The following is a 57671-nucleotide window of genomic DNA, read 5'->3' as shown; positions in this document are numbered from 1 at the left end:
ACTATAGAATTAATGGATTCTGCTTGCCCTGCTAATTCTTGAATATGTTGATATGCTTGCCCCATTACTTCGGTAAGCTGTCCCATGGCTTCGGAGCTTGAGCTCATATGTTCAATACTTTGTTGCGTATCACTTACTGCACGCTCACTGGTATTCGCAGTATCAAGTGCTAAATGCGATACCTCTGAAACTGTGGTACCCATTTCTGTAATGGCAGAAGCAACTTGCTCACTTAATGCATCTTGATTTGCTGACAGATTGGTTACTTGGTCAAACGAATCAACCAAAGATTGAATATCTTGCCCCATTTGCAGTTCGATGGCTTTTAGTTTGATCACCATTGATTGGTTATTCGCAATAACAGCATTAAAGCCTCGGGCGAGTTCACCTAGTTCATCCTGGCGCGAATCATCTAATCGCAAAGTTAAATCACCGCCTTGATTGCCCATATCAAGTAGTTTTTGACTGATACTGGCAATACTCTGCGCAATACGGTTTGCTATCCACACCATTATCACAATAAACAAAGTGGCAATAATGCAATTAACAGCAATGGTTTTGTACATAGCAGAAGATATTTTATTACTCATTTCACTCATTGGCATTACTGCTACTAATTGCCAGCCAATATCCTCTAAAGCTAAACTTGCTACGAAAGAGTCAGCACCATTAAGTGCTAATTGGGTTAATTGTGGCTCTTTGCTATCTTGAGTCTTACTCAAAAAGTTTGAAAGTGGTTGATATTTATCAATCGACTGATAACTTTTGCCTACAAGCGCCTGATTAGGGTGAGCTGCGATATTACCATCTGATTTTAAGAGAAAAACATACCCTGTTTTACCAATTTGATTCTGGCTCACAATCTCAATTATTTTACTAATATCATATCCAAGACCAGTTAAACCTAGCTCTTGCCCGTTATGATTTACTTTGACATTGATAAAAGCGGTTAAACGTTTGGACTGTTGATCAACATCAACTGCAATTTGCTGGCGAATAGGCGAAGACATAAAATTAAAAAACCACTGATCGCGTTCACTTGAAGCAGACATTGTTTTTAATATGCCATCGTTTTGATAGTACTTGAGGCTTTGATTTGATACCCAAAAAACAACCGCCGCATCGTTTTTATCTTTAATATTAGAAAAATAACGCTGTATTGTTGGCCACTCACTTTCATTCTCACCATTTATTGCCCACTGGCGAATAAAATCGTTTTGTTCTAAAGCGCGTGACAGTGCAATGGGGACATTTAATTCTGCTCGAATACTCGCTTCAACCTTACCAAGTAAAGCTGGGAAATATTCGTTTTCGTTAAATTCATCAAACACTGAATTAAATTGTGCACTGCTAAAAAGTGTTGTGAATAACGTTGTAAGAACAAGCGCAAGGGTTATTGTTGCGATAAGTGCGTTGCGAATGCTGATATCTGAAAGCTTCATAAAACATCATTTTGATAACCGATATAAAAAGAATAGACCAAAATGACATTTATAAAATCGATATTGTATTTATTCGAATAAAAACAATATCAAGAGAGAAAGTCACTGCGTTTTAAAACACAGTGACTATTAAAGTGATTAATCTGAATTAGTCTCGACTTGATCTGACATTTCGATTTGAAAAATTGAGAGTTACCCGTTTTGATAAAGGTGTCGAATCTTAAATCAAAACAACCGAAAAGGTGGTAACTCTCATGTTGCATACTAACAATCCAATCATAAAACACAAAACTGGTTTGCTTAATCTTGCTGAAGAATTAGGTAACGTTTCTAAAGCCTGTAAGGTGTTGGGTGTTTCAAGAGACACATTTTATCGATACCAAGAGTTAGTCGAAGATGGTGGCTTGGATGCGTTAATTGATAAAAGTCGTAGAGCGCCAAACATCAAAAACAGGGTAGATGAAGTAACGGAGCAAGCTGTGGTTAAGTACGCTATTGACTACCCAGCTCACGGCCAGCATAGAACAAGCAACGAACTTAGGAAACAAGGTGTATTTGTATCAGGTAGCGGTGTTCGGTCAATATGGTTACGTCACGATTTAGAGAACTTTAAGAAGCGCCTGAAAGCCTTAGAAGACAAAGTAGCTAACGAAGGCATTATCTTAACTGACAGCCAAATCGCAGCGCTTGAGAAAAAGAAAAACGATGACGAAGCTTGTGGAGAAATTGAAACAGCTCATCCTGGTTACCTTGGCTCACAAGATACATTTTACGTGGGTAATCTCAAGGGGGTTGGACGTATCTACCAGCAAACGTTCGTTGATACGTACAGCAAAGTAGCATTCGCTAAGCTCTACACCACCAAAACGTCTATTACAGCTGCGGACATACTGAACGACAGAGTTCTACCTTACTTCGAGCAGCATGAGCTGCCAATGCTGCGTATACTCACGGACAGAGGTACAGAGTATTGCGGTAAAGTTGAGCATCATGATTACCAGTTATATCTGGCGATTAACGATATCGATCACACAAAAACAAAAGCCATGTCACCCCAGACAAACGGCATCTGTGAGCGATTCCATAAGACGATACTAAACGAATTTTATCAGGTAACGTTCCGTAAAAAGCTGTATAGCTCGCTAGAAGAATTGAAAATGGATCTGGACGAATGGATGGTTTATTACAATAATGACCGAACTAATCAAGGAAAAATGTGCTGTGGCAGAACGCCATTGGCAACATTAGAAGATGGAAAACTCATTTGGGCAGAAAAGAATTTAGCTCAAATCTAAACTGACAGTCACCGATTGAAAAACGGGTAACTGTCAGATCAAGTCTGAGCTAGTACAATTAATCGTTAGCTAATAATGTTTTATTAAGCCATTCTTCTTGTTCCCAAAGCACATGTAAAATACTTTCACGCGCCCGATACCCATGCCCTTCGTATGGCAACATCACCAACCTAGCTTCTTTCCCAAGACCCTTTAACGCGTTATACATACGCTCAGATTGCATTGGATAGGTACCTGAGTTTGGATCTTCTTTACCGTGGATCATCAGCATAGGTTCATTGATTTTTTCAGCATGGAAAAACGGTGACATCGACGCATATACACTTTGACCTTGCCAAAAATCACGCTCTTCACCCTGAAAACCAAACGGCGTTAGTGTTCGGTTATAAGCTCCGCTTCTTGCAATGCCAGTTTTGAATAAGTCACTATGTGCCAATAAATTCGCAACCATAAATGCGCCATACGAGTGGCCAGCAATGGCAATACGAGTCTTATCAGCAATGCCTTTATCTACTAGCACATTTACAGCGGCTTCTGCACTACTTACTAATTGCTTTATGAAAGTATCATTTGGCTCCTTGCCATCAACACCAACTATCGGCATTTTAGGGTCATCAAATACGGCAATGCCATTAGCAAGATAAGGCATTGGTCCCCAATAACCGATATACGTAAACTCATAAGGTGAATCACGAACTTGTGATGCAACGTCTTTGTCTTTGTATTCCAATGGGTAAGCCCACATTAACACCGGTATTTTGCCACCTTCATAGTTAGCTGGTAAGTATAAGGTACCGCTTAAAGACACCCCGTCATCACGGGTGTAATTTATTTGTTCTTTTTTAATGTTTTTAAATTGTGGGTATGGATGCGCAAAGTCAGTAAATTTTTCCAGCGAGTTTTGCTTTAAATCACGCAGATAAAAATTAGGCTGCTCCGTTTTTGATTCACGTAACGTCACAAGTTTTTCGGCGTTATCATCAAGTACCGCTCTCACACGTTCATAATACGGCGATTCACTTTGCCAAATGCGCGTTGATGAGCCCGTTTTGATATCAAATCTGTCTAAAAACGGAATATTTCCTTTATTTGAAGCACCAATACCAGTGAGATGCATATAGCGGTAACCGACGACTTTTACAATTCGTGTACCATATTCAGATAAACCATAAACAAAATCGCCAGGATCTTTATAAGCATCATTATATGAACGTTCATTAAATAACACACGCGGGCCGTCTGGATCATTTGGATTTATGATCTGCATGCGAACTTGTCTATCGCTAAAACGCCAATCACTTAAAATGGCTACGTTATCATTTGCCCATTCGATTCCAGAAAAACGTCGTTCAACTTTGGCGAATAACTTAGCTTCACTCTTAAATGGTGCTTTCCAGGTGTACACATAATCGTGATATGGCACCTCTTCTTTCATCGAGCCACCATCTTGTGCCTCTGCCCAAACTAGCGTAGCTGGCTTATCTGAACGCCATGAAAAACTGCGTTTATCTGTGCGAACACTATCAAATCCTTGTGGAATATCTTCAGCTAATTTTTGCTTTGCTATATTTGCGATCACTTTGCCATCCATTGTTATCACTTGCCAATCTTTAGCAAATCGCGAATAAGGCACTAAATAAGAAAATGGCGCTTCTATTTGCCCTAGCAAAATATATTCACTGTTTGGTGAAGGTCTAAACGAGCTTATAATTCCAGGGCCTGTTAAATATGTAACCTTGCCGTTTAGCGACACTTTTGCCAATTTACTTAAGCCATAAAATTCAAACAACGATTTATCAAGCGGTGTTTGTAATAAGTTTTGGTAAGTACGTACAGGCGCTTTTTCACCACTTGTTTGTGAAATAACAGGCACAACCGGCGCAGATTCAGCTGTTGGTGCATCTTTATTTATGTTTGATACAACATTTACCAACACACCTGTGCTATTTGGTAACCAGCGATAAGGCATTGAAGTAATCACTGAATTAAGCGCTACGCTCTTAACCTGAGTTAGTTTTTGCGTTGCAATATTAAAGAGGTATAAATTTGCTTGCTCGGCTTGCTCTATAAAAAACGCCAAATATTCACTATTTGGTGACCAAGACGGATATAAAATTCGCCCTTCCGGCAAACCCGTTATATTAACTTTCTTACCCGTTTCTAAATGTTTAAAAGAAATAGATAAATACTTGGAGTAAGGCCTAGAACGCGAAAAATTTTTAGGATTAAGTTGAATACCTGCTAATTTTAATTCAGGTTTACTCAGCTCTTTTAACGTTGCAATACGTTGGCGTTCAAAAAATGCCATCCATTTGTTATTAGGAGATAGTCGTGTTGACGGTGCAAGCTTAGCATCAACTACATCAGCAATTGCTTTACTGGGTAATTTATAGCCTTCTTGTTGCTCGGCTTTGGCGTGAGTTAGAGTAATCAAACACCCTACAACAATCCAATTAAAGAGTTTCATTTTATTTCCTTATTATTTTTAACCATTTAAAAGCATGAATAGTTACTCTGTTTTTTAGTTTTAATCCAAAACCTTCAATGACTTACTGATAAATCATTTTCACAATATTGAAATAACCATTTCATCTCAAGCAATTGCGATAAGAATGCGATAAAATTTGCAAAGTTATTTCTCCTTTTGGAAGTTATGTGAAAGTCCTTGTGATTGGCTATGTTTGGCCTGAACCTAAATCATCTGCTGCTGGCAGTCATATTCTATCAATTATGCACACTTTTTTGAGTAAGGGATGGCAAGTTGAATTTGCATCAGCAGCACAAAAAACACAGCATATGTTTGATTTGGAAAACGCAGGCTTTACGACATCTGAAATTACATTAAATTGCGATAGTTTTAATGATTACATCTTAGGTTTAAACCCTGACATTGTAATGTTTGATCGCTTTATGATTGAAGAGCAATTTGGCTGGCGAGTTGATACTTATTGCCCTAATGCATTAAAAATTCTTGATACGGAAGATTTACAAAGTGTTAGAAATGCGCGCCACGCAGCACATAAAGCTAATCGTGAATTACAAAGTGAAGATTGGGCAAGTGATCTAGCTAAACGGGAAATAGCAGCAATACTGCGTTGTGATTTATCTCTGATTATTTCAGATTTTGAATTGGGTTTGTTAATCGAGCACTACAAGTTAGATAGCAATTTACTCCATCATTTACCCTTTATGCTGGACACACGTAAGTTGCAACAAAGCCCAAATTACAATGAACGACAGCATTTTGTCACAATCGGTAATTTCAGACATGCGCCTAACTGGGATAGCGTACTTTATTTACAACGTTTATGGCCGTCAATCCGTAAGCAATTACCTAAAGTAGAACTACATATTTACGGCTCTTACCCGCCACCAAAAGCCACAGCACTTACAAACACAAAGCAAGGTTTTATTGTTAAAGGTTGGTGTGATGACGCATATGATGTGATTAAAAATGCCAAAGTATTATTAAGCCCATTACGTTTTGGCGCAGGTATTAAAGGTAAGTTTTTAGATGCTATGGCATGTGAAACGCCCTCAATAACCACGCATATTGGTATTGAAGGTATGTTTGATGAGAATAATTGGCCAGGATTAGTTGCTAATACCGATGAATTGCTGATTGAAAATGCAGTTTCGCTTTACCAAGACCAAGCACTCTGGCAGGAAAAATCAGATTTATGTCATTTAGCGATTAAAGCAAAATTTGCAATGCCATCACTTGCAAGTGCCTTAATTGAGCGTGTAAACGCCATTAAAGACAATCTTGCAGAGCACAGATTAAATAATTTTGTTGGCGCCATGTTAAAACACCATAGTCATGCAAGTACAAAATACATGTCACAGTGGATCACTGAAAAAAATAAAAAGCGCTAAAAGGGCCCTATTCCACAAATTTAAAAAGAGAAGCACACTGTGATTGTGCCTCTCGTTTACAAAGTATAACAATTCTCATTACATTACAGTTTTATTACAATGTAACATATTCTACTTTGCCTACGCCTTCAACTTGGACAGTAAACTGCATGAATTTAAAACAAAAACTATTGCTTTCTTTTATTACTCTCGCATTGTTGCCTATTGTTATTATCACAATAATCTCAATTTCTATTTCAAATAGCGCACTTGAAAAACAGGCCTTTAATCAACTTACGTCAATTAAAAATATCAAAGCAACTGAAATTCAAAATTACTTTGAGCAAAGTAAAGCTGATTTATCATTGATAGCATCTTCATGGACAAACTTTGGAGATGTGACTAATCAGCAACTAGCTGAAAAAAAACATGATTACTTCACTCGCTTTATTACCACAAATCAGTATTACGATTTGTTTTTAATAAATTCAGACGGCGATATTTTTTATTCGGTTGCAAAAGAAGCCGATTACAACACTAATTTATTACATGGCCCCTATAAAAATTCAGGCCTTGGTAAGTTATTTACTCAAACATTGGAAAAGTCCAACTTTAATATCATCGATTTTACACCTTACGCGCCAAGTAATAACGATCCTGCTGCATTTATTGCACAACCTCTAATTCAAAACGGTCAAATTAAAGGCGTAATTGCGCTTCAGCTTTCAATAACAAAAATCAACAAGCTAATGCAACAACGTGATGGTATGGGTGAAACAGGTGAGTCTTATATTGTTGGTGCGGATAAACGTCTGCGTTCAGATTCATATTTAGATCCTGTAGGTCGCTCAGTTAAAGCAAGTTTTGCAGGTAATATCGCTGACAATGGTGTTGATACCGTAGCCGTAAAACAAGGTTTAAATGGTTTAAGTAGCACTCAAATAATCAAAGACTACAATGACAACGCTGTCCTATCTGCGTTTATGCCCATTAGTTTTGAAAATCTAAATTGGGTTCTCATAACAGAGATTGATGTTGCTGAAGCGTTTGCAGCAACACGTAAAATGAAAACATCCATTTTATTTATTGCCTTTATAAGTCTACTGATTGTTTGCATTTCAGCATTACTGATCACGCGTTCCATCTTATTGCCTATTGGCGGCGAACCTAAAGCAATGCACAAACTTGCAATGCAAATTGCTGATGGCGATTTAACGTATGATTTTAGTCAAAATGAAAATGCACATGGTTTATTTAAATCAATGAAGCAAATGAATCAAAATTTATTCCGCGTTATCTCAAGTATATTAACTTCAAGTGCGCAACTATCGAATACTGTTGAGCAAACAAGTGCAACAAGTATGCAAGCAAAAGCAAGCCTAAAAGAACAGCATATAAATATCGAAACAGTGTCATCAGCAATGCATGAAATGACCATGACAATTGAAGAAGTGGCGAACAATGCAAAAGATTCTTCAGAGCAAACCCAATTAGCGGCATTAAAAAGTACCGAAGCAAATAAAGATATAAACCAAGCTTTAATTGCCACAGAAGAACTTAAAGCATCTCTGACTGAGGCAAATGAAATAATAAAACAAGTTGAGAAAAAAAGTTTAGGAATTAATTCAGTACTTGAAGTGATCCAAGGCATCACTGAACAAACAAATTTACTTGCTCTTAATGCGGCAATAGAAGCAGCACGTGCGGGAGAGCAAGGTCGTGGCTTTGCTGTTGTCGCTGATGAAGTACGACAACTGGCATTTAAAACACAACAATCTACTGCCAATATCGAAAAAATGATTCAAGAACTGCAATCAGATACACAATCTGCAGTCTTAACCATTGAACAAAGTACAACGCTTGCAAATACAACACTAACTAAAGCACAAAGTAGCAAAAATACGATGATGAATGTGTTAAATGATATGGAAGTGATTACATTAAATTCTGAAACCATTGCAACTGCTGCATCTCAGCAAAGTATTGCAGCTGAAGAAATTAATCAAAGTATTATCGCTATTAATAATGCGGCTATTGAAAATGCATCCGGTGCAGAACAAATTGCAGCGGCGAGTGTAGAGTTAAAAGCCCTTACTCACAGCTTAAATAAATTAAGCGAACAATTTAAACTAGATTAGTTTTTAAAATTTCATAAAGCGGCGAAAGTCGCTTTTTTGCTTAGTGTAAACAGCGTTTTGCTAAAGCCAACTCTTCTTCAGAAATATCAGTTACTGCAATGGGTAAGTAATTTCTTTTTATAGAATCAATTTCACCGTTTTGTTTCATACTGTCAATCGCTTGTTGTAACTTAACAACCATCACGTTTGGTAAAGCATTATTTAGTGCTAAAAAGTTTCCCAATAACTTATCATCGTTAATATGGTAAGCAGGTTTTACCTCATCTGCCTGTAAGCGTTTATTATCAATATGAAATTGTAATGTATTTGCTGATGCAATAAACAAATCTAACTTGCCCAGTTTAAATGCTGTGATTTCAGCAAATTTTTCAGAATAGTTAATATAGTGCTTATGCTCCTCCAATCCCCAATTTTGAAGAATTTGTTCATAAACATCCCCTTTGTGTAATCCCACAGTAAACTTTTTAAGTTGTTGATGATTGTAAATATGAATATCACTTCGTTTTGCCAATTTATAAAAACATGCGGGGCTTGAAACCAAAGGTCCGACCCATTGAAAATGTACCTCACGCTCAGGCAAGCGAGATGTAGAAATTAAACCAGCAAATCGTTTTGATTGGGCTAAAGCCATCGCCCTTTGCCATGGAAATAATTTAAACTCGCAGCGTAAATCTGCAATTTCACATGCTCGTTTTACAATATCGTGGTTTATACCCACAATATTATCTTCTTCAAGAAAGTTGTAAGGCGGAAATTGCTCAGTAAAAATAGTAATTACTGGTAATTCGTTGGCTTTAATTAAAAATGGTGTATACAACACAACCAAAAATAACCAAATCCCGTATCTGAAATTCAAATTAAGTCCCGATAAATAGTGCGCTCATTTTTAAGTATAATTAATTTATTATATTTATTGATATTAAACATAAACAAAACTAGACAAAACGTAAATAAAACTTAAAATTTGCGTGTCACCACATTTAATAGATTTAGACATTGAACACTGCTAGTTTCACGCAAAAACGCCGCTTTATTGTAAAGCTAGGAAAGATGCTACATAAATTCGGCACTCCCGCGTATCGTTTAGAAGCTCACTTGGAGAATCTAACGACGTTCCTCGGTTTGAAAGCCTCTTTTATCATTACGCCTACCGCTTTAACCTTTGTTATTTGGACTGAAGGCCATGAAGATGAATACACCCATGCTGCAAGGGTTTCTCCAGGGGAACTCGATTTAGGTGCGTTAGCCCGTACAGATGAATTAGTTGATAAACTGGCTGATTACACTATCACACTTGAACAAGCTGATTTAGCACTTGATGAAATTGCAAATATGCCTAATCCATACAATCGCTTAGCGACTGGTCTTGCATTTGCAATGTCAGGTGGTGCCTTTGCGATGTTAATGGGCACAAGTTGGAATGATGTACTGTGGTCAATCTTAATTAGTACTGTTGTATATTTGTTTGTACTGTGGTCCGAAAAGTCAAAGCGTGTTGCTCATATGCTGGAACCCGTTGTAGCAATTGTTGCTGCAATTTTTGCGTGTGCTATCAGTGCTTATATTGATCCAGGTATTAATATTCGAATGGTTATTTTATCAGCCATCATCGTATTTATTCCAGGCCTCGCATTAACGCTTGGTTTAGCTGAATTATCCGCTCGCCATTTGGTGTCTGGTACAGCTCGGGTTATGGATGCATTAATGCTGCTATTCAAACTTTATTTTGGTGCATTCCTTGGTATCGCAGTAGGCTTTGCCCTGTTTGGTCAGGCTGATTTTGTTGCTCCACCGCAAATCCCTAAATGGACTGCTTGGCTTGCTATTGCCATTTTATGTATGAGCCTCATCATAATTTTTAGAACTAAAGCAAAACATGCTACTTGGTCTATCATTGCAGGCTTTGTTGCATATGGCGCTAGTATTGCTGGTGCATTCTATCTTGATTATGCCTTAGGCACGTTTGTTGGTGCGTTTGCAGTTGGTGTGTATAGTAACTTTTTTACCCGAGTTGCTAATGCTCCGGCCTGTATTGTTGCTATGCAAGGCTTAATTGTACTAGTACCAGGAAGTAAAACGTATATTGGTTTAAATTCTTTAATCTCTGGGCAAGAATTTATTGCAAGTACGGGCATTGGCCAGCAAACATTTTTAATTTTTATGTCATTAGTTGCAGGTTTAATCTTTGCGAACGTTGCATTGCCACCTAAGAAAAGCCTCTAAGAATTCACTCTTTTATTACATAAAGGCGGCCAATTGGTCGCCTTTATGTAATTTGCAATTGCGTTAAATATACCATCTTTATACTTAATTTAATCGTTCATACATCACAACCACATAAATTAAAGCTATTTACTTAAACCTTCTTAAATCTAGTAATTTAAACAGTTAAATTTAATTACCATTACTTGAATAGTCGATCTTACAGAAGTCCAAAATAGACATAGACATAGACATAGACATAGACATAGACATAGACATAGACATAGACATAGACATAGACAACTAAAATAAAGATAAGAGTAGCGCATTCAAAGATCTTAAAGGGGTTAAAATTCATTATGGACTTCACAAATCACTACTAAAACTTGTATTTGTCTAAAAACCTAACAGTATTAAGTTAACATTAGCCCTTAAATAATACAGATGACAATTAAAACGCATAATAAACAATTTAAGTAATATTAACTTATTAAATAAATTTAGAATTTTAATTCTCTATTTTTCAATATTTTATCTTTACCATTTATAAATTTCATAACTATTCATCTCAAATCAATACCATTCATAACTAATCATGTAGCTATTACCACACCCAAGTGATTTCGCTTGTTTAATTCATGACACCACATTAAGCGGCTTGATCACTTGGGTACCTTCACAAAGGAAAATAACAAATAAAACTTATTATATAGCAAGGGGAAACAATGGCTTTATCTACCAAAACAAAATTAAGCATCGCTATTAGTCATGCTTTAATAGCTGCAAGTATCTCTTCTTCTCATTTATATGCAGCTGAAGAATCTAATTCAGCAGAGCAAAGCGATGTTGAAGTTATTCAAGTTAGAGGGATCCGCGGCAGTTTAGTAAAATCGCTTAATACTAAACGCTTTTCAGGTTCTGTTGTTGATGCAGTTACTGCGGAAGATATCGGTAAATTCCCAGACCAAAACGTAGCTGAGTCATTGCAACGTATTACAGGTGTTTCTATTTCACGTAATTTTGGTGAAGGTGAACGCGTGAGTATCCGTGGTACATCTGAAAGTCAAAATAGAACATTACTAAATGGTCAAGCCGTTGGTTCTGTAGATTGGTGGACAAACTCCCCTGCTAGTCGCGGTTTTAACTACACCATGCTACCGTCAGAGATTGTCTCTGGACTGGAAGTTTACAAATCACCAGAAGCTAACATTGATGAAGGATCTATCGGTGGTACCGTAATCGTAAGAACACGTAAACCACTTGAATTAGAAGCAAATAAAATTGCTGGTAGTATCTTGGCACAACACAGCGAAGTATCAGGTAAAACAGATCCTCAACTCAGCGGTCTGTATTCTTGGAAAAACGATGAAGAAACCTTTGGTGCGTTAGTATCGGTTGTACGTCAACAGCGTAATTTACGTCGCGATGGTATTGAATCATGGAGTTGGACACACCGTGATATCGAGATGGAAGATGGCACCATTCATAAGAATGTATATAGCTCAGGTGGTGGTGGTTCAGCAATGTTCTCACAAGAGCGTATCAGAACAGGATTCAATACATCACTGCAATACCGTCCAACTGATTCGTTGGATATCACCTTTAACGCGCTAAATTCAACGCTTGAAGCAAATAACGAAAACCAAAACTTCCTATGGTTACCTGGTTACGGCGGCTCTAAATACCAAGATGTAACCATTATTGAACATGACAAAGTTGGTAAAATGCTTGTTGCTGGTACATTAGGTCTTTCACCAGATGGCAGCAATATTTTAGATGAAACCAAAGTTCGTAATTCAGAGCTAAAAACACAATCATATGACTTAAAAGCCGACCACCAAGGTGATATTTGGCAAACATCAGTTCATTTAGGTTACACCAAAGGCTCTGGTGGCTCTCACGCTGATCGAAGTGTTGGTTGGGGTGGCAATGTTGTTCACTCATACGATGCATCAAGTGTTGAAGATATCAAAACAAGCTATGCCGAAGACCCAGCTGATGGCAGTAAATGGTCGCTTGATTTCTTACGCTATGACCAAAACAATGCAAAAGATGATGAACACTATCTACAGCTTGATTTCACACGCCCTGTAGATGTTGCTGTGTTTAGTAATATCAAATTTGGTGCGAAGTACCGTGATCACAGTCGCTACAATGAAAAACGTCAAACAGCAACAAGAACTGATTTAAATTGGTCTTTAGCTGATTATTCTCTCAGTATGCCGTCTGATTATTTATTTGGTTTAGGATCATCAGGTACGCTAAGAAACTATGCAATCACAAATTCAAATAAAGTAAGACGTGAAGGTGATGCATTAGGCTGGGATTATAACTTACTGAAAGCAAGTACCTTTGAGGTCAACGAAAAAATTGTTGCAGGTTATGTTAAAGCTGATATTGATGCAGAAAGCTTACGCGGTAATTTAGGTGTACGTTTAGTTCAAACAAACCAAGATACAGGTGCGTATGTAGGCGAAAGCTGGCAAACACAATCAAAAGATTACTTTGATGTATTACCAAGTTTAAACCTTGCAATTGATTTAGATGATGACTTAATTATGCGTTTAGCTGCGGCTCGCGTGATGTCACGTCCGGATTATAATTCGATGACACCATCAACTTCATATAATTTAGAAACCAAAACAGGTACCGGCGGTAATCCAGATATCGACCCATACCGAGCGAATCAGTTTGATATTAGTATTGAGTGGTACTTTGATGAAGCAAGCCTATTCTCTGCTGCAGTATTTCATAAAGATATTCAGTCTTTCTTAGACTCACAATTATCATTAGAAACGCATGAAGGTGTTGGTATTCTCGTTAATCGTCCAGTAAATGGTCGAAGTGGCACTATTCAAGGCCTTGAATTAGCAGTGCAACATGATATTTATCAAGGGCTTGGTGTAATGGCTAACTACACTTATGTAGATGGTGAAGCAAAAGGCCCTAATGGTGAAGATATTACGATTCCAGGTAACTCTGAGCACACAATCAACTTAAGTGCATATTATGAAAATGAATATGTTAATGGCCGTATCTCTTATAACTACCGTACAGGTTATGACACAGGTTTAGGTTGGCCAGGTTATGTCGACGATTATGGTCAAATCGATGCAAACATTAACTACAATGTGACCGAAAATATTACCCTTGTTCTTGAAGCGATTAATTTAACTGATGAACATACTTTCAGTTACCAAGAAAAAGGCGTTGAGCATGCGCTAACCGGAGTTTATGCCGACGGTCGTCGCTATGTAGCGGGTGTTCGTTTCAACTTTTAATTCTGAAAAAGAGTAATTTTGCACTTTCGAGTGCATACAGCTAACACAGGACTGCCCCCTATTATATTGCTCTTACACTTCAGAAACCCCAAAACAGCGAGTTTTATACTCGCTGTTTTTCTTTTAGAAACTAAATTGAATTCAATATGTTATTTAGTTATTCGTCAGGGTTTAAAAAATCAAAATATCAATTTAATTTCTAACTTACTTTGCGTATTCTTAGAGTCTATTGGCCGTTTAAGTTCATTGTCATCTTAAACTAAGCATTATTATTTCTGGTTTTATTTTTTGACACGCATTTTTAGCTTAATTTTATTCGTTATATTATTGATTACGCATAGTACGCTTCGTGCGGATTTGCTCGATGCGTCAATCAATTACACGAATGGCGAATATGATAAGGCCTATAAAGAATTCCACCAGCTAGCACTACTAGGAAATAGTGATGCAATGTTCAATATTGCCGTTATGCATCTTCAAGGGCGTGGCGTTGCAAAAGACCTAACCAAAGCATATGCCTGGTTTTCTGTTGCCAGTGACTTTGGTATAGCTGATGCTAAAAGTGCAGCATTGCAAATTGAGTCCCAAAGCAAAAATAAAAACAGTTTAAAAAGCGCTTATAAAGCACTTTCTAGCCAGCATAACTACCAAGATTATTTAGACACACTCGCTCCAAATTTTAATGAGCGTTATATCCCAAATACACAGCCAAAAAAAACCTTTAACGTTGATCCTGTTTATCCCGAGCATGCTGTTGAGCGAGGAATTGAAGGCTGGGTTTGGCTTGAGTACGATATAGATAATATCGGTGCCGTTAGAAACATCGAAATAATCGATAGTTATCCTGAGAAGACATTTGATAACGCACTAACCCAAGCTGTAAAGCGTTGGCGTTTTGAAAAATCATCCCTACTCCCCATTAAACGCCGTAGCTTACTTTATCATTTCACCACATTTAAAGGTAAACGCTACCAACAAGGGTTTGCCAAGCAACAACGTGCATACCATAAGCATATTGCTGAAATTATTGAACAAGCAGAAAATGGCAATGCATTATGGCAATATCGAATTGGACATTGGTTGTCTACAAATAAAAACAATGCATCTAAACTACTGAAATACCATTGGCCTGCACAAAGTGATGCTGAGATGTTAATGTTATTATCAGCTAAAAATGGATTTCCATTTGCGCAATACCGTATAGCAAATCAATTATTGTTAGGTGATAAAACCCAACAGGATCGCAAAAAAGGCCTTAACTGGCTTTTAATGAGCGCTCAAAATGGCTTTGTTCATGCCCAATATCGGTTAGGTATCGAACTATTAGTAAAACAATCTGTGCAATATGATATTGCTAAAGCTAAACTTTGGTTACAACAAGCCAGTGAACAAGGGCATCTACTTGCAAATTTAGCGCTCGCACAGATTTTCATGGATGAAAAAAATAGTCAATTAGCACAAAATCACATCACAAAAGTGCTTGAAGGTGACAGCCGTAATGCGGATGCCATGTATCTAAAGTCATTAATGTATTTAGAGAACGAAGAGTTAGATGTTGCTAAAAAATGGCTTAGAAAAGCAATAAATGAAGGCAAGTCACAAAATATTGATATCAGTAGCTATCAAGGTTTACTTAACCAACTCAACTAATACTTCTTTTGCAAAATAAAAACAGCATTTTCCACTATTTATAGATAGCGAACAATCCTAAAGAATTCATCTAAACGTAAATTTTATCTACTTCTTTTCGACAATGACTAAATCAGATTGTAAGTTATTTACTTGGTTAACAATCACCTGCTGACCAATTAAATCTGTTGTAATGGTTAATGGTAAGTCTGTTTGAAAACCATTTAGTGCAAGTGAAGAGACTTCATTATATTCCCCACTATCAAATTCGTAGTTGTAAAGAGTCAGCGTTTTCCCTTTTTTTACAACAAAATAAATACCAAATTGATAAACACTTGGTGAAAATAGATTGGCTGATGGTACAACGTTATCAAAAAGCAGAGGATCATAAATACGCTCAGCTAAATACTCCCCAATGGCTTTTGCATAATTTCGATACCCATTATTTAAAAGCGTACGATACTCTCCATTAGCTAACATAAAATCAATATTTCGTGTTTGTGCATTTGGCTCCGCAACGCCTGTAGATAAATTGTAATACCAGTTCTGTGTTGTTTCTCCTGATTGTTTTACATAAAAAATCCCTTCGCTTTGTGCTTGCCAATGAACATTATCAAACTGCCCTTTTGCAATAATCACACTATGCTTTGTGGCCAAGTCAATTAACAATAATTGCTTATCGAGATAGCCAATCAATAGGAAATTTCCATTTGGCGAAAATGACAAAATATCGGGTAATGTTTGCTCATTTACTGAAGTAACATATTGAACACTGACATTATTAAAATGCCTAAGCCAAACAAGCTGTTGGTTATTATGCTTATTTTGCGTTAGGTATGCGTATTTATTGCCACTTGCTGAAACTGTAGGAAGTAAAGCCGCTGTCATTGATGAACTTATTGGTTGCAGCTTGTTATTTTCAAGCTTAAATAATCCTATTTCATTGTTTGCAATACTTAATGTTAGTGTTTCTAACTTTGGATTTACTGTTAATTCGTTTAACTTGCCTAGTGGCAAAGGTAATTCACCTAAGCGTTGTTCATTTTGATAATAAACTAGGCTATTTGCACCCACCCATAGATTATTTTTATCTGCTGTAATGAAGGACATGTTTGGCACATCAATAGACAGCGCTGTCTTAATGTTGCCTAATAAATCGTATTTATTAATCGTGTTATCTTGCTTCGAGAGCACATAGAGCTGGCCTTCTGTAACGCTAAAATCATCCACATTATTAATGACAACCTTGCCTTCACCAAATGCTCTAGGAAAGGGCTCAAAGGTGAGTTCATAACGGACTAACTGCCTATTAAAACGCGCAATCATCACATTTTTCTTAGGCCAACTTAACTCGATATTGGTCAAGCTTGTTGGGCAATCTGCAAGTTTGCTATCGAGCGAAAGCCGCCAAGTTTCAATGGCACTTGCTGTTGAAACAACTCTAATATTACATTGCAGTGCGTCTGACCGAATATAAGCAAGCCACTTTTGATCTGGTGAAAAAACGCCTGCCTGCTCTGAATAATTAGCATCTTTAATAATGTGAGAGGTCTGCTGCTGTAAGTCCATCACGGCCAGATCTGAATGCGGTTGGTTAATGGGTGTATAGTTAAACACCATTAAATTACCATCACTTGAAAACGACACCCCTTCTTCAATGCCCGCTCGCTGTGTTAATACGCGCGATTGGTAAAGTGTAGCCAAAGGCTCTGACGTTGTTGCTACTGATAAAAAATACTGAAATAGCGCCCCAAACAATAAGCATAAACAACCAAAAATAAGTGCATTCTTTGTTTGTATTGGGTTGCTGACTTTTACATCATGTGAAATGGGCGCAATTAATTGATAACCAATACGAGGCACCGTGCGAATAATACCTTGATCGGTGCGATCATCACCTATTGATTTTCTAAGTTCAGTGACTAGCTTACTCAAAGAGTTATCACTCACAATAACATTTGGCCAAATCTTATCGAGTAATTCATCACGTGAAACCGCTTGTCCCTGATAGCTGATTAACAACTCAAGTAATCTAAGTTGTTTACTTTCAACTTTGTGCCAAACACCGTCTCGTTTAACTCGCATTCCAACAAAATCAATTACAATTTTGTCTATTCGAATTAATGAGTTAGCTAACGACTTATGTGGCAAAATTAGTCTGGCCTTATAACGAGTAAATAAGTATTATGAAGATTGCATTTTAAGCGTTTATAAACACACAAGTAAATAATCAGAAGGGATATTCTTCTGGCGCTAAAATGTAAGGGGGGCAGATGCAGCAATACAAAAAATCAAAACACACATTCTTAGTCAATAAGAACATTATGCATAAATCGTTACTTGTTTGCGCATGTGTTGCATCCCCGACTCTATTTGCTACTGAAGCAAAATTGATTGATCTAGATACCATCGAAATAAGAGGTATTCACAAAAGCTTAGTTAAGTCTCTTGCCGACAAAAAACAACATCAAGCGATATCCGATGTTTTAAGCGCACAAGAAATAGGAAAATTTCCAGACAAAAACGTTGCCGAAGCCTTACAACGTGTTACTGGTATTTCGTTAACCCGAGTTATGGGCGAAGGTGAACGTGTCGGTGTGCGAGGTACTACACCAGGCCAAAACCGCACGTTCCTCAATGGCCAAAATATCGCATCTGCAGATTGGTGGATTTCATCTTTACCCAATCGTGGTTTTAACTACACCATGTTACCTGCAGAGCTAGTCAGTAAATTAGAAGTGTTTAAAACGCCTCAAGCACATCAAGACGAGGGATCTTTAGGTGGTGCGATAAACATTAAAACCCATCGACCACTGACGACTGATACCCAGTTTATTGCAACACTTCAAGGGCAATATAGCGACTTATCAGAGCAAACCGATCCGCAGCTATCTGTTTTTTATAACCATGTTAATCCTGAAAAAGACTTTGGTGTGCTTTTCACCCTAACCCGTCATCAACGTACATTAAGGCGTGATGGTTTGGAATCTTGGGGATGGCATAAAGCTAATTTTGATGTATTAGACAATGGCGATTTACGTTATAGCGACAATGACAGCGCTGACATACAAAATATTTGGACACCCGGTGGTGGTGGCTCTGCGTTATTTCAACAAAAACGTTTGCGTACAAGCGCTACCATGGCAATTGATTATCAACCCAATACTGCGTGGCAATTTGAGCTAGACCTTCTTTATTCTGAACTCGACGCTGACAATACCAATCAAAATTTTCTCTGGCTGCCGTCTAATGTATTTGCCCGTGGCGGAGTTATTACGGATCACCACATTGATGATAGTACGCTCAGTTATGCTAATTACAGCCAAGTAAGTGATGATGACAGCATTCCGTTTAGCACCTCAATGGAAGCTATTTGGCGTCAATCAAATATAAAAACCAATAGCATTAATCTCAAAGCAGATCACACCATTCATTTTTGGCAAAATAGTTACCAGTTTGGCTTCACACGTGGCAGTGGTGGAACCTATGATGATAACACATCACAGTGGTCATCTAATTCTGCATTTAGTGTCGATACACGTCATAAACGGGATATTCAAACTGCATATCAAGTAAACCCGCAAACAGCTAGCGAGTGGCAAATAAGTGAAATTCGCAATGACTCTCAAAACTCGGTAGATCAAGAGTGGTATTTACAAGCCGATTTTTCTAAAGCCCTAATTCACAATATTATTGATAGCATCGACTTTGGTGCAAAATACCGCAATCACGAAAGAGATTTTATTAGAAACCGCTCAAACAATGGCGGCTATAACGATATTAATGGGTTACTCAATTGGACATTAGCAGATTTTGCTGCGCCCTTTCCTGACAATTACCTCGCTGGTATTGGCTCAGATAAAACCTTAAAAGCCTATGCATTTGCTAATACGCATTTACTTGCCAATGAATATCAGCAATATGATTTTTCAAAGCAAGTAGAACAAGCTAGTCGCTTTGATATTAAAGAACAAACCACAGCGCTTTACGGTAAGCTGAATCTTTTAACCGAGCTATTTAATGCCAATGTTGGTGTTAGAATTGTAAACACACAGCAAGATGCAGGTGCATATCAACAAATAGCTTCAACCTTAGCGTCACAACCAAGTTATGTTTGGCAGCAACAAAGTAAAAACTACACTGACGTGCTTCCCAGTTTTAATTTGAACTTTGACCTTGCCGACGATGTATTACTGAGGTTTGGTGCAGCAAAAGTAATGGCCCGAGCGGAATATCATCACTTAATGCCATCAACTAACTACAATGTAACTCAAGCGCAAGGACAAGGGGGAAACCCTGAGCTTGATCCCTACCGCGCTTCTCAATATGACTTATCGTTGGAATGGTATTTTTCTGATTTAGGGTTATTGTCAGTTGCCACATTTGCTAAAGACGTAAAATCTTTTATTGAGTTTAACCGTCAATTAGAAACCCATGAAGGCATTTTAATGACTATTGATAGGCCTATTAATGGTGCAGGAGGAAACTTATGGGGCATTGAAGTAAGTTACCAACAAGAGTTTTTACAGGGCCTTGGTGTAATTACCAATTATACCTATGTTAATGGCAACAGAGATGGGCAACCGACACAATCGGACATCCCAGGCACATCAAAACATACAATTAACTTAACGGGTTACTATGAGAATGAATGGTTTAGTGCGCGCATTTCGCATAATTATCGTACTGAGTTTTCTACCGGCATAGGCCTTGAAATGGCAGATGATTTTTCGCAATTAGATGCCACATTTAGTTACCACCTGACACCGAATATGTCTTTAAACCTTGAAGGTTTAAATTTAACAGATGAAATAACCTACCTCTATGAAGGTAATCATTATTCACCTAAAGCTGTTTATCGTAACGGACGTAGAATTTATTTTGGAGTACGATTTATTTACTAAAATGTTAACTTTTGTTAACAATGTTATTTTTCGTAACCCATTGTAATAATAAGTAAAACTAATTATCTAGTCATTTTTTCCGTGACATACTCATTGACGATAAATCAATCGTTCACGGAAAAAGAATAATGACCCTTATAAAAAAATCTTCAGTTTTAATATTAACCGCGTTACTAGCAGCATGTAGTAGCAGTGATGAATCATCTGGAACAGGTTATGTACAAATGTACAATGCCAGTAGTAATAGCCCAAATGTCTATTTGGAAATTGATGATGTGGTCCGCACCGGTGCAGGATTTGGACAAGTCACCACTCGCCATAATTATAACAATGATGATTATGAACTGAATTACCTCTACATTAATGACAATGACGATTACATTGCGTTATTGGAAGACAATGAAAACCTATCCATTAAAAGTGATGTAAAGCACCTAAAAGTGCTTGCTGGTGACTACAACCAACCACAAATAAAACAATTTGAAATTGCCGAGTTTGATAAAGAAGATAAGTTTCAATTAGCAGCAATCAATACCGTAGCTAGCGATAAAGAATATGACCTTTACCTTGCAAAAGATGATTATGACTTTGTTGATGCCGAACTTATAACAACCACCAGCTATTTAGCGCTGCCAGAGCTTAACGAGTTAACAGAAGATAACTACACCTTTTACGTCACATTAAAAGGTGATAGCAATGTACTCTTTCAATCAAGTATGGTTAATTTTGATGATGAAGAGACCTATGTAGTGATGATAAGACCAAGCTTCTCAGCTGAGGCTGGGGGTATAATTCTTGATATTGTCTCTGATGCGTCAAGTGTTACATCACTTACCCATGTGGATGCAAAATCCCAAATGCGCTTTTATAATGCAATTGATGAATACGCAAATGTGAGTTTTAAGGCAACCAGTACTAAAGATGAGATAAATACTGATCTTGTAAGCAATGATATTGCAACTGAATACCACAGCGTTCATGCCGGTACATTCACATTATCAATGTTAGATAGCTCAAATAACCTAATTGTCAGTAACTATGTTGAAGCCGTTAATAAAGACATCTCTTTGTTAAGTATTTTCTATCAGCATAGCGCTGGATACCCTGCGATGATTTCAGTTACTGAAGATCTCACTCCAAATGAAGTATCCCACAAAGTCCAAGTAGTTAATTTAATTGATACATCGCCATTTGATACAAATGTCAGTGAAGTTGATATTTATTTTACTGAGGGCAATGAAACAATTGAAGACACCACAAGTTATATTAAAGATATCGATGCATTTGAAACCAAATCACTCTATCTAGACTCACAAAATTACGATTTAACAATTACTTACCAAGCTAACAATCAAACAATTAGTATCTTGCAGCTAGCCGATTTGGACTTTTCACATAAGGGAAATTATATTTTGATCCTTGAAGAAGATCATAAGCAAAGCGACCGATACAAAGTCACTTTACTTAACACCTTAGCATTATAAAAAGGGGACTTAGGTGAAAGCCTAAGTCACTTTTGACAAATTTTATGGAGCACCTTTTCAAAGCGTGCCAAGCCCCAAAACGAAGGTACAGGGTAATCTGGATGCGCTTCTTTACATGCAGCATGCGCCAAATAAGGGATATCTGACACTTTAATGTCTGGTAAAGTGGGTTGAATATTCGAATCTAGTTTTAGCTTTTTGATTGCCTCAATTAAGCAAAAGGCTTTTTGTTCAATGTTATCTTGCGGCTTTGTTAAGCCGCAATAATCGGCTATTTCAGCAAGTTTGCCATAAATCTCGTTTCCAAACTCAGTTAATACCACGTCTAATAACACAGCATTAGCAAGTCCATGAGGTACATGATATTTAGCACCAAGTTGATGGGCAATGGCATGCACATAGCCCACTGAGGTTCGAGTAAACGCTTCACCAGCATAAAATGATGCGTTAAGTAAATGCGCACGACACGTTAAATCTTGTGGCGTTTTCAGCACTAACGGCAAATTATCAAAAATTAGCTTACATGCTTTTAGTGATTGTTTGTTTGTAAAGGCCGTACCATTGACACCAATATAAGCCTCGATAGCATGGGTTAATGCATCCATTGCTGTCGTTGCCGTAATAAATGCTGGTAATCCTTGCGTTAATTCAGGCATTAAAAGCGCATATTTTGGTGCTAAACAATAATCCGCAATGGCAAATTTTTCGTGTGTCTTTCTGTTTGAGGCAACCGCTGCCACCGTTGTTTCAGATCCAGTGCCTGCAGTAGTCGGTACTGCAGTAATCACTGGCAGTTTTCTAAGAACTTTAAACAGACCTTTTAATTTAGTTAAGGGCGTTTTAGGTCTGGCGATACGAACGCCAATTAACTTACTTGCATCAATTACTGAACCACCACCGATAGCGATAATACCTTGGCAATTATTGTTTAAATAAGCCAAATAACCTTGTTCAATTTCTTTGATATCTGGATCAGGCAAAATACCTGAAAATACGGTGGTTTTTATACCATTATGATTAAGAAAGGAGATTAGTTTTTCAGGAATACCCAAGTTCAAAAGGGCATCATCGGTCACCACCAACATGTGCTCAATTTGATTTTCTTTCACTTCACTAAGCCAATTATCAAGCTGCTGTGATGTAAAACAGCGTGGCCGCGGAATTGGATAAACTAATAACGCAACACGAAGTGCAAAGTGGTAACTTCGATAAAGCAGTGCCTTTACTGGGCTAAGCGTATTTTCCATAACCTATTGTGCCTAATCATTATTAGAGCAAATATCCTAGCACAATTTCTTGCTATACAATCAAGGATATAAGAAAATTAAACTGAAACGACAACAAATAAGTGGCTTCATGGAAATACAACTCGCATGTCATCATTGCGATCAACTTGTCAGCATCCCTGAATTAAATCATGGAGAACATGCGTATTGCCCAAACTGCCATACTCTTTTAAGTCGTACCATTGAATACCGCAATCAAAAAGTCGTCGCTCTGAGTATTAGCTCTCTTATTTTATTGTTTAGTGCACTACTTTACCCTTTTATTTCATTTAGCAATCAAGGCCTAAGCCAGACTATAAGTTTATTAGATGCAGCTAAAATCCTGTTTTATCAAGATAACTTTTTTGTTGCTGCATTAATTGATGCAACTATTATCGGTTTACCTTTTGTATTGCTTTCGCTTTTTATCCCTTTACATGCTGGCCTGCTTAAAGTGCTGCCCAAACAAGTTTCGCGCATTTGTTTGAAAACGGTTTTTTATTTAAAGCCTTGGGTAATGTCTGAGATATTTCTAATCGGTGTGCTGATCAGTATGATCAAAATTATGGCAATGGCGGAAATCACCTTTGGTCTTAGCTTTTGGGCTTTTTCCGGTTTTGTTGTCTGTTATTCTCTAACCCTTTATTATTTCGACAGTAACGCACTTTGGCAACAAATTGCTGATCAAGATAAAGTCATTGTAAATGCTGAGCAAATTCAACGCGCAAAAGAACAAAATTTATCAGCATGCCATGTTTGCCAACTACTCACACACGAGCCAATTTGCCCACGCTGCAATACAAAAACCAGTGTACGCAATCCACGTCATATTCAGTGGGTGTTAGCATTTAGTATTACCTCTCTTGTTTGTTATCTACCCGCAAATTTTTTTCCGATAATGCATACTTGGGTGTTTTCAATTGATGAGCCATCAACAATTTTGCAAGGTGTGTTTACCTTGTGGAACATTGGCTCTTACCCCATTGCAATCATTATTTTTATTGCCAGTATTTGTATTCCAATTGGCAAATTGCTCACACTATTTTGGTTATGTTATTTAGTATCTTCAAAACAACATATTAGCCAACAGCAAGCCAGTAAAGCCTATGTGCTTATTGAGCTGATTGGTAAATGGTCGATGATTGATGTCTTTGTTGTTGTTATTTTAGTTTCACTTGTACAATTAGGTGTTTTAATGTCGATAACAATTGGCATCGGAGCAATTTTTTTCGCGATAATGGTAATTACCTCAATGATTGCCGCTCAATTATTTGATCCGCGCCTAATTTGGGATAAAAAGAGGCCTTCTGAATGAATCACGCTGCAGCGATTAGTAAAAAGCGTAAACTCTCTCCTATTTGGATAATTCCATTGATTGCGATTTTTGTCGCCTGTTGGATGTTTTATCAATATCACAAAAGTCAGGGTACAAGCATTTATATCACTATGCCTAATGCAGAAGGAGTTATCCCTGGCAAAACCGAAATAAAAGTACGTTCGGTAAAAATGGGCGTAATTGCACAAGTACGCTTAGCTGATGACCAAACCACGGTCGTTGCCCGTGCGGTAATTGATAAAGATTATGAGCACCTGCTTGACCAAGATGCCAAAATTTGGATAGTCAAAACGCGTATTGATGAATCAGGTATTTCTGGATTAAGTACACTTTTATCAGGGGTTTATTTTGAGTTTTTACCGGGTAACAGCGATACAGAAACACGCCAATTTACCTTGTTAGATACCCCGCCACAGATCCCAGACAATATAAAAGGTCAGCGATACTTACTCACCAGCAAAAATACCAATGTGATCGATGTTGGCACTTCAATTTTTTATAATGGCTATAACGTAGGTCAAATTGAAACTGCAAAGTTTGATTGGCAACAACAAATCATGCGCTACGGTATTTTTATCCGCTCACCTTACGAAAACTTAGTCACTGAAAATGTGGTTTTTTGGATTAACTCTGCAATTGAAGTAGATCTATCTGCAGATGGTATCAACTTTAAAACCAGCTCATTAGCAAAAATGCTCAAAGGCGGCATTTCATTTGGTATTCCGGAGGGTGAAAAGCCAGAAGCTTTAGCGAAACAACAGCATACCTTTAGACTGAGTAGTGATTACAAAAAAGCCCTTGAACATCGTTATGATGAGTATGATTACTACGTAATTCCATTTGAGCAATCAATCCGAGGCTTAACCCCAGGTGCCCCTGTAGAGTATCGCGGTATTCGCATAGGTACGGTTGAAGAAGCACCTGCCATGTTGATTGTAGGTGACCGCCCTGCTTATTTTTCAACTGAGAATACTGCGGTACCAGTGAAAGTTAAAATTGAATATAAGCGTATTTTCCATGATGCTAAAATTGCCAAAGAATTTTGGCAGGGCAATGTGGATAGCTGGATTGAAAAAGGGCTAAGAGCATCACTTAAAACCGGTAATTTGCTTACAGGTTCAGTTTATATTGATTTTGACTTATACCAAGATGTAGAGCCCTTTATTGCTACTAAAATGGCCGGTTTAAAAGTATTCCCAAGTACATCCAGTGGCTTTAGTGTAATGGCAAACCAAGTTTCTGAATTATTAGCAAAATTTAATAACTTGGATATGCAAACACCGTTAAATAGCTTCAATCAAACAATGACAGAATATAATACCTTTGCGGTTGAATTACGTGAATTATTAAACCGTAAAGATACTCAAGTATTACCAAAAGAGTTTAATGAAACACTGGCGCAAGTTGAAAAATCAATGGCCACTTTTGATGAAACCATGCTGCAATTTGAAAAAACCATGTCTGATTATGAGAAAGGCTCGGCTATTTATCACGAACTTAACAGCACGCTTAGTCAACTTAAACAATTGGCAGAACAACTTCAGCCTTTAACAAAAGGCTTAAATGAACAACCAAATATGTTTATATTCGATAAAGACTTACAAACTGATCCTACTCCGAGGAAACAATAACATGCCGCGTTTTTTACTTGTTTCATTTTTTAGCGTGTTACTTAGCGCATGTAGTAATGTTGATCCAATAAGTTACTATCAACTTGACGGTGGTGAATTTGCTTGCAACAAACTCGGTAAAGAAGCCCGCGCAAACATCATTGTCAGTAGCCCAAAACTAATTGGCCACCTTGCCAATCGGGGTATTGCTGTTGAAGTCACGCCCTTGCAAATTCAAAGTGCAAATAGCCACCTTTGGAGCAGTATTCCGAGCGAGCTTTTGTTACAGGCAAGTGTTGTCAGCTTGGATAATCAATTAAATGATATGCGCGTTATACCATTACAACTAGAGTCGGCAATTAATGCTCAACTACCTACCTATCGCATTGATTATTATCTAAATAAGTTTCAAGCTACGTTAAATGGAGAAGGTGTTATTGCCGGTGTTGTTACGGTTTATAAATTAGAACATACAATAGCAAATATTGTTTATAGCCAGGGGTTTACGGAGCAAGTTAAATTAAAAAATGATGGCTACCCAGCACTGGTTAGCGCATTAAACGCAGCTTGGTTTAACACCAACCAAGCTGTTGCCAATGAAATTAAAGAGCTAGTTGATAAAGGTTAGAGACACCTTCATAGCCCGTTAACGTAAATTGTTTTTCATACTTAAAACCAAGCTTTTCAAGCACATTAATTGAAGCTTGATTGCTTGGTGAGGTTATTGCGTTTAGCTGGGTTAAATTTCCCAAGCCACGAGCAAACGCTATACTCATTTTAGCTGCGGCATCAACATAGCCCTGTTTGGTATATTCATCTAGCAACGCATAACCTAAATCTGGCACTTCAAAGTCTGGCCTTGATACTAAACCACAAACACCAACATAACAGTTCAAATCTTTATCTTTTATCCCCCAAAGGCCATAACCAAACTCTTTATAGGGTGCAATATACTTTTCTTTTAAATGGGTTAACGCAGTTTCTAAGTCAGTAACCCCTTTATCGCCAATATTTGCTTTGAAGCTCGGTTGAGTTACCAATTTAAAAATGAATTCAGCATCTGATTCAGTTAATTCACATAGTTCGATATTTTTCACAAAAATCCTTATCACGCGATAATGTATACAATATTCAATTTATACAATTAGCGCTATAAATCAACCCTTATTTGCAAAGTCTTCTTTACTGTGACGTTCATGTACCTGTTCATTTTCATCACCCCAACTTCTATTAACCATACGTCCGCGTTTTACTGCTGGCCTTGCAAAAACACGTTCAGCCCAAGCAGTTAAATGAGTGTACTCATGCACCGCTAAAAATTCAGCAGCATCATATAAGTCACCGCGTACAAGCACACCGTACCAAGGCCAAATAGCCATATCTGCAATCGTATATTCATCGCCACAGATGTATTTTTTATTAGCTAAATGTTTGTCGAGTAAATCTAACTGGCGTTTTACTTCCATGGTAAAACGATTAATTGGGTATTCCATTGGCTCTGGAGCATAGGCATAAAAGTGACCGAAACCACCGCCTAATGCTGGACCGCTACCCATTTGCCAAAATAACCATGATAAACATTTTGCTTTTAATTGTGGGTTACTGGGTATAAAACGATTAAATTTTTCAGCTAAATATAACAGGATAGCGCCAGATTCAAACACAGGCGTTGCAGGCTCTGTGGATTTATCGAGTAAAGCCGGAATTTTTGAATTTGGGTTTATGTCAACAAAACCAGAACTGAATTGAGCGCCTTCCATAATATCGATGATAAATGCATCGTATTCAGCATCGGCAAAACCTTTTTCAATTAATTCTTCAAGTAAAATGGTAACTTTTACACCATTGGGCGTGGCTAAAGAATATAACTGCAGTGGATGTTTACCCTCAGGCAATTGTTTTTCATGCGTTGCCCCTGAAACTGGGCGATTTATATTGGCAAACTTGCCACCATTTCCCTGTTGCCATTGCCATACCTTGGGCGGTGAGTATTTGTTGTCGTTCATCATATTCCTTGGATAAGTTGAAAATACAAAATGCCAAAACAGCTAATAAGTATACTTAAAAACGTTAAACCCATACCGGAAACTCGAAAGACCAGTTTTTCATGCGCCATACTCACGCCAAAGGCATGTAAAACACGCCCAGTGAACAAACACATACCAAGTATATGAATAAGCCAGCTAAATGCGCCTAAATACTCAAAACAACCAATTAAAATGAGTGCGATTGGTACATATTCTTGAAAATTTCCGTGTGCACGCATTTTCTTTTGCAGTAATTTATCGCCGCCGTCCCCGAGTGCAACTAGCACTTTTTTGCGCCGTGATACCGTTGCTACACTTAAGTAAACATAAAGTAAGCCAAGTAATGCTGCGTAGAATGGAATAATAGAAATCACAGGTTAAGCCTCTTAACATTTTTTCTTAACCTGACATATTCTTAACTAGATAGCTAGTTTTACGCTAAATAACGCTTTCGTTTATTGTCTTTCAATTTTTCTAGGTCAACTAACACCAGACCATCAACACTGTTGTTAAAATCAGGGTCAACGCCAAAACATAAAAACTTCACTCCGCCCTCTTCACAGAGCTCTGTATACTGCTTAAACAGCGTTGGGATAGCCGCACCTTGATTAGCAAGCGATGCTTTGAGCGCTTTGAAATCAGTCTTATAATCTGACTTTTGAAATTCCGACTTATCGTTATCATAAAAACGATATGGATTATTAGCCGAAGCAAGCTTTTCTGTGCTACCAAAGTAATTTAAATAAAATGCCACCATTTCATCTTTTGCTGCTGTTGGCATAGTGCCACTCATACTCACTGGGCCGAATAAAAAGCGGATTTCAGGATAATGTTTTAAGTAAGCGCCAATACCAAACCAAAGATAATCTAGGCTGCGTTTTCCCCAATACTTTGGCTGTACAAAACTTCTTCCGAGTTCCAATCCTTTTGCAAAATAGGGCGCCATTTCCTTTTCATACTTAACTAACGTGGCAGAATAAAGGCCTGATGTTTTAGTATCTGTTGTTAACACATCAGCGCGACCAAAACGATATGCGCCTACAATTTCTAATTCATCTTTATCCCATAAAATAAGGTGAAGATAATCTGAATCATATTTATCTACATCGCGTTTACGGTTAGTACCCTCACCTACAGCACGAAATGCAATTTCACGCAGGCGACCAATTTCACGCATAATCACACAGCTTTCAATATGCTCATAAAGATAAATTATTTTACCGTCATGAGTTTCGCCTAACAGTTTGCATTTTTCTTTTAATAAACGACTTAGATTTGCTTTGTTTTCTGGTAATGCAATGCCGGTTTGCGTATCAAAGTAGCCCTTTTTACCTTCGCCAATTGCATAAACATGCTTTTTAAATAGTTTAACTTGCTGCTCACTTGAAGTATTTGAAAACTCAAATGAACTTAAAGGAATAAGTGCGCCAATGCGTATTGGAAAATTACGCTTTCGCTGTTTAAACATTTCTTCAATGAGTAAAAATGAGGCAAGCGGTTTATACAGCATGGATACACTGTAAAACATTGTCGAGTTTTTAGCGTCAATATGTACAGGTAAAATAGGCGCTTTGTAGGCTTTTGCTATTTTCAAAAAGCCCTTTTGCCAAAAGGTATCCCTAACACCTTGTGGCCGTAATCGTGATACTTCACCTGCAGGGAAGATTAATAGCACACCTTCATTGCTCAGATGTTGCTTCATGCTATTAACGGTGATTTTACTGGTTGTGCCTTTAATATTATCAACCGGTACGAGTAATTCTTGTAAAGGCGCTAAACTGTAGAGCAGTTGATTTGCAATTACTTTAATATCTGAACGCACTTCGCTGATAAGTTTAATTAATGCTAACGCATCTAACGAGCCAATTGGGTGGTTTGCTATTATCACTAAACGACCAGATGACGGAATATGAAGTCGTTCACTGTCTCTTACTGAATAACTAATATCGAAGTAATCAAGCACTTGCTCCACAAAATCTAAGCCCGATAAATGTGGGTAATCTTTTTCAAATTGTTGAAATTCATCTTCATGCATTAAGTTTTTAAGTAACTTACTGCTCGATTTATACAGTAAAGGACTTGCGATTAGTTGCGGAAATTGTTTTTCTATTACTTGTTCAACTTGGATCATAACATTTGCCATTAAGCTGTTTTAGCCAAGCTTATGAATCAAATGTGACGCTATTATTGATAATATATTGAACAATTATGACGAAAAAAAAGGCGAGTATTGACTCGCCTTTTTCTAATTTACCGATTATTTTTGGTAATCGAGTAATTCAGCCGCTTTTGTAAAATCAGTAATAACGGTTTGATTTTCAAGCTTGCCAAATGCTTTGTCAGCAAATTTTGTACCGCGCATTTGAACATTTAAACGCGCTGCATTTTTATTTAACACCGTTTGGTTGTAAAAATCTTTTACATCCTCAAGTGTTACTTTTTCTACTTCTTTAATCAGCTCTGCTTTTGAATCAAAATCAAAATTTTCATCGTACCAGTCTGATAAATACGGTCTTAATTCATCACCTAAGTTTTTAGGTTGCTCATTTAGTTTAATAAGTACCGCATTTTTAAGTTGTGTAAACGTCTCTTCGCTGATGGCATCAAGCTCTTTTTTATATTCAAGTTTGTACTCATCAAATCGCGCTTGCATTTCGCCAGGCCCTTTAACAGGTGTTTGAATATACATGCCAAAGCCAATGTAATCATCTAACGCCGTACTGAAACCACCAACAGCGTAGGCAAGTTGCTCTTCTGTGCGTAATTTATCAAATACTTTGTTGCTAAAGTGGCCTTGTAACACTAAACCCTGCGCTTCTTGCTTTTTACCCTTTACAGGGTGCATATGCATATCTACAAGAGCAACGTCAGCCACATCAATATCACGCTGTACTGTAAATACTTGGCCAGGTTTTGGTAACCATGACTTAGCTCGTGTGTATTGGGTTGTGTTAACATCTTTAGGTAGTGCTTTTTCTAAACTAGAAACAACGGTTTTAACGTCTTTCTCATCATAGTTACCGAACATAAACACGCGTACGTGGTTATTTGTAAGTACGTTATCAATTACCTTGCTTAAATCGCTGATTGAAAGTGATTTTGCACGTGCAATTAGCGCATTATCTTCATAATTGCCTTGGCTTGTTGCTTTATAAAATGCATCAAATGCTTGGCTATAAGGGAAGTTTTTGCTCTTATTAGCAACACCACGTAAGAAGCGGTCTTTCGCTTGGTTAAATTCAAGGTCTGTAGGTGCAATACGCAGTTCATTCATGCCCGCTACAATCAGCTCACTTTGCTTATCCGTAAAACCATTAACGGTAAAAATAACGCCATTTGAATCAGATAGACTCATTGACATGCCGCCAACACTGGCCTCAGTGTTTAGCGCTACCACTTTATTACTGTACAGATCTTGCCAAATTGCTAACAAAATTGAGGTATCCATATCAGTTAGCGTATCTGGGTTATTTACATACACTTTCAGCATGCCTTTTGGCTGATGCGCAAAGTTTTTACTTGCGAATTGCCACACTTTAATGTGATTAGTGTCATGCACTAATTGCGGCTTGACTTTGATTTCATCACTTGCGACTTTCAAATCAAAGCTTTCTGGTAATAAACGGTTAACTGCAGGTAAGTTCATTGCCAGTTTTGTTGGTTGCTTCCAACTTGCAATTTCTTCTTTCGAAATATCCGCAATTCGATAGTTACCATCATAGAAATGGAGCGTGCTATCAGTTTCTTCTTGCTGACTTACATACCAAATTTTTAAAGTCTCTGGTGTTAGCTGTGCAAGTACATCATTAATTGCTTTTTCGTCAAATTGACCATAGTAGTATGGCGCATTGATAACATGATTTGTTGGATAAACTTGCATCGCACCAGCAAGGTTTGACACATAACCAAATTCATCGCCTTTTTCTAGGAATTTAAACTGGTTATTAAGTGATGTTCTGATCTCGTCAAAATATTTTTTATCAACACCTTTTTCACGAATTAGATCAATGTATTGCATTATGACTGCAACTATCTCATCACGGTGTTTCATACCGTCATCTGTAAGTGTTACATCAATTGAGAATGTACCGTAATTCCCGTAATGGGCTGGTGATGCATTAGCACCTAAACCTGAAATCCACCCTTTTTCACGTAGTAGTGTTGCAGGTGTACCCGGCATTTCAGAATAAATCAAATAAGATAAGAAACGATTTGGTTTAAGCGCAAACTCATCATTATTATTTTCAATTGTAAAATCAAGCGTAAGCTGTTTTACATCTTTATTTGGCTTGTAGAAAACCTTTTTACCGCCCACTTTTGAAAAATCAACTTGCGCAGTCACACTTGGCTTTTCAATATTTTTGTTTTTAATATCTGAGAAGTATTTATTCGCAAGCGCTTCTAGTTCGGCAATTGGTTTGTTGCTTAAAAGCGCCACTTTCATGATATTAGAAGAATAGTATTTATCAAAAAATGCAACTGTCTCTGCATGCAGCTTACTACCTTCTTTATCACCTAATGTTTCAAGATTACCAATTAAGAAGCGGTTGGCTGGATGCTCACCCATCATTTTACGCGCGAGTTTAAACTGACCAAAAAAATCTAGCTCACGGCGCATCGACCATTCAGCATTAACCGCATTTTTTTCTTTTTCAGTGTATTCAGGATACAACTTTGGTGCTTTAAAAAAGTCTGAAAAACGATCTAATCCTTCTTCAAATGCATCGTTATTCGCTTTAAACATGTAGTTGGTAATGTCTAACCATGTATACGCATTATGTGCACCACCATTTTTAGTCATAAACTCTGAGTATTCATTGGTATCTGGAAAGCGCTCAGTACCTAAAAACAGCATATGCTCTAAATAATGCGCCATGCCTTGTTGCGTCATTGGATCATGTAATAAACCAACACCAACACTTAAGGCCGCAGCAGATTTGTCTACACTTGGATCAGAAACTAAAACAACTTCAATTTCATTACTTAGCTTTAACGTTTTGTATTCACGGTTATCATTTGGACTAACAACTAAGGTATCTGAATAAAGATTCGTCGTATTTGAAGTTGATGAGGTTTGATTGTTTGCGTTGCAGCCAACCAGAACAGCCAGTGCCAATGCACTTAATGTAAGCGCTTTTTTCATAATGGTTCCCTATTAACATATACAAAAAACGCTCTGATCTTTTAAAATACAGAGCGCTCTTTCATATCACCACTATAAAAAAGCAGTAATTAAATGCAACAGTTAACACATTATATTTGTAACATTTTGTCAATAAAACGTGTCTAAAACTCAATTACATTAATGTGTTGTACGCTTGCGTCTAAATACCAGCAGTCCACCCATAAGTGTTAGTAACGCACCAAAGCTACCGCCTGAATCATTTGAAATAACAGGAGGCTGAACTGGCTCTTTAATTAGGGTATTTTCTTTTGGCGATAAATCACCAAGTGTATTGGTGTTACTATCAATAATCGCAACATGTTCAATGGTAATTAAGCGCTGTGCATCAAGTGTTAAAGCGCCGCTTTTTAAATCAGCACATTGTTCATCGGTAGTATTTACAAGCGGATATTCATTACATTCAAATTTTGACAATTCGTCGACAACATCCATGCCATTACCAATAACTTGACCAAAAACGGTAAAACCACCATTTTGTAAGTCTAAATTAGCACTATTATCACTTAAGTTAATAAACCATTGGCTCGTTGCACTATTTGGATCATTTGCAAGCTTTGCCATTGCAATGGTACCGCGCACGTTTGAGTAAACTGGCTCATTTACTACATTGCCGTAACTCTCAATTGCTTTGAACGTTGACCCATCAAAGGTATAACCACCGCCCTGTAATACAAGGTCAGTAACTAAACGATGATAAACAACGCCATTAAAATCTTCGTTATTAACGTACTTAAGAAAGTTTTCAACGGTTTTTGGCGTGCCTTCATCGAATAGGTTTATCTGAAAATTCCCCTGCGTTGTTTGCACTTCAACAATGGTTGCTTGTGCAGAGCCAAACGAAAGGCCTGCTGCTAATACTGCCATTTTTAGCTTGTTCATAATTTCCCGTGAATATTTTGTTAATTTTTATCGTGCAAAATATTACCTATAAATGGATATAGAAGCTACATAGCAAGGTATTACAGTAACAATTGATAACACTCTTTTTACTTATTCTGCATTTAATTTACTTGAAGCTGCAATCATGCGGACATTTGTCCGCCCCATCGTAATTTTAGCTAGGTAGAATATTCACGTTTTTTCGCTAACAAATGAAATTTACAATGATCAATATGCGAACAAGTTTTGCTTTAGCTGTCACTTTATCTGGTTTTACTACCTTTACATCAGCTGCTGCTGAAAAACTAACGGTACTTCACACCAATGACAATCACGGTCGATTTTGGCGTAACGACCAAGGCGAATATGGAATGTCCGCGCGTAAAACACTGATTGATCAATTACGCAAAGAAGCGAAAGAAAAAAATCACCATGTATTACTGCTCTCTGGTGGTGACATTAACACAGGTGTACCCGAATCAGATTTACAATATGCAGAGCCCGATTTTAAAGGGATGAGTTTACTTGGTTACGATGCGATGGCAATTGGTAACCACGAATTTGATAACCCGCTTGAAGTACTTGATAAACAAATTGCATGGTCAAACTTCCCATTACTTTCTGCAAATATTTTCGATAAAAAAACGGGTGAACACGCATACACCCCTTATCATATTATTAAGCGTGGCGATCTTAAAATTGCCATCATAGGCTTAACCACTGTTGATACTGCAAAAATTGCTAACCCAGAATATATAGGCAACTTTGAATTTAGAGAGCCTGTGGCTGCAACAGAGCCCCTATTAAACAAGCTTGAAGCAAAATACCAACCTGATATTACTATTGCAGTAACCCACATGGGCCATTATGTAGACGCTAAACACAGTATTAACGCCCCTGGCGATGTCACTCTTGCCCGTAATCTGCCAAAAGACTCTTTAGATATGATTATTGGCGGCCATTCGCAAGAACCGATTTGTATGGAAGGCAAAAACACTGCTAATACAAGTTTTCAACCTGGTGATAAATGCCAACCGGATCAACAAAATGGTACCTGGATCATGCAAGCGCACGAATGGGGCAAATATGTTGGTAAAGCAGAGTTTGTCTTTGAAAATGACCAATTAACCTTGCTCGATTATCAGCTAATTCCAGTAAATATGTATCGCGAAGACATAGTTGAAGGTAAAACAGTTAAGTCATTGGCTGGTGATAAAATACCTGAAGACCCTGAAATGCTCGCTTTTTTAACACCTTATCAAGAAAAAGGTGCAGCCAAAATTTCACAACCAATCGGTAAACTAATTGGCCACTTAGAAGGCGACCGTAATAAAGTTCGCTTTGTACAAACTAACTTAGGGCGTTTGATTGCCAAAGCCCAAAGTGAAAGTGTTGCCGCTGATTTTGGTATTATTAGTGGTGGTGGTATTCGTGATTCTATTAAAGCCGGTGATGTAAGTTACAAAGATATTTTGCAAGTACATCCCTTTAAAAATCGTATAACTTACCTTGAACTTCAAGGCCAAGAATTGATTGATTACATTGCAATAGCGGCTAATTTTCCACCTGACTCTGGCGCATATTGTCAGTTTTACGGCATTGAATTTGAAAAAAGTCGTGATTCAATTGTTATTAAATCGATTGCTGGTAAGCCGTTCGATATGGCAAAGCGCTATCGCTTTACATTAAATAGTTATAATGCGGCTGGCGGTGATGGCTACCCTAATGTGACAAACCATGCACATTTTGTTGCGACCGATACAGTAGATGCGGAAGTATTAAAGAATTATTTCTTAAAAAATTCGCCTATTGATGCGTCAAAGATTTAAACCTGATGAGCATTCAGTTAAGACACTGAATGCTCATTGCTCTTTTGCTAAAAGACAAATTCTCAATTACTTCCCTATTACCTCAACTAACTCACTATCAATTTCTTTCAAACCATAATGATGTAGCTTTGAACGTGACCCTTCACCATGGGCTTTCGGTGGGAAGAACATTTCTTTTAGCTGCAGGTCATCCAGTAAGATCTCATCAAGCGCAGCTCGAATTTCACTTAACGTTTTTTCTAAACTATTTGAGAAATTTGGACGCTTTCGAATGGTATGACCAAGTTCAGTTAAACGATAAAAGTATTTATTAGAGAGTGATACCAGTTCATCGGGTAAATCTTTATTTTGATTTAATAATACATCGGGATGTAAAACGCAGTATTCAATTAACGCAGTAAAAAAGCAAAGCGGTTTATTTGCTAGCGGTACCGTGGCGTGTGTACGGCTATTTATTAAAAGCTTTTTCTCGAGATCGATAACTAAACGCGCGCGCTCTTCATTATCTTGTTCAATTGTCACATTTTGCTTTTGTGATTTTAACTTATAGCGATATTCAATTAAAAAATAAAAACCAAATGCTGCAAGTAACGCCGCTAAGGAAAAATAATCCCAAAGCGATGCTTTTTTTACAGAATAGACAAAAGTAATCGTTTTATTAGGTGTTTGAAACGACTTCTTAATTAACTGTCGAGTGCTTTCAAAGTTAAATTTATCAGATTGAATTGCTAATAATTTAGGCTCAAGTGGTAAGTTTTCTATTTGTTGGTTTAAATTTGAAATGTAATTTTCAATTGCTAGAAGGTTACCTGCACTACTCTTACTTGGATCTGGTAATGGTAATCGACTTAAATCCTTAGCGATTCGATTTTCAATAAGTACTGACAAATTGTTTTTAGCAGAGTTAATACTACTGTATTTTGACAGACCATAACTTAGCTGAAACACCAAATAGCTTAAACATGCTATTAAAATTATTTTATTACGACTAACATTCAACATAACTTTCTACATCTTTAAAATAAGGGGATGTTTGCGCATTGGCATGACGATGAATAATGCCATTTATGGCACAGGCTAATTCAGTGTTTTGTGTTTCCATTTTAAAATACCAACGGCTGCCACTCACATTGTTGCTAATTGGCGTAATATAGTTTTCTAAGAAACGATTCATATCATCTTGCTTCCAGTAAGATGCAATAAGATCGACCTTGCCTTCAGCCAACAAATCTCTTAATGCACTGTGGGAGCTTGCTTGAATAATATCCAGATTATCAACATTAATATTTAATTGTTTGAACAAGGTTCTCGGTAAGATATAGCCTGAACGGCTACTTGGGTAATCTAATAATCCAATGCGCTTATCAATAAAATATTCTTTTTCGAGACGCGGTTTCTCATTTAGTGAAATAAAAAATGCCGTGTAATCCGGGTAAGAAAGCAATGTTTTATAATTAAATGTGTACTCACTTTTAAATGCCAGCATTAAATTTTCTTTCGTCATTATTAAGTCGGCGTTGCCTCGACCAATAAATTCAAGTGCATCACTCATATCATAACCCCAATTCAATTTAACTTGGCCGAACTGCTTGGCAACTATAGGATTATTACAAAAATACGGGATCAGTTGATTTGCTAACTGTTCTGTTGGGACATAAATATGAAATAAATTTTCATTTTCAGATAATTTAGCATCACATTGCTTGTTGACTTCGATAAACAAAGCAAGTTGCTCAGAATTACTTTTATATTGGCTTGCTCCAAGCACGCCAAAAAGTACAATTAATATACAAAAAAAAGCTGTTATTACTGCTTTTGAAAACAAAAAGTTATATTTCATTTTTATTGTTAGAATCTAGACCTAAACTAAGCCCTCATTTCATCACGTACATTTACTTATTGCAATAAGTAATTTTATTTAAATATTCTATCTTATTGTTTTATAAGCTTTGTTAACAAGTAATTATGAATCCTAATGAGTCCTTTCTATTTTTGTAAAACTAAGGACAATTAGCCTTGTTGATAACAACTAAACACAATTAAAAAGATGATTAAGCGCATAAGTTCTTTGTTACTCGTTGCTCTAACTTTCACCACTTCTAATGCAAGTGCTTGGAGCCAAAACGGACACCGAATTATTGGCAAAATTGCCGAGAACCATTTAACGATTGAAACTCGTCGTGCAATTTATCCTTTATTACAAGGAGATAAACTTGCTGAAGTTACCACTTGGGCTGACGAAATGCGCTCAAACCCTGCCGACTTTTGGAAACACGAATCGGGCAAGTGGCACTACATCAATATCTCTTCTGCTGCTGAATTCAAGCCAAATAAATACCGAATTACCCACAATAAAGGTGAGGTTACTGATATTTACTCAGGTATTTTAAAAGCGGTTGCAGTGCTTGAAAGCCCCAATACTTCATTAGAAAAGAAACAATTTTACTTTCGATTTTTAACTCACCTTGTTGGAGACATTCATCAGCCAATGCATGCTGGCCGAAGTGAAGATTGGGGTGGAAATAAAATAAAAGTTAAATTTTTTGGTAATGAAACCAACTTACACTCACTTTGGGACAAAGGATTGGTCGAAAGTGAAAACCTTTCCTACACTGAATTTGTTGAATTTATTGATACCAAAGACCCACAAGTTATTTCTCGCTACTTAGCGTCTGAACCAAAGGATTGGGTACTCGAATCATTTCATATTGCCGAAAAACTTTACGATATCGGCAATGGCGAATTTAAATACTATTACGTTTATGAACAAATGCCAGTCGTAAAAGAGCGTTTGCTTCAAGGCGGGATTAGATTAGCTGGTTTATTAAATAAGATTTTTGATAAATCAGCACAAGTTCAAGTTAATGCGATTGGTTATCTTGAACAAGATAATAAGCAATAAAATACAAAACTAACTTTCAAACTTAGTTACACGGGAAACTACTAATGAAAACGCAACTACGCAAAAAAGTATTGCCACTTGCTATTGCTGCATGTTTAGGCTCTACAGCTGCTTATGCTAACGATACTGCATCATCGGTGCGCGGTACTATTGTTGGCCCTAACGGCAACCCAGCTGCTGGTACAGAAATTACCATTATTCACGTACCTTCTGGTTCTGTTAAAAAAGCAACAGTAAACGAATCAGGTCTTTTCAGTGCAAAAGGCTTACGTGTTGGTGGTCCATACCAAATCATCGTTGATTCAAAAGAATTTGAAGACACTATGGTTGAAGATGTATACCTAACACTTGGTAAAGAATACCCAGTAAGCGTTCAGCTTCAGTCAAAGTCTGACATTGAGCAAATCGTAGTAACTGGTCGTCCGATTAGTTCATTCTCTGGTGGTACAGGTCCTGCTGCTAACTTCAGCTTAAAAGACTTAGAAAACCAACCTGCTATTAACCGTGACTTAAAAGACATCGTTCAAGCGGATCCTCGTATTTATATCGATGACAGCCGTGGTGACGGTGCAATTCAGTGTGGTGGTGGTAACCCGCGCTTTAACAGCTTAACGCTTGATGGCGTTCGAATGAACGATAACTTTGGTCTGAACGACAATGGTTACCCAACAGTTCGTGCACCATTCTCTTACGATGCTATTGACCAAGTAGCCGTAGAACTTGCGCCTTTCGACGTAAACTACGGTGGTTTCACATCATGTAACTTCAACGCAGTAACTAAATCAGGTACTAATGAGGTTCACGGTAAAGTATTCTTCGATTACACCAATGACTCTATGCAAGGTGATTCTATCGAAGGTGAAGACATCGATACTGGTAACTACTCAGAAAAACGCTATGGCTTCTCTGTTGGCGCGCCAATTATTAAAGATGAGCTTTTTGTATTCGTAGCTTACGAAGAATTAGAAGGTGCTGAGTTATTTGAATACCCACGTCTTGGAACAGGCGAAGATGATGATGTAACACCTTCAGATCTAGATCGTGTTCGTCAAATTGCACAGGATGTTTACGGCTACGATGCAGGTTCAACACCAGCAAGCATGCCTGTTGATGACCAAAAGCTTTTAGTTAAACTAGACTGGAACATCAACGATGATCACCGTGCGAGTGTTGTATATAACTATAACGATGGTTTCAAACTAAATCAGTCTGATGACTGGGCTGTTACGCTTGATAGCCACTTCTATGAGCGTGGTGTTGAGTTCCAATCACTTGTAGGTTCTGTATACTCAGATTGGTCTGACAATTTCTCAACTGAATTACGTATTGGTAAATCAGATGTAGATATGCGTCAACGTTCTCTTGATGCTGCTAGCAGCGTTGGTGAAGTACAAATCCGTAACGGTAGCCAAACAATCTTCTTAGGTCCTGATGATTCTCGTCAATCAAATGACTTAGATTACGATACAACAACATTTAAACTATCAGGTACATACTACCTAGATGAGCACGTAATCACAGGTGGTTATGAGTATGAAAAAGTTAATGTATTTAACTTATTCATGCAGCACACACAAGGTGAATTCCGTTTCCGTTCAATTGATGACTTTGAACAAGGTCTAGCAGATCGCGTTTACTACAACAACTCAGCGGGTACAAATAACCCTGATGATGCAGCGGCAGAATTTGGTTTCGCACAGCATACATTCTACTTACAAGATGAGTACAACTTCATTGATTACGACCTAAGCTTAACGTTTGGTCTTCGTTATGACATGTACACAAGCAGCGATAAGCCACGTGAAAACGCGTTATTCACGGAGCTTTATGGCTTCGATAACACGAAGAACATGGATGATATCGACCTATTACAACCGCGTTTAGGCTTCAACTGGCAAGCTGCTGATAACATCGAAGTACGTGGTGGTGTTGGTCTATATTCTGGTGGTAACCCGAACGTTTGGGTATCTAACTCATACTCTAACGACGGTGTTGTAAACATTGCAACTCAAGAGCGTGGTGTAGATTTATTCAACACGCCAATGGTTAATGGTGGCAAGCCACTATTTGAAGTTCCGCAAAATCAATACGACCAAGTTGCTAACTCAACTGGTGGTTCAGGTTCTGTGAATGCAATTGACCATAACTTTGAAATTCCTTCAGAGTGGAAGTTTGCTTTAGGTGCTACATATTTCACTGAAGATAACTACATCATCACTGCTGATTTACTTCACACACAGAAGCAAGACAGTGCGATTATCCGTGATTTAGCACTTACAGATACAGGTGAAACAACGTTTGATGGTCGTCCTATCTACACAGGTACATCATTAAAAGACAGCGAAGGTAATACTGTTCGTCGTTTCAATGAATATCTATTAACAAATGTTGATGGTGATGACGGTGAATCAACAGTACTTTCTTTTGCACTTTCAAAAGAATATGACAGTGGTGTAGATTTTACAGTGTCATATGCATACACAGAGTCGAAAGACATCAACCCAATGACATCTTCTGTTGCTGGTTCTAACTTTGGTAACCTTGCTCTAACAGATCCTAATGACCCTGGTCTTGCAACTTCTAACTACGAAGTACCACACCGTTTCACATTCAAGCTAGGTTACAAGCATGAGTTCTTTGATGGTTACCTAACGCGCTTTAACCTGTTTGGTCAGGCAAGCGAAGGTCGTCCATACAGCTTTACTTATGACAGCAGCGACCGTGAGTTCGGCGACAATAACTGGAACGGTTCACGTCAGTTATTCTATGTACCACTTGAAAATGACGCAAACGTTGTTTACGACATGAGTGCTGAAGAAATCGCAGACATGAACGCGTGGATCGAGAAAGAAGGTCTTAAACGTGGTTCAACGGTTGGCCGTAACGAATTCAATGCAGATTGGTACGTAAAATTTGACGTTAAGGTTTCACAAGAAATCCCAGGTCTTATGGACGGTCATAAAGGTAACGTTTACTTCACAATTAAGAACGTAGGCAACCTTATTAATGATGATTGGGGCGTACTTAAAGAAGGTGCATTCGTAGGTAACCGTATGGTTGAAATGTCTTATGACAGCGATAATGACCAATACATCTATGAAGGCTTCAACAAAAATGCTGCACAGCAGCAGGTTCAAAACTCTGCTTCTCTGTGGCAGATGCGTGTAGGTGTTAACTACCGTTTCTAATCTAAATATTTAGATACCCCTTGATAGTGAAAGCCCCGCATCTGCGGGGCTTTTTTTAAATAACTATACCAATTCATTTGAGTAGTTACTCATCCTCGCAAACTAAATATTGCGTTAGAATTTATCATTGAAAAGCAACTAGATAATAAAAAATATGCCTTGTTATCATTTTATTTATCCAGCGCTATTCTAAAGCCCGAACATAAAAGTATTGCTATTAATCGTTAATTACTGTTTTCATCTAATTTTTGTAAAATGGAAAAAAGCATAGTTTGTTCTTCACTTGAAAAGCTTTCAAATAAACTTTCTTGCCACTTTGCTGCATCGTTTGATAATTCTTGATAAAGCGTATTACCTTTTTCAGTAAGTGTGAGTTCTGTTGCACGTTTGTCTGTTTCTGCTTGTCTACCAATAATGATTTCTTGATCTAACAGCTGTTTCACCGCTCGCGATGTTGTTGATTTATCGAGCCCAGCTTCAATACAAATTTCTTTTGCTGTTAAGGTACTTTTCTCTGCCAAATGCGCAATTACACGCCACTGTGGTACGGTTAATTGATATTTATCCGAATAGACTTCAGCAAAACTATTACTTAATTTACTACTGAGTGTGGCTATTCTGTAAGGCAAAAAAGTAGCTAACTTAATCATAAATATATCTTTTATTTTATCTTTGCTTTGGCACATTCAATTTACATGTATGCCTTTATTAATGGAACTGCTAAATCCAATTACTTTATGGTTTGATTTTATCATATATAGTCACTTGCAATTACTCTCACGTGAGACTATATTATTTCAAAATCACAACAGGAGTGACCCATGAATTTCCCAGAATTTGATTATTTAACTGGCTTTGGTAACGAGTTTGAAAGCGAAGCGCTTGAAGGTGCTTTACCAATCGGTCAATTTTCACCGCAAAAAGTAAAATATGACTTGTATGCAGAGCAGTACAATACAACTGCATTTACAGCACCACGCGCTGATAACCGCCGCAACTGGTTTTACCGTATTCGCCCTTCTGTTGTGCAAGGTGATTATCAGGCGTTAGATAATGGATTACTTAGAACGGCGCCAATTACTGAAGTGCCTACCCCACCCACAATGCTGCGCTGGAACCCTATTGATATTCCAAGTGAAAAGACCGATTTTATCGACGGGTTAATCACCATGGCGGCAAACGGCAGTGCCAATGGTCAAACAGGTATCGGTATTCATGTGTATGTAGCTAATAGCTCAATGGATGGTCGTTATTTTTATAATGCTGATGGCGAATTACTTTTTGTACCACAGCAAGGTGCAATTGTACTTCATACCGAGTGTGGCAAACTTGCTATTAAGCCAGGTGAGATTGCAGTAATCCCACGCGGTATCAAGTTCTCAGTTGAATTGTTAGATGACAGCGCACGCGGTTATATTTGTGAAAACTATGGTCATCCTTATATTTTGCCAGAGCGTGGGCCTGTAGGCGCTAATGGTTATACCAATGAACGTGATTTCCAATATCCTGTTGCGGCATTTGAAGATAAAGAAGGTGATTTTGAACTTGTTGCAAAGTTCAATGGTAACTTATTCCGTTGTGATATTGGCCACTCACCGCTTGATGTAGTTGCTTGGACTGGTAATAGTGCGCCATACAAATATGACTTATCTCGCTTTAATGTTATGAATACAGTTAGTTTTGATCACCCAGATCCATCTATTTTCACAGTACTTACATCACCATCGGGCACTGCAGGTGTTGCCAATGTTGATTTTGTAATCTTCCCACCACGCTGGATGGTTGCTGAAAATACTTTCAGACCACCTTATTATCACCGTAATATTATGAGTGAGTTTATGGGTTTAATTGAAGGTGTGTACGACGCAAAAGAACACGGTTTTGTGCCAGGCGGTATGAGTTTACATAATTGTATGTCACCGCATGGACCTGAGGCAGATGTGTTTGAGAAAGCTTCTAATGCAGAACTTGAACCACAACGTTATGAAAATACACTCGCATTTATGTTTGAATCACGTTACGTTATTTCACCAACAAAATATGCCCTTGAAGGTAAAGAGCGTCAACAAAATTACCTTGATTGTTGGAAAGGCATTAAAAAGTATTTCAATCAATAATTGCTAATTAAAAGAACGGTTAGCCGTTCTTTTTTGTTTGTGCTTAAAGGAATTATCTAAATGAAACTATATACCTATTTTCGTTCATCGGCTGCTTATCGTGTTCGTATCGCACTGAATCTAAAAAATATTAATCATGAAATGGTGCCAGTAAATTTACTGAAAAGTGAACAGCAAAGCGAAGATTACTTACAAGTGAACCCACAAGGCTTATTGCCAGCCCTTGAAACAGAGCATGGCAAACTTGGGCAATCTCTGGCTATTGTAGAATACCTCGATGAACTTTATCCGCAGTCGCCTTTGTTACCAAGCGATGCATGGCAAAAAGCACAGGTGCGCAGTTTTGCCTACGCAGTTGCATGTGATATTCATCCTATTGATAATTTACGTGTACTCAAATACTTAACTGGTGAATTGCATATTTCTGAAGAACAAAAGACCGAATGGTATTTGCATTGGATCCGCATCGGTTTTGAAAAATTAGAGTCTCAAATTGGTGATACCGATTTTTGTTGTGGCAACACACCGAGCCTTGCTGATGTATGTTTAGTGCCGCAAGTTTTCAACGCGCTAAGATTTAACCTCGATATGAGTGAATTCCCAAAAATTAGTGCTATTTATGAGCGATGTAATCAATTACCTGCGTTTATTGAAGCAGCCCCTGAGAACCAAATTGACGCTAATTAAACTGCACTTTGTCTGATGTAATCGTCCGCCACTCTTTTACATCTTCATTAATAAAGCCTGCCTGTCGGTAGGCTTTTTCAATTAATCCACGCTCTTTTAAGATTACTAATCCTTTTTGTAATGCTTCAAAGGTTTGTTTACCCAAAGGGTGCTTTTTAGATACTACAAAGTGACGACTGTCTTCCAATGCTACTTTCACATTTGGAATGGCAAATATTTTATAATCTGGACCTATATAAGAAAAACTATCCTGTTTTTTAAATGGCGCTAACATGCCATCAACCCAGCCACGACTAACCATTTTGGCCATAACTATCCAGTCAGATTCATGTATTAGCTTTTTTGGTTTTAGACTCTGTAAAGTTAGCCAATCAACATGCCAATCTTTACTTGAAACAATGCTCATATCTCTAATGGTAACAGGCGCTTTGCTGTATTTTTCTATGTTACTTTCTGAGGTAAAAATTCCAGCAAAATAATCCCCTTTTTTAATAAGAGGCTCACTAATGTAGAGATTGTCCTGATATTTTTCAGTAGCACTTAACCATAACGAGTCAAAAGAAAGTAAAAGTAGCCCTTCATTCAACAGTTTTAAATTGCGAGCATCATAATTGCCATAAAGAAAATTAAATTCGATGTCGGCACCACCAAGTATCAATGCTTGTTGGATTAAGATAAATTCCACCACGTCACGCTGTGCATTTTTACCCGAATAATCAGTAATTTCTAAAATAGGCTTTTTGCCAATAATGTCTTTCGCGTAGAAGTAAATGTCCGTTTCAACGGTTATATCAATTACTTTTGCACTCAGTGGAAATACAATAAGCACATAAAGCAAAGCACAGAAGCGACTTAACATACCAGTTCATTTTAAAACTAAACAGTTATGTTAAGCCTAGATATGAAAATGTATTAAAACAAATAATGTTAAGGCTATTTTTACCAAGCGGTACCAGCTTGAACATACCATACAGTTTCTTCAGGCCCAAAGGCCACATCTAACCCCATTTTAAAGCCATATCGTCGTGCAATTAAGTATCTAAAACCAACGCCCTTCGCAATTTGGCTATTGCCCGATTTAATGGAATCCAGAGATGTACCAAAACGGCCTAAACCCGTAAACGCAGATACGCTCCAACGGTTATTAATGTCATAATTTATTTCTGTTTCAGTTGAAAACACGTAATCACCTTGGTAACGCCCCATAGGAACGCCACGTAATTTAATCGACGGCAGCGCATAAGGAGGTAACAACGTATTCGTATTAGCATGCTCCGCTGAAAGCTTTAATGCAAAACGCCAAGAATCATTTAATTGCCAATAATTCAGGCCTTCGGCAAAATATAAGTCATATTCAATATCACTGCCAAAATGCTCATCAAAACGGGTAATATCTAAGCTGTAACGATAACCTCTATTTGGTGAAAAAAAGTTATCTCGATTATCAAATTCAAATACTAAGCCCAAGCCTGAAGTTGTAATGTCAGTACTTAGCATCTTTTTGATTACTTCTTCTATTGGCCCTTGCCAATTTGGTGGCAAGATATTGCCAAAGTCAGGTAATTTAGTGGGTTTAAGTGATGCGCTTGTATAGTTTTGTTTTATTCCTACAAATAACTTAGTGTCAGCTACCCTAAACTTAAGATTTTGAAGTACAGCAATTGCTTGTGTGTTAATTTCAAGAGGTCGATTAAAACTGAAATCTCCAAATCCATAAAAATTTAAATTTACATCACCATAACCAGTAGCGCCAAGATAACGTATGTCCCCTTGCTTAAAAAAGCCAAGATGCGCTGCTCCACCAAACCAAGAGTCGTTTCCTGTATAAGCACCGCCTAATGCAGAGACACTTGGAGGTAAAAAATGCGGTGTTGCGCCCTCTGATGTTTTTAATGCCGCAATTCGCTTATTGGCATCTTCTTCTGATTCATGAAAAAAAAGACCTACCATTCCTAGGCCACTTTCAAGCGCAGGATCGGTAATTATTATTGGCACTGGCAAAAAGCCATAAACATTTTCAGAAAGGTAATTTGAAGCGTCAACTTTGCCATCAATTGGATCAATAAATTGCGCTAATAATTGCTCGGCAAAAAGAGTACAAGAATTAACTAGTAATACACATAAAAAAATAAATCGAAGCATAAACATCCTTTTAAAACATGAGCTAGCAGTAGCTCAAAAATACCCTTTGTATTTTCTTATGTTATATCAAATAATAAATGAAAGCTTTGAAGGATTTGTTATATGAAAGGTTATTTCACTTTAGTTTATTGTTTGTTATTTAGTTTTGCCCCAATTTTGGCAAGTGCAAAAGGAGCAAAAGAAGCAAAAGCACACGTTTTACTAGAAGCTGAAACCTTGCAACATGTTTGTTGGTATCAAGACAAAAAGTATTCTGAAGGTGCAATAATCGAGGTTGGAAGCACCTTCTTAATATGTGCAATAAAACATAAAAACCAACCAAATAGCCAACTTGGTTGGTTTAAACTCGATGATAAAGGCAATGTAATTTATCCCAAAAAACCATCGAAGATTACGGTTAATTAGCGCAACTATTTAAAATTTACAAAATGGATAATACTTTAAATTTTAATATCGCAACTGGCCTTCGTAATGGCTTGTTAAACGATTATTACTGTATGTCGTCATTGTAATTGTAAAAGCACCCGCGCTGCGTTTAATAACGCGATTAATTAGGTGATAAACCGTACCCGCTCGACTGATTGACCACACACTTAGATGTGTTGATGAAAGCTGTTCAATCCAAATATCCCCCGCAGCATTATTTTGATCAAAGCGTAAAAAACCCTGATCAGCATAAACTGTTAAACTCGATAGTTTTTGACTGAACTCATCGCTATCTTGCGCCTGAGTGTGAGCTCTTAATATGAGGGATTCATCATTACTAAACGTGATTTCTAACTGATGTGATTTATATTCTTTATGTGCACTTTTGGGTTCTTCGCCAACACAATAATAGCCGCTACTTTTGCCAACCCAAGAACGAGATAACTCTTTAAATAATCGATTTAAACTGGCTTCTTGCGAACGAGTTAATTTGTTATTTGCTGGTTCTGATACAAAATTTGCACTTTTTGGCGGTGATTGAAGGCACTGCTGTGCTTGGCTTGTAAAAGTTATGAGTAAAAAAGCTAACGTCATTAAATATCGCATAGTATTATCCTTTTAAATGATTTGAGCCTTGCTCGCCTTTCGATATAACTAATTTTATACAGCTAATGAACATAGAAACCAAGTGGCTACAAGATTTTCTTATACTGAGTGAAACGCGTAACTTTAGTACAGCAGCACAATTACGTTTTGTCACTCAACCCGCATTCAGTCGACGCATTCAATCTCTTGAGAAAAGCCTAGGTTGCCAGCTCATTGACAGACGCACATCACCATTAACGCTTACAAATGAAGGTGAAGCATTTAAGCCAACGGCTCAATCTGTACTTCACTTACTTAATAGCTCCGCAGAAAAGCTGCGTGCAAACAGCTATGCACAAGAACTTCGAATTGCTGCAACACATACGCTTGCCTTAGGTGTATTCCCCAAAATCCTAAAAACTTTAAAGCGTCAATTGCCCAATGTCAGCGCCCAGTTACAAATAGCCGATGCCGATGATTGTACAAAACTACTTAAAAGTAATAATTGTGATTATTTGTTGGCATTCCATGATAATGAATTGCTCGGTAAGGAATATGAACGTTTTGAATTATTGAATATAAAACTTCTACCCGTAGCACTCACAACCGCACTTCCACAATGGGTTAACAATGAGAGAATGCCTTATCTTGCATATCAATCATCAATATTTTTAGGCAGAACAGTTGATAATGCGTTAACAAAAGAAGTAACAGCCAAACTTGATAAAGTCGCTAGTTCATCAATGGCTGACAGTTTAAAAACCATGGTGTTACAAGGATTAGGCTTTGCATGGCTTCCTGATTATTCTATTGAACACGAATTACGTGATGGGAAACTTACTGTTCTCGAAACCTTCAGTGATATATCTGACTTAAGTATTTGCCTATATCGCTTACCTACAAATGACCATACAAAATCTGTCTATTGGCAAGGTATCACTCAAGCACTTGAGTTTGATTGATTAAAAATAACACAACAGCATGTTATGCATTTTTTGCATAATCACAAACCTTTATTAGCATTAGTCACCGCATTTTAAGTTAGGTAACCTTGCCCGCACTCTCACCAAGGTAAAAGACATAAAAATGCGTATTGAAAAAGACTTACTCGGCACTATGACCATCGAAAATGATGTGTTTTATGGCATTCAAACTCAAAGGGCTATTGTTAATTTTCCACTAAGCACTAAGTTTTTAAGCCACTATCCATCAATTATTAAAAGCCTTGCTTATGTAAAAGCAGCCTGTGCACGTGCAAATAACCAGTTAGGTTTATTAAATAACGAGAAAACCAATGCAATTTGTGCATCATGTAGTGATCTCATCAACGATCAATACCATGAGTATTTTCCTGTAGGTATGATCCAAGGTGGTGCAGGTACCTCTTCAAATATGAACGCTAATGAAGTGATCGCTAATTTAGCATTAAAAAAGCTTGGATATAAACTTGGCGACTATCAACATATTCACCCAAATACTGATGTAAATATGTCTCAGTCCACTAATGATGTTTACCCAACAGCAATTAGACTGAGCGTATTATTAGAGCAACCAAAACTACTGTTAGCGCTTGAAAGCTTAATTAATAGCTTTACTGCAAAAGGCAATGAATTTTCGTCAATTTTAAAATTAGCACGTACCCAATTACAAGATGCGGTACCTATGACGTTAGGACAAGAATTTCATGGTTTTGCATCTACTTTAAAAGAAGATGTGAAGTTAATTAAGCAGTTGGGCAGTTTACTAAATAGCGTTAACCTTGGCGGTACTGCAGTTGGTACAGGCATTAACACGCATAAAGACTATGCAGAATTAGCGATTAAAGAACTCGCAAATTTAACAGATATTCCATTTGAAAAAGCAGAAGATTTAATTGAAGCTAGTTCTGATATGGGGGATTTTGTTATCTATTCTTCCGCACTGAAACGTTTAGCACTGAAACTCTCTAAAATTGCTAATGACCTAAGACTACTTAGCATGGGGCCGCGTGCAGGTATTAGTGAAATAAACCTACCAGCAAAGCAGCCAGGCAGTTCAATTATGCCAGGTAAAGTAAACCCTGTGATCCCTGAAGCGGTAAGCCAAGTTGCATATCAAGTGGTGGGTTTAGATTGTGCAATCAGTATGGCCGCTGAAGCAGGTCAATTACAATTAAATGCAATGGAGCCTTTGATTGCGTTAAACTTAATGGATGCAATTTCATTATTGACTAATGCATGTGATATGTTCGAACAGCATTGCGTGTCAGGCATCACGGCAAACCAACAAAGATGCAAAGATTTACTTGATAATAGCCTTGCTCTTGTAACCGCGCTTAACCCTTTTATTGGTTATGAAGCTGCAACAAAAATTGCAAAAGACGCACTACTTTCAGGCGCATCAGTTAAAGAACTTGTTATTCAACAAGGCATTTTAAACGAATTAGAACTTAGCAATATTTTAAAACCAGAAAAACTGACACAACCAGTTTAAACATCACTTCGCTCTAAAATGACTGCCCCAGCACCTTCTTGGTTTAGGCAGTCATCTTGATTATATAAGTGGCATCGCTCAAGCGATAAACAACCACAGCCAATACAGGCTGTTAGTGAGCTTTTAAGCTTTTCGATATAATTAATTTGTTGCGTTAACCTATCTCGCCAAGCTGTCGCTATATTTTCCCAATCTTTTGTTGTTGGGGTACGCTCATTTGGTAGTTGAGCAAGTATCGCTTTAATTTCGCCAAGACTGACACCAATCTTTTGGCCAGCCTTAATCAAAGCTATTCGTCTTAACACATCTGCTTTGTAGCGTCTTTGATTTCCAGCATTACGCCAACTTCTAATAAGGCCTTTCTCTTCGTAAAAATGTAACGTGCTTACATTTACACCTGCGCGTTTCGCTATAACACCAACAGATAAATTTGCTTCTGACATATTTAATCCAGCTTTGAACAACTCATGTTTATTGTGAAAAGTGTTTTAAAAAATGGCAAGTTATTAACCAAATGGCTTACTTGCACTTTTGAAGTTATTTGCTACACATAATGCCAAATGATTAGATTATACTAAATTCTACAATTCATATTACGAACAAAATTGTTTTGTAAAGGAAATAAAACATCACGTTTTTCATTCAACAACATACTCTAATAATTTAATTTGTAGTACCTAATTAGTAGCCATTAGTTATAAAACATTCATTTACATAAAAATATCGTATATAAAACCACTAACTAGTTCTAAATTCACTAATAAAACACATCACGAGTGTTGATCTTTTCTGGACAAAATTGCTATTGTTACAACATGCCGTTATTTTGCTTTGGATAGAGTGAAAGTCTGTAGACTTGAATTGAAAATAATACTTTATCACTAACGGCTTTAGGTTTAGTCCCCAAAACTATGTATGCTCTACAAGGATAGAGAAATGACAACAAATTACGCAAAAGTAAAAGAACTGTGCGATGAATTAGTACAAAACGGAAAACCTGTTTCCGTTGAAGTTGTTTTACAAGAATGTGAAGGCAGTACTGCAACAATTTTAGCTCATTACCAACGTTGGCGTAGTGAGTCGCAAGATACCCGCCAAGCAGCCGCTGATACAGGCTCTCTTAGTGACGAATACCTTGCTGCTTTCCATCGTGAAATTAAACGGTTTTCGAATACAATTAATCGTGATTTTGAAATTCAACTCGAGCGTGCAATTGAAGCTGAAAAGTTTGCTATTTTAAGCCTACAAAAAACGGAACAAATTACTGGCGAACTGAGTGAAAAAGTAAAACTTCTTGAAACACGCCTTGAAGAAGAAACTGCACAATTTAAGCAAACGATCGCTGAAGTTGAAGACAACGCTGACATTGAAATTGCATCATTAAAAGAGCATCAAGAAAAGCAACTGCAAGAACTTACCGAGTCTAAGAATCAAACAATTGAAGATATGCGAGTTGCCAATGAGAATACCATTGAACAACTAAAAGCAAATAATGCCGCAACAATTGCTGAGTTAAAAGAGTCGAGTGAACGTACAATAGCTGAGCTTAAACAAACAGGCGAAGCTAAGGTTAGTGAATTAACCGAAACTGTTGCTACACAAGTACAAACACTCGAAGCTGCTTTACAAGAGAAAGATTCGCAGATCCAAAGTCTTCTACAAGAAAAGAATTCTACGCTTTCACAACTTTCGCAACTAGAACAAACCGCGAATACGCATGCAGCAAAAGCGGAACAGCACACATCTGAAGTAGAAGACCTTCGTAAAGCCAAAGAAGCTATTCAAGCGCAGCTTAAACAGGCTGAACAAAACATTGAGTTGATGAAAAAGCAAAATCTTGAGCTTTCGCAACATAATCAAGATCAACAATCTGTTGTTAAAGGTGCTAAAGCCCAAATCGAAGAAATGCAAGCTCAGCTGGTTGAAGCTCAGAAAATCGCATCTAGCTTTGAGTCTGAAAAAGAAAACTTACTTAAACAAATGGACTTCGTTAAGAATAACTCAACGGCAACTATCCAACGTTTAACTCAGAATTCTGATCAGAACTTATCTAAAATTAGATTGCTAGAAGAAAAACTAGCTAGCGAGCAAAACAATGCATGGCGCTATGAAAATGAAAATGAAAAGCTTCTTGAGCAACTTGAGTTTATCAAGCAAAACTCTGCTACTACCGTAGAGCGTCTTACTCGTAGTGCTGAGAAAGCGATGGCTCGTGTACGTGACTTAGAACGTGAAGTGGACGATGCCAAACTTGAACTAGAGCAAGTACGCGCAAAAAATAATGTTGTGCCGCTTCAAGATCAAGCTTAATTCTACTATAAAGAAGGGTCTTATGACCCTTTTTTATTATTGCAATTTCGCAATATTCCACTACATTAATATATAAATAACTTCTATTAATCAATCATTTGAAAATATACACAGCTCGACAAGCAGTATTGAACCATAAGAAGAGACTTGTTGCCTACGAGCTTTTGTTCCGTAACAGTCGCGCCAACTCTTTTCCCGAAATTGATCCTGTTATTGCAACATCTAAACTGATTGCTGATAGCCAGTTTATAATTGGATTAAGGCGCCTAACATCCGGTAAAAAAGCACTTATCAAGTTTCACCACCAAGGTATCTTACAAAAGCAGCCTGAGCTTTTACCAAGTAACGATTTTATAGTTGAAGTGATGACTGACTTTATCCCTAATACTGAGGTATATGAGGCTTGTCGTAGCTTATTTCACAAAAACTATACCCTTGCATTAGATCCTTTCACACCACATTTTGATTGGCAGCCGTATTGTAATTTATGTCGTCTTGTTAAATTTGATATTAGCAGAACACCATTAAATACTGTGATAGCTGATATTCACAAGCTAAAACAACTTAAAAATATTAAGTTAATGGCGACTAAAATCGAGACACACGAAGACTTTGAGCTAGCAAAAGAACTTGGTTTTGATTATTTCCAAGGTTATTTTTTATGTAAGCCGCAGTTAATTGAACAGCCAGATATGGTGAGCCACGCGCAAACTGTGGTGCTGCTTTACACTGAGTTAGTAAAAGAAGAGCTAAATTACGATCGAATTGCAAACCTGGTTGAACAAGATGCTGCCCTTTGCTACAAATTAATGCGTTTTATTAATTCAGGCTTATTCCCAATTCGCGAAGAAATTAACTCAATAAAGCAAGGGTTAATTTACTTAGGTGAGCAAAACGCCAAACGCTTTTTAAATCTTGTTGTAACAGCACATTTCGCAAAAGACAAACCGCATGAACTTATTCGCATGTCTACTATTCGCGCAAAGTTTTGTGATGTTATTGCCCAAAAAGTTGCGCCGAGCCTTAAAAGTAAATCTTTCTTGGTGGGCTTATTTTCGCTTTTAGATGCAATATTTGACCGCTCTATGGAAGTTATCTTAAAACAGCTTCCTTTAGGTAAAGACATCACTGATGCTTTGATTGGGCAAGATAATATTAATCGTAATATTCTAGAGCTTGTTTTAAGTTATGAATCAGGCGAGTGGCAGAAAATTGAAGCACAATGTAACAAATTAAAATTAGATCAAGCAGACCTTCCTGCGTTTTATTTTGAGGCAATAAAATGGAGCGATATTCTTTATAACTGCACACAAGATAGCCCTCTTTAATTAGCCCTTTTAAATAGGTTATTTGCTGAATTTCCCCTGTTTGCCTATATCCATTTGACATTTTAGATGGCTATTTTGACATCTTCGTCTTCATTTCCTGATGTTTTCAATTAGTCACCGATTAAACTAAATTTCGAATTACATATTCTGTTTGTCCAAAAATATAAACTAACTAATATAAAAAAAGCCCAGACATCTGGGCTTTTGCGTTGTTATATAACTTCTTTTAGAATAAGTAGCTTAATTTAACGTAGTAGAATCCGCCGTTATAATCGTACGGACCACTTTCGTAGTATTGTGCACCAAGTACGCCATAAGATTCTGAAGGAAGTTTTTGTGCTTCTTGATCGAAAATATTATTTGCACCGATTGCACCTTTAAAGCTTTCTGTGAAGAAATAGCTTACCTCAGCGTCAAAAGTAAATGCCGAATCTGCAATTTCATTCCAACAACCGTCTAAGCAATCATCATCAGCATGCACTGCAAAGTATTCGCCAAAGTAATTTGCGCGAACAAACATGCTAATATCATCCCAATTTTGAGTAATTGTGAATGTTGCACGGTGCTGTGGCATACCTTCTTCTAAACGCTTAACTTTACCGTCACTTGTTGTAGCTGGATTAAACGAATCAACCGTTGTTTCATTCCAGTTGTATGCTAGGGCAAATTTAGTTGCACCATTCATTAAATCTGCAGAATAGTTAGCAACTACATCAAGACCTTTAGTTGTTGTATCAAAATCATTAGCAAAATACGTTACCGCAGAGATAAGTTCTGGGTTTTGTACGCCTAAAGATTTAAGTTCTTCATAATCAGACTCAAGTACATCAATCTGGCTAGATTGTGCAATACGGTCAGTTACTTCGATATTGTAGTAATCCACTGTTAAGAAGAAGTCTTCATATTCATAGACTGTACCAAGAGCATAACTTGTAGACTCTTCTGGTGTTAATTCTTTACCACCATAGAATGCTGATAAAGGGTCTGTTGGTGGCGCCAAGAAGCTCTGAATAAGCTCACCATTAACTAATGATGTTGCAGTATTTACAACATTTGCTTGACCAACTGTAGGCGCTCTAAAGCCCGTACTTGTTGAACCACGGATTTGCCAATCATCAGAAATTGCATATTGTAACGTTAGTTTGTAGTTAGCTGTATCACCGAAAGTATTGTAGTCTTCGTAGCGAAGTGCAGCACCAACTAATAAACTCTCAGTTAAATAGGCTTCAGCATCAACATATGCTGCCCAGTTACGGCGAGTATTTGTGCCTTGCGACTCAGGTCCAAACCCTTTAAAACCATGAGAACCGATGTTAAATCCTTGATCCGCATAAGGGCCTGCTTTCCAAGAAGCTTCCTCACCAGAAACAATTTCAAACGATTCTTCTCTAAATTCAAAACCACCAGCAAGGTTTAATGGCTCATCCAAACCGATTTCAATAGATTTAACCAAATCAAAATTGAACGTTTTTTCTAATTGGATGTATTTACCTGTATCGAAATCAACTGGAGTTTCTAAACCAAGCGATGGATTCAGTGTGTTGTATAAATAGAAGTCTGACGCGTTACGACCAACAGAACCGCTTAAATCAAAATATACTTCGTCAAGCCAACCGCCTTTAAACTCCCCTTCAACACCCATTGTTAAAGAAGTATCTACAATTGTACCTGCAAACTGCGGTGTATAACCGCCTGGGAAAATCATGTTCATTGAAAAACAGTTTGGATCGGCAACCATGTCTTTATATGCTTGTGTTTCAAGCACATTTGGTACATTTGCTGGTACTACAGCACACGTTCTTGGAGCACCATTTGCCTGACCAACATCACCCACTAACAGTGTTTCACCACCATCGATAGAATATACATTGCCACGGTTATGTGGGTTACGGTAGTAGAAGCCACCAATTGCATCACGTTCAGAATAGTTACCAAACATGTAGAATTGCTTATCATTACCTAAATCAAGACCGACATTACCAAAAATAGTTAAATCGTCTTTAATTTCTGGATTACCCCAAACTTGAGCAGGGTTATTAATATATGAGTTACCCGCTGCTGCAAGGCCTGCTGCATCTGGGCGCTGCACTGAGCGGCTTGTAGCATCCGCATTCTTTAATGCAAAAGATAAATTAGCAAAGCCATCATCTGTAAATGGTAAGCCTACATTACCTTCGATAGTAGTAGTATCACCGTCACCTTCAAAATACTCACCATATTTTACTGAAACACTACCGCCTTCAGATGCATCTTTAAGTACAAAGTTCATAACACCTGCAATAGCATCCGAACCGTACTGTGCTGCCGCACCATCACGAAGTACTTCAACTTGCTTTAAGGCAATACTTGGAATTACCGAAACGTCTGGACCTTGTGCACCATCATTAACACCACCACCTTGGAAAGCAATTACAGACGCACGGTGTCTGCGTTTACCATTTACAAGCACTAAAGTACTGTCAGAAGATAAACCACGTAAGTTTACTGGGCGAATAAGCGTAGCAGCATCACTAATTGGTTGCTGACGAACATTAAATGAAGGCACTTGGCTTACAAGCAGTTCTAGCATATCTGAAGAACCATGCTTTTCTAAGTCATCACCACCAATAATATCAATTGGTACTGGTGAATCGCTGATAGAACGTGGAGCTGAACGAGTACCTACAACGGCAATTTTTTCAACGTCTTTCTTTTCTTCTGCGGCAGGTGTTTCCTCCGCAGCGACAGAATATGACATTGCTGAAGCGAGAGTTGATGAGCAGGCAAGTAATATTGCCTTGCGTAGCGCGTTAATTTTCATAATTTCCCTAGCATTTGTATAGTTAATTATTGTAAACATGAACTTAACATGTTGTTTACAATAAATAGACTATATTGGGGAAATTTCAAGTAAAAAGTCGATTTTTTACGTTTGTTAGTTGTTTTTTTAACCAGAACATCCCTTTTTACACAATTTTCCCTCGCATTGCCTTTGTCTGACTGTGTTTCTTTTTACTGTCTAAACGCTTTCTTTGTGAACTTTTTGTTGGTTTCGTTGGACGTCTTTTTTTCTGCACAACCATTGCGTTTGTTATCAGTAATTTCAATCGCTCAAGCGCATCTTGTTTGTTTTGTTCTTGAGTTCGAAACGTCTGTGATTTAATGACGATTACG

The 57671-nt window shown here is 37.6% G+C and carries 41 protein-coding genes (2 of these 41 running past the window's edge); 21 read left to right on the top strand and 20 right to left on the bottom strand.

Going from position 1 to position 57671, the window contains the following annotated elements; genetic code table 11:
* Positions 1-1442, bottom strand: the 5' portion of a protein-coding gene (locus AAEU29_RS17535) for a methyl-accepting chemotaxis protein (RefSeq protein WP_421974519.1). Its footprint begins 502 nt before the window's first position; only the first 1442 of its 1944 coding nucleotides appear in the window; its start codon is at positions 1440-1442; its stop codon lies beyond the left edge, outside the window.
* A gap of 254 nt (positions 1443-1696) precedes the next feature.
* Between AAEU29_RS17535 and AAEU29_RS17530 the strand changes: the two genes are divergently transcribed.
* Complete coding sequence (locus tag AAEU29_RS17530; protein WP_421974518.1) at positions 1697-2737, top strand: IS481 family transposase; 1041 nt, start codon at positions 1697-1699, stop codon at positions 2735-2737.
* A 58-nt stretch (positions 2738-2795) separates the two neighbouring features.
* Here AAEU29_RS17530 and AAEU29_RS17525 read toward each other — a convergent pair whose 3' ends face one another.
* Positions 2796-5204: an alpha/beta hydrolase family protein gene (locus AAEU29_RS17525; RefSeq protein ID WP_421974517.1), complete on the bottom strand. Its 2409-nt coding sequence runs from the start codon at positions 5202-5204 to the stop codon at positions 2796-2798.
* Between the two features lie 188 nt (positions 5205-5392).
* On the opposite strand from AAEU29_RS17525, the gene AAEU29_RS17520 reads away from it, so the two are divergent.
* Both AAEU29_RS17520 and AAEU29_RS17515 read left to right on the top strand, forming a co-directional pair.
* The gene (locus AAEU29_RS17520) at positions 5393-6613 is read left to right on the top strand and encodes a glycosyltransferase family 4 protein (protein WP_421974516.1); all 1221 of its coding nucleotides are present in this window, start codon (positions 5393-5395) and stop codon (positions 6611-6613) included.
* Positions 6614-6762: 149 nt separating this feature from the next.
* On the top strand, positions 6763-8730 hold the full coding sequence (locus AAEU29_RS17515; RefSeq protein WP_421974515.1) for a methyl-accepting chemotaxis protein: 1968 nt from the start codon (positions 6763-6765) through the stop codon (positions 8728-8730).
* A gap of 40 nt (positions 8731-8770) precedes the next feature.
* Here the strand turns inward: AAEU29_RS17515 and AAEU29_RS17510 are convergent, their stop codons facing one another.
* Positions 8771-9586: a substrate-binding periplasmic protein gene (locus AAEU29_RS17510; protein WP_421974514.1), complete on the bottom strand. Its 816-nt coding sequence runs from the start codon at positions 9584-9586 to the stop codon at positions 8771-8773.
* Between the two features lie 140 nt (positions 9587-9726).
* Between AAEU29_RS17510 and AAEU29_RS17505 the strand changes: the two genes are divergently transcribed.
* The 3 genes from AAEU29_RS17505 (at position 9727) to AAEU29_RS17495 (ending at position 15863) form a co-directional block, all read left to right on the top strand.
* Positions 9727-10953: a threonine/serine exporter family protein gene (locus tag AAEU29_RS17505; RefSeq protein ID WP_421974513.1), complete on the top strand. Its 1227-nt coding sequence runs from the start codon at positions 9727-9729 to the stop codon at positions 10951-10953.
* Positions 10954-11657: 704 nt separating this feature from the next.
* Entirely contained in the window at positions 11658-14213 is a 2556-nt protein-coding gene (locus AAEU29_RS17500) for a TonB-dependent receptor (protein WP_421974512.1), read from the top strand.
* A 288-nt stretch (positions 14214-14501) separates the two neighbouring features.
* A complete protein-coding gene (locus AAEU29_RS17495) occupies positions 14502-15863 on the top strand; it encodes a TonB family protein (RefSeq protein ID WP_421974511.1) in 1362 nt (453 codons plus the stop codon).
* An 87-nt stretch (positions 15864-15950) separates the two neighbouring features.
* On the opposite strand, the gene AAEU29_RS17490 is transcribed toward AAEU29_RS17495, so the two are convergent.
* A complete protein-coding gene (locus AAEU29_RS17490) occupies positions 15951-17927 on the bottom strand; it encodes a winged helix-turn-helix domain-containing protein (protein ID WP_421974510.1) in 1977 nt (658 codons plus the stop codon).
* A 188-nt stretch (positions 17928-18115) separates the two neighbouring features.
* Between AAEU29_RS17490 and AAEU29_RS17485 the strand changes: the two genes are divergently transcribed.
* Together AAEU29_RS17485 and AAEU29_RS17480 are read left to right on the top strand one after the other, a co-directional pair.
* Positions 18116-20746 (top strand): TonB-dependent receptor, encoded by a 2631-nt coding sequence (locus tag AAEU29_RS17485; RefSeq protein ID WP_421974509.1) that lies wholly within the window; start codon positions 18116-18118, stop codon positions 20744-20746.
* 128 nt (positions 20747-20874) lie between these two features.
* Positions 20875-22230 (top strand): hypothetical protein, encoded by a 1356-nt coding sequence (locus AAEU29_RS17480; protein WP_421974508.1) that lies wholly within the window; start codon positions 20875-20877, stop codon positions 22228-22230.
* 26 nt (positions 22231-22256) lie between these two features.
* Here the strand turns inward: AAEU29_RS17480 and AAEU29_RS17475 are convergent, their stop codons facing one another.
* On the bottom strand, positions 22257-23477 hold the full coding sequence (locus AAEU29_RS17475) for an iron-containing alcohol dehydrogenase (RefSeq protein WP_421974507.1): 1221 nt from the start codon (positions 23475-23477) through the stop codon (positions 22257-22259).
* Between the two features lie 109 nt (positions 23478-23586).
* Here AAEU29_RS17475 and AAEU29_RS17470 point away from each other — a divergent pair, with 109 nt between their 5' ends.
* The 3 genes from AAEU29_RS17470 to AAEU29_RS17460 are packed head-to-tail and all read left to right on the top strand — an operon-like array spanning position 23587 to position 27069.
* Positions 23587-24810, top strand: coding sequence for a PqiA/YebS family transporter subunit (locus AAEU29_RS17470; RefSeq protein WP_421974506.1), 1224 nt, complete (start codon positions 23587-23589; stop codon positions 24808-24810).
* Positions 24807-26462 (top strand): intermembrane transport protein PqiB, encoded by a 1656-nt coding sequence (gene pqiB / locus AAEU29_RS17465; RefSeq protein ID WP_421974505.1) that lies wholly within the window; start codon positions 24807-24809, stop codon positions 26460-26462. The genes AAEU29_RS17470 and pqiB overlap by 4 nt, the downstream gene beginning before the upstream one ends.
* 1 nt (position 26463) lies before the next feature.
* Entirely contained in the window at positions 26464-27069 is a 606-nt protein-coding gene (locus AAEU29_RS17460) for a PqiC family protein (RefSeq protein ID WP_421974504.1), read from the top strand.
* On the opposite strand, the gene AAEU29_RS17455 is transcribed toward AAEU29_RS17460, so the two are convergent.
* The 6 genes from AAEU29_RS17455 to AAEU29_RS17430 form a co-directional block, all read right to left on the bottom strand.
* The gene (locus tag AAEU29_RS17455) at positions 27044-27538 is read right to left on the bottom strand and encodes a GNAT family N-acetyltransferase (protein ID WP_421974503.1); all 495 of its coding nucleotides are present in this window, start codon (positions 27536-27538) and stop codon (positions 27044-27046) included. The two genes, AAEU29_RS17460 and AAEU29_RS17455, sit on opposite strands and share 26 nt — an antisense overlap.
* 60 nt (positions 27539-27598) lie before the next feature.
* Positions 27599-28447, bottom strand: coding sequence for a glutathione-dependent disulfide-bond oxidoreductase (yghU, locus tag AAEU29_RS17450; protein WP_421974502.1), 849 nt, complete (start codon positions 28445-28447; stop codon positions 27599-27601).
* A complete protein-coding gene (locus AAEU29_RS17445) occupies positions 28447-28842 on the bottom strand; it encodes an MAPEG family protein (RefSeq protein ID WP_421974501.1) in 396 nt (131 codons plus the stop codon). Before AAEU29_RS17445 ends, yghU begins: the two co-directional genes overlap by 1 nt.
* A gap of 59 nt (positions 28843-28901) precedes the next feature.
* The gene (gene olsF, locus AAEU29_RS17440) at positions 28902-30599 is read right to left on the bottom strand and encodes a bifunctional ornithine lipid synthase OlsF (protein WP_421974500.1); all 1698 of its coding nucleotides are present in this window, start codon (positions 30597-30599) and stop codon (positions 28902-28904) included.
* A 126-nt stretch (positions 30600-30725) separates the two neighbouring features.
* Positions 30726-33611: an insulinase family protein gene (locus tag AAEU29_RS17435; protein ID WP_421974499.1), complete on the bottom strand. Its 2886-nt coding sequence runs from the start codon at positions 33609-33611 to the stop codon at positions 30726-30728.
* Between the two features lie 159 nt (positions 33612-33770).
* The gene (locus AAEU29_RS17430; protein ID WP_421974498.1) at positions 33771-34532 is read right to left on the bottom strand and encodes a peptidylprolyl isomerase; all 762 of its coding nucleotides are present in this window, start codon (positions 34530-34532) and stop codon (positions 33771-33773) included.
* A 233-nt stretch (positions 34533-34765) separates the two neighbouring features.
* Between AAEU29_RS17430 and ushA the strand changes: the two genes are divergently transcribed.
* A complete protein-coding gene (ushA, locus tag AAEU29_RS17425; RefSeq protein ID WP_421974619.1) occupies positions 34766-36361 on the top strand; it encodes a bifunctional UDP-sugar hydrolase/5'-nucleotidase UshA in 1596 nt (531 codons plus the stop codon).
* A gap of 66 nt (positions 36362-36427) precedes the next feature.
* On the opposite strand, the gene AAEU29_RS17420 is transcribed toward ushA, so the two are convergent.
* Together AAEU29_RS17420 and AAEU29_RS17415 are read right to left on the bottom strand one after the other, a co-directional pair.
* Positions 36428-37363 (bottom strand): hypothetical protein, encoded by a 936-nt coding sequence (locus AAEU29_RS17420; RefSeq protein WP_421974497.1) that lies wholly within the window; start codon positions 37361-37363, stop codon positions 36428-36430.
* Entirely contained in the window at positions 37350-38201 is an 852-nt protein-coding gene (locus AAEU29_RS17415; protein ID WP_421974496.1) for a hypothetical protein, read from the bottom strand. Before AAEU29_RS17415 ends, AAEU29_RS17420 begins: the two co-directional genes overlap by 14 nt.
* 207 nt (positions 38202-38408) lie before the next feature.
* On the opposite strand from AAEU29_RS17415, the gene AAEU29_RS17410 reads away from it, so the two are divergent.
* Together AAEU29_RS17410 and AAEU29_RS17405 are read left to right on the top strand one after the other, a co-directional pair.
* Positions 38409-39263, top strand: a complete 855-nt coding sequence (locus tag AAEU29_RS17410; protein WP_421974495.1) for a S1/P1 nuclease — start codon at positions 38409-38411, stop codon at positions 39261-39263.
* 44 nt (positions 39264-39307) lie between these two features.
* A complete protein-coding gene (locus AAEU29_RS17405) occupies positions 39308-42451 on the top strand; it encodes a TonB-dependent receptor (RefSeq protein ID WP_421974494.1) in 3144 nt (1047 codons plus the stop codon).
* A 224-nt stretch (positions 42452-42675) separates the two neighbouring features.
* Here AAEU29_RS17405 and AAEU29_RS17400 read toward each other — a convergent pair whose 3' ends face one another.
* Positions 42676-43101, bottom strand: a complete 426-nt coding sequence (locus AAEU29_RS17400; RefSeq protein WP_421974493.1) for a MarR family winged helix-turn-helix transcriptional regulator — start codon at positions 43099-43101, stop codon at positions 42676-42678.
* 171 nt (positions 43102-43272) lie between these two features.
* Between AAEU29_RS17400 and hmgA the strand changes: the two genes are divergently transcribed.
* Together hmgA and maiA are read left to right on the top strand one after the other, a co-directional pair.
* A complete protein-coding gene (hmgA, locus tag AAEU29_RS17395; RefSeq protein ID WP_421974492.1) occupies positions 43273-44568 on the top strand; it encodes a homogentisate 1,2-dioxygenase in 1296 nt (431 codons plus the stop codon).
* Positions 44569-44628: 60 nt separating this feature from the next.
* Positions 44629-45255: a maleylacetoacetate isomerase gene (maiA, locus tag AAEU29_RS17390; RefSeq protein ID WP_421974491.1), complete on the top strand. Its 627-nt coding sequence runs from the start codon at positions 44629-44631 to the stop codon at positions 45253-45255.
* On the opposite strand, the gene AAEU29_RS17385 is transcribed toward maiA, so the two are convergent.
* Together AAEU29_RS17385 and AAEU29_RS17380 are read right to left on the bottom strand one after the other, a co-directional pair.
* Positions 45248-46114 (bottom strand): hypothetical protein, encoded by an 867-nt coding sequence (locus tag AAEU29_RS17385; protein ID WP_421974490.1) that lies wholly within the window; start codon positions 46112-46114, stop codon positions 45248-45250. The two genes, maiA and AAEU29_RS17385, sit on opposite strands and share 8 nt — an antisense overlap.
* 80 nt (positions 46115-46194) lie before the next feature.
* Positions 46195-47397, bottom strand: a complete 1203-nt coding sequence (locus AAEU29_RS17380; RefSeq protein ID WP_421974489.1) for a BamA/TamA family outer membrane protein — start codon at positions 47395-47397, stop codon at positions 46195-46197.
* Between the two features lie 102 nt (positions 47398-47499).
* Between AAEU29_RS17380 and AAEU29_RS17375 the strand changes: the two genes are divergently transcribed.
* Entirely contained in the window at positions 47500-47802 is a 303-nt protein-coding gene (locus tag AAEU29_RS17375; protein ID WP_421974488.1) for a DUF1496 domain-containing protein, read from the top strand.
* Between the two features lie 42 nt (positions 47803-47844).
* Here AAEU29_RS17375 and AAEU29_RS17370 read toward each other — a convergent pair whose 3' ends face one another.
* Positions 47845-48429 carry a hypothetical protein gene (locus AAEU29_RS17370; protein WP_421974487.1) on the bottom strand — a complete coding sequence of 195 codons (585 nt, stop codon included), beginning with the start codon at positions 48427-48429 and terminating at the stop codon, positions 47845-47847.
* A 65-nt stretch (positions 48430-48494) separates the two neighbouring features.
* Here AAEU29_RS17370 and AAEU29_RS17365 point away from each other — a divergent pair, with 65 nt between their 5' ends.
* A complete protein-coding gene (locus tag AAEU29_RS17365) occupies positions 48495-49370 on the top strand; it encodes a LysR substrate-binding domain-containing protein (protein WP_421974486.1) in 876 nt (291 codons plus the stop codon).
* 124 nt (positions 49371-49494) lie between these two features.
* The gene (locus tag AAEU29_RS17360) at positions 49495-50880 is read left to right on the top strand and encodes an aspartate ammonia-lyase (protein WP_421974485.1); all 1386 of its coding nucleotides are present in this window, start codon (positions 49495-49497) and stop codon (positions 50878-50880) included.
* On the opposite strand, the gene soxR is transcribed toward AAEU29_RS17360, so the two are convergent.
* Entirely contained in the window at positions 50877-51323 is a 447-nt protein-coding gene (gene soxR / locus AAEU29_RS17355) for a redox-sensitive transcriptional activator SoxR (RefSeq protein WP_421974484.1), read from the bottom strand. The two genes, AAEU29_RS17360 and soxR, sit on opposite strands and share 4 nt — an antisense overlap.
* A gap of 493 nt (positions 51324-51816) precedes the next feature.
* On the opposite strand from soxR, the gene AAEU29_RS17350 reads away from it, so the two are divergent.
* Together AAEU29_RS17350 and AAEU29_RS17345 are read left to right on the top strand one after the other, a co-directional pair.
* A complete protein-coding gene (locus tag AAEU29_RS17350; protein ID WP_421974483.1) occupies positions 51817-53190 on the top strand; it encodes a hypothetical protein in 1374 nt (457 codons plus the stop codon).
* 128 nt (positions 53191-53318) lie between these two features.
* The gene (locus AAEU29_RS17345) at positions 53319-54518 is read left to right on the top strand and encodes an EAL and HDOD domain-containing protein (RefSeq protein WP_421974482.1); all 1200 of its coding nucleotides are present in this window, start codon (positions 53319-53321) and stop codon (positions 54516-54518) included.
* 226 nt (positions 54519-54744) lie between these two features.
* Here the strand turns inward: AAEU29_RS17345 and AAEU29_RS17340 are convergent, their stop codons facing one another.
* Both AAEU29_RS17340 and arfB read right to left on the bottom strand, forming a co-directional pair.
* Positions 54745-57318, bottom strand: coding sequence for a TonB-dependent receptor plug domain-containing protein (locus AAEU29_RS17340; RefSeq protein WP_421974481.1), 2574 nt, complete (start codon positions 57316-57318; stop codon positions 54745-54747).
* Positions 57319-57463: 145 nt separating this feature from the next.
* Positions 57464-57671, bottom strand: partial view of an alternative ribosome rescue aminoacyl-tRNA hydrolase ArfB gene (gene arfB / locus AAEU29_RS17335; RefSeq protein ID WP_421974480.1) — the 3' portion only. It continues 203 nt past the right edge of the window; 208 of the gene's 411 nt are visible here — the last part of the coding sequence; its start codon lies off the right edge, out of view; the stop codon is at positions 57464-57466.

It is taken from the genome of Pseudoalteromonas aquimarina (assembly GCF_049257255.1).
Classification (GTDB): Bacteria; Pseudomonadota; Gammaproteobacteria; order Enterobacterales; family Alteromonadaceae; genus Pseudoalteromonas.
Note: the sequence above shows the minus strand (reverse complement) of the source record. Positions and strands in the feature narration are given on the sequence as shown.

Excerpts from the sequence above, each read along its gene's own strand:
- AAEU29_RS17480 (WP_421974508.1), top strand. The coding sequence starts at position 20,875 with ATGACCCTTATAAAAAAATCTTCAGTTTTAATATTAACCGCGTTACTA.
- AAEU29_RS17530 (WP_421974518.1), top strand. The coding sequence starts at position 1,697 with ATGTTGCATACTAACAATCCAATCATAAAACACAAAACTGGTTTGCTT.
- AAEU29_RS17375 (WP_421974488.1), top strand. The coding sequence starts at position 47,500 with ATGAAAGGTTATTTCACTTTAGTTTATTGTTTGTTATTTAGTTTTGCC.
- AAEU29_RS17400 (WP_421974493.1), bottom strand. The coding sequence starts at position 43,101 with ATGATTAAGTTAGCTACTTTTTTGCCTTACAGAATAGCCACACTCAGT.
- AAEU29_RS17485 (WP_421974509.1), top strand. The coding sequence starts at position 18,116 with ATGCAGCAATACAAAAAATCAAAACACACATTCTTAGTCAATAAGAAC.
- AAEU29_RS17365 (WP_421974486.1), top strand. The coding sequence starts at position 48,495 with ATGAACATAGAAACCAAGTGGCTACAAGATTTTCTTATACTGAGTGAA.
- AAEU29_RS17420 (WP_421974497.1), bottom strand. The coding sequence starts at position 37,363 with ATGTTGAATGTTAGTCGTAATAAAATAATTTTAATAGCATGTTTAAGC.
- hmgA (WP_421974492.1), top strand. The coding sequence starts at position 43,273 with ATGAATTTCCCAGAATTTGATTATTTAACTGGCTTTGGTAACGAGTTT.
- AAEU29_RS17475 (WP_421974507.1), bottom strand. The coding sequence starts at position 23,477 with ATGGAAAATACGCTTAGCCCAGTAAAGGCACTGCTTTATCGAAGTTAC.
- AAEU29_RS17525 (WP_421974517.1), bottom strand. The coding sequence starts at position 5,204 with ATGAAACTCTTTAATTGGATTGTTGTAGGGTGTTTGATTACTCTAACT.
- AAEU29_RS17515 (WP_421974515.1), top strand. The coding sequence starts at position 6,763 with ATGAATTTAAAACAAAAACTATTGCTTTCTTTTATTACTCTCGCATTG.
- AAEU29_RS17430 (WP_421974498.1), bottom strand. The coding sequence starts at position 34,532 with ATGAACAAGCTAAAAATGGCAGTATTAGCAGCAGGCCTTTCGTTTGGC.
- AAEU29_RS17405 (WP_421974494.1), top strand. The coding sequence starts at position 39,308 with ATGAAAACGCAACTACGCAAAAAAGTATTGCCACTTGCTATTGCTGCA.
- AAEU29_RS17460 (WP_421974504.1), top strand. The coding sequence starts at position 26,464 with ATGCCGCGTTTTTTACTTGTTTCATTTTTTAGCGTGTTACTTAGCGCA.
- AAEU29_RS17470 (WP_421974506.1), top strand. The coding sequence starts at position 23,587 with ATGGAAATACAACTCGCATGTCATCATTGCGATCAACTTGTCAGCATC.
- yghU (WP_421974502.1), bottom strand. The coding sequence starts at position 28,447 with ATGAACGACAACAAATACTCACCGCCCAAGGTATGGCAATGGCAACAG.
- AAEU29_RS17350 (WP_421974483.1), top strand. The coding sequence starts at position 51,817 with ATGACAACAAATTACGCAAAAGTAAAAGAACTGTGCGATGAATTAGTA.
- soxR (WP_421974484.1), bottom strand. The coding sequence starts at position 51,323 with ATGTCAGAAGCAAATTTATCTGTTGGTGTTATAGCGAAACGCGCAGGT.
- AAEU29_RS17435 (WP_421974499.1), bottom strand. The coding sequence starts at position 33,611 with ATGAAAAAAGCGCTTACATTAAGTGCATTGGCACTGGCTGTTCTGGTT.
- AAEU29_RS17380 (WP_421974489.1), bottom strand. The coding sequence starts at position 47,397 with ATGCTTCGATTTATTTTTTTATGTGTATTACTAGTTAATTCTTGTACT.
- AAEU29_RS17410 (WP_421974495.1), top strand. The coding sequence starts at position 38,409 with ATGATTAAGCGCATAAGTTCTTTGTTACTCGTTGCTCTAACTTTCACC.
- AAEU29_RS17370 (WP_421974487.1), bottom strand. The coding sequence starts at position 48,429 with ATGCGATATTTAATGACGTTAGCTTTTTTACTCATAACTTTTACAAGC.
- AAEU29_RS17360 (WP_421974485.1), top strand. The coding sequence starts at position 49,495 with ATGCGTATTGAAAAAGACTTACTCGGCACTATGACCATCGAAAATGAT.
- maiA (WP_421974491.1), top strand. The coding sequence starts at position 44,629 with ATGAAACTATATACCTATTTTCGTTCATCGGCTGCTTATCGTGTTCGT.
- AAEU29_RS17385 (WP_421974490.1), bottom strand. The coding sequence starts at position 46,114 with ATGTTAAGTCGCTTCTGTGCTTTGCTTTATGTGCTTATTGTATTTCCA.
- pqiB (WP_421974505.1), top strand. The coding sequence starts at position 24,807 with ATGAATCACGCTGCAGCGATTAGTAAAAAGCGTAAACTCTCTCCTATT.
- AAEU29_RS17490 (WP_421974510.1), bottom strand. The coding sequence starts at position 17,927 with ATGCGAGTTAAACGAGACGGTGTTTGGCACAAAGTTGAAAGTAAACAA.
- ushA (WP_421974619.1), top strand. The coding sequence starts at position 34,766 with ATGCGAACAAGTTTTGCTTTAGCTGTCACTTTATCTGGTTTTACTACC.
- AAEU29_RS17340 (WP_421974481.1), bottom strand. The coding sequence starts at position 57,318 with ATGAAAATTAACGCGCTACGCAAGGCAATATTACTTGCCTGCTCATCA.
- AAEU29_RS17415 (WP_421974496.1), bottom strand. The coding sequence starts at position 38,201 with ATGAAATATAACTTTTTGTTTTCAAAAGCAGTAATAACAGCTTTTTTT.
- AAEU29_RS17500 (WP_421974512.1), top strand. The coding sequence starts at position 11,658 with ATGGCTTTATCTACCAAAACAAAATTAAGCATCGCTATTAGTCATGCT.
- olsF (WP_421974500.1), bottom strand. The coding sequence starts at position 30,599 with ATGATCCAAGTTGAACAAGTAATAGAAAAACAATTTCCGCAACTAATC.